This window comes from Microbacterium enclense, from assembly GCF_001456955.1.
Classification (GTDB): domain Bacteria; phylum Actinomycetota; class Actinomycetes; order Actinomycetales; family Microbacteriaceae; genus Microbacterium; species Microbacterium enclense.
The window spans coordinates 237,648-295,318 of record NZ_KQ758469.1 but is presented as its reverse complement, the minus strand read 5'-3'; the positions used below and the strand labels follow the sequence as shown (position 1 = coordinate 295,318).

The window sequence follows — 57,671 nt, the reverse complement described above, 5'->3', positions numbered from 1 at the left end:
CTCGTGCAGTACCTCTCCTATCTCGCGGGTGTCGCCCGCGGCGACCTAGGCGTGAGCTACCAACGCGGCGTCCCGGTGACCGAGGCCCTGTGGGCGGAGCTCGGCGCGACCGCGGAACTGACGGCGTGGGCCATGGTCGTGGCCATCGTGGCATCCGTCGTCCTCGCGCTGGCCACCAGCGGGCGGCGGCCCGTCGCGCGGCTGCTCGCGCAGGGGTTCGAGCTCATCGCCGTGTCGACGCCGTCGTTCTGGCTGGGCATCGTCCTCATGACGGTGTTCTCGTTCGGTCTGCGGTGGGTGCCCGCCTTCGGCGGCGACGGCCCCGCCTCCCTCGTGCTGCCGGTGGTGACCCTCGCGGTCCCGCTCATCGGCGTGCTCACGCAGGTGCTCCGCGAGCGGATGGAGCACGCGTTGCACGAGCCCTTCGTGACGACGTTGCGCTCACGCGGCCTCGGTGAGAGTGCCGTGCGCTCGCGCCACGTGCTGCGTCACGCGAGCCTGCCCGCCCTCACCCTCAGCTCCGTCATCGTCGGGTCGCTCCTCAGCGGGACGGCCGTCATCGAGACGCTCTTCGCGCGCCCCGGAATCGGGCGGCTCGCCGTCGATGCCCTGCAGGACCGCGACATTCCGCTCGTGATGGGCGTCGTCATCTTCGCCGCCTTCGTCTTCATCGTGCTGAACACGCTGGTCGACCTGCTCTACCCCCTTCTCGACCCCCGGCTCCGGAGGAACCGATGACGCTCAGCCTCACCGCCCGAACGGCGCCCGCCCGCCGCGAGCGGGTCCCCGTCGGCGTCGTGGTCGCCCTCGCCGTCATCGGCGTGCTGGTGGTGGCGGCTGTCGCCCCCGGTCTGCTCGCGACGCAGGATCCGCTCGCCAGCGACCCGGCCGACGCCTTCGCTCCACCGAGCGCCGAGCATTGGCTCGGCACCGATCAACTCGGACGCGACCTCTACTCCCGGCTCGTCCACGGCGCGTGGTACTCGCTCTCGCTCGGCGTCGGTGCCACCGTGATCGCCGTCGCCGGTGGCATCCTGCTCGGGGTGATCGCGGGCTACGCGCGCGGCATCACCGACCGCGTGGTCTCGCGGGGGCTGGACGTGCTGCTGGCCTTCCCCGAGGTGCTCGTCGCCCTCGTCGCGATCGCCGTCCTCGGACCCGGCCAGGCCAGCGTCATCTGGGCGGTCGGACTCGGGCGCATCCCGGGCTCCGCGCGTCTCGTGCGCTCGCAGGTCTTGCAGGTGCGCCAGTCGGACTACGTGGGCAGCGCCGTGACGCTCGGGCTGTCGCCGCTGCGCCTGATCGCCCGCCACGTGGTGCCCAACAGCCTGGGGCCCGTTCTCGTGAACGCGGTGCTCGGGGTCGGTGTGTCGATCATCTTCGGTGCCGCCCTCAGCTTCCTGGGGCTGGGTGCCGTTCCTCCCACCCCGGAGTGGGGCCTCGTGCTGGCCGAGTCACGGCAGTACCTCTCGATCGCGCCCGCGCTGTCGATCTGGCCCGGACTCTGCATCACGGTGACGGTCGTGGCGATCACCGTGGCGGGTCGCTGGGCGCAGCAGCGCTACGTCTCCCGACGGAGCTCGCTGTGAGCCGCCCGCTGGTGCGTGTCCGCGATCTGAGCGTGCGCTTCGGCGACGCCCCGGCGGTCGAGGGCGTGAGTTTCGACCTCGAGCCGGGACGATGCGTCGCGCTCGTGGGCGAGTCGGGGTCGGGCAAGTCGGTTACCGGGCGCAGCCTGCTCGGCCTGGTCGGGCCCGGATCGCTCGTGGAGGCCGACGAACTCAGCCTCGACGGTGCCGACCTGCGTTCCTTCTCCGAGCGCGAGTGGCGGCGCGTCCGCGGGGGAGACGTGGCTCTCGTGCTCCAGGACGCCCTGGTCTCGCTCGACCCGCTGGTGCGGATCGGCTCGCAGGTGACCGACGCGGTCCGGGTCCATTCGGATGCCACGGGCCGCGCCCGCCGCGCACGGGCCCTGAGTCTGCTCGCCGACGTCGGCGTGCCCGAACCGGAACTGCGGGCGGCGCAGTACCCGCACGAGCTGTCGGGGGGACTCCGCCAGCGTGCATTGATCGCGAGCGCCCTGGCCGCCTCTCCGCGCGTGCTCATCGCGGACGAGCCGACGACCGCCCTGGACGTCACCGTGCAGCGGCAGGTGCTGCAGCTGCTCGGTCGCGTTCGCCAGGCCGGCACCGCGCTGCTGCTGATCAGCCACGACCTCGCGGTCGTGGCGCAACTGGCCGACGAGATCCTCGTGCTCAAGGATGGCCGCGTCGTCGAGCGCGGTGCCCCGCGCGAGGTGCTCACCGCTCCCACCGATTCGTACACGCGGCGTCTCATCGCCGCCATCCCCTCGGGGCGCACGCGCGGCGAGCGCCTCTCGGGTGCGGCATCCGTCTCCCTCGCGCCCGCCCCGCGTGCCCGCCCGGCTGGGCGGACGGCCCTGCGCGCCGAGGCCCCCGCCGTTGCGGCCCCCGGCGCCGATACCACCGCCGCAGCGGGTGCCCGCCCGCCCGCTCCTGTGCTGACGGCGCACGGGCTCACCAAGACCTACCGCCGTCCCGACGGGGGCCGCCTGCGCGCCGTCGACGACGTGTCGTTCGCCCTCGCCCGGGGCTCCGCACTGGGTGTGGTGGGCGAGTCGGGTTCGGGCAAGTCGACCGTCGCGGGGATCGTGCTCGGTCTCACGACCCCCGACGCCGGCTCGGTCGACCTCGACGGCACCCCCTGGGTTCCGGCCCCCGAGCGCCTCCGCCGCCCCCGCCGCCATGGCATCCAGGTGATCTCCCAAGACCCGCTCGGTTCGTTCGATCCTCGTCACACCGTCGAGGCGATCGTCTCCGAGGCGCTCGCACAGGCCGGGGTGGCTCGTCGCGACCGCCGGGAACGAGCGGCGAGCCTGCTGGAGCAGGTCGGGCTCGATGCGAGCCTGCTGTCGCGGCATCCGCTCACCCTCTCCGGCGGACAACGCCAACGCGTCGCGATCGTGCGGGCGCTCGCCGTGGAGCCCGAGGTTCTGGTGTGCGACGAGCCCGTCTCGGCGCTCGACGTCTCCGTGCAGGCGCAGGTGCTCGACCTGCTTGCCGACCTGCGCGCGCAGCTCGGCATCAGCCTGCTGTTCATCTCGCACGACCTGGGGGTGGTGCGCCACGTCGCCGACGACGTGGTGGTCATGCGCAGCGGCCGGATCGTCGAATCCGGTCCTGTCGACACGGTCTTCGACGACCCCCGGCATCCGTACACCCGGGAACTCATCCGAGCGATCCCCACTCTCCTCACCCGACCCTGACACAGCCCGAGAAAGAACCTCATGTCCCGTAGAACTCGCCTCATCGCCCCGGCGCTCGCCGTGGCCGCAGCGTTGCTGCTCTCTTCCTGCGCCGGCGGCGGCGCCTCCGCGCCGAGCGCAGACGTCCCCGCCGATCCGGTGTCGGGAGGCACGCTCACCTACCTCGCCAACACCGAACCGCCCGTGTGGGACGGCCAGCGCATCCCGAGCCTGAACGTCAACTCGATCAACAGCTCGATCTTCGACACGCTCGTCGCCCAGGATGCCGACGGCACCTACAAGCCGGGCCTGGCGACGTCGTGGGAGATCAGCGACGACGGCCTGACCTACACCTTCGACCTGCGCGAGGGCGTCACCTTCCACGACGGCAGTCCCTTCGACGCGGCGGTGCTGAAGCAGAACATCGACCGCCCGCTCAACGAGCCCGACCTCGCCACCGTGTCCACCGGCATCGCCGCGACCGAGGTGGTCGACGAGAACACCCTGAAGGTCACGCTGTCGCGTCCGAACGCGGCACTCATCCACGCGTTCTCCACCCCGCACTGGCCGATCTACTCCGGCGTGGTGCTCACGGAGCACACGCCCGCTGAACTCAGCAGCAATCCGTTGCTGTCGATCGGCACCGGCCCCTTCAAGGTCGCCGAGTACACCAAGGGCAGCAAGCTCGTGCTCGAGCGCAACGACGCCTACGACTGGGCGCCCGAGACCTGGGGCCACACCGGCGCCGCCTACCTCGACGAAGTCGTCGTCCAGTTCGTGCCCGAGCCGCAGGCGCGCATCGGAGCCCTCACCTCCGACCAGGCCGACGCGGTCGATCAGGTACCGCCGTTGAACATCGCCGAGGTCGAAGCCGCGGGAGACACCGTGCTGCAGCAGGACAACACCGGCACGCCCTACTACCTCGCGCTCAACCCGAACATCGCCCCGTTCGACGACCGCGACGTGCGTCTGGCCTTCCGCTCCGCGATCGACGTGGACGGACTCCTCCAGGGCGTGTACGGCGGCGTGTACCAGAAGGCGTGGTCGACCACGCTCCCGGGCACCCCTCCCGAGGGAGCGTTCGACGAGTCGCTCGTCGGCTCGTGGGGATACGACCTCGACCAAGCCGAGTCGCTGCTCAAGAAGGCGGGGTACACCGCGGTGGATGCTGAGGGCTATCGCGTCAAGGACGGCGAGCGCCTCACCGTGCAGTGGGCCGTCGACAGCCTGTACGTGCAGACCGACCAGCGTCAGCAGCTCGGTGAGGCCATCGCGTCGTCGCTGAAGAAAGCCGGCTTCGACGTTGTGCGCAAGCCGTACGACACCGCATCGTTCACGACCGAGCTGACCAAGGGCGAGCACAACCTCGCCGACGCCTCGCGCGGCTTCGCCGACGTAGGGACGAGTGTCGTGCCGTTCACCACCCGGGCCATCCCGTCGTCCGGCGGCGGGTCGGGCATCAACTACGGCCTCGTGAGCGACCCGGCCATCGACGCGGCGTACGGGGTGATCTCGTCGAGTCTCGACCCGCAGGAGCGCATCGATGCCGCGCACGAGGTGCAGCATCGCATCCTCGACGAGGGCTACGCCGTGCCGCTCTACATCCCCCAGAAGATCGTCGGCACGACCTCCGCCGTGCAGGGCTGGAAGTTCGACAAGGTCGGCTACACCGACTCGTTCTACGACGTCTGGCTCGCGCCCTAATCCCTCTTTGCCGGGGCGGCGTCTCGACGTCGCCCCGGCTCCTCTCGATCCCTTCACGGAAAACGAACCATGCCTCGTATCGATCTCTTCTCCTACGGCGACGTCTCGCCGGGACAGTCGCCCGCCGCTTTCTACCGTGAGCTCGAAGAACAGGTCGTGCTGGGCGACCAGCTCGGCTACCACGGTGTCTGGGTCACCGAGCATCACTTCCGCATGCGCGGCGAAGTGCCCGATCCCCTCACCCTGTTCGCGCGGTTGAGCGGCGTCACCTCCCGCATCCGGCTCGGTACCTCGATCGTGTGCGCGCCGTTCTACCACCCCATTCGACTCGCCGAGCAGGCGCTGCTCGTCGACACGCTCTCGGGCGGACGTCTCGACCTGGGCGTGGGCACCGGCATCGCGAACGAGGAATTCGCGGCCGTCTGGGGCTTCGAGAGAGCCGACGCCCCCGAACGTGCGCGCGAGGTCGTCGAGATCCTGCGTCAGGCGATCGATGACGGCGTCGTCGACTTCGAGGGACAGTTCTACTCCTTCCGCGACGTCGAGATCTCCCCGCCCGCGGGGCGACCGGCGCGCGATCTGCTGTGGACGGCGGCCGGGCGCAATGCCGTGTCGCTGGCCCGCCAGCACGGCCTGCGCCTGATGATCCCGCGGCCGCTACCCCTGGCCGAACGCCTGCGGATCAACGCCGAGTACCGCGACGCGGTGCCGGATGGGGAGGTCATCCACCTTCGGTCCGGGCTCGTCGCCCCCACCCGACAGCAGGCTCGCGAGCGGGCGGTGGAGTTCCTCCGCGAATACGCCGCGATCTACCTCCGCACGCACTGGCGTGGAGGTCCCGACAGCGCCAGCTTCGACGACATCGCCGAAAAGCTCAGCTTCGCGGTGGGCACGGCCTCCGAGGTCGCCGACCGCATCTGGGAGTGGACCGAGCAGTTCGGGGGCACCGAGGAGACGGCGATCCAGTTCCAGGGTCCGCACGTCGCGCACGCCCACGTGCTCGAGTCCATCGAGCTCTTCGCCGAACAGCTTCCGCAGCTGCAGGCCGACGCCGCGCGCACCTCCGTGCCGTGGGTCGACCGCGGCATCCCCGCCCGTGCCCTCCCCTCCGAGCTCGCACCGTACACCGACCGTCTCGCCGAGCCCGACGTGAGTGTCGAGCGGGTCGGCATCCGTTCCGAAACCGCAGGAGTCCTTTCATGACCGCTCGTCCGCTTCCCAGCACCCTCGATGCGCGCGCCGACAGCCCGCTCGGCGAGCGCCTCCGGGTCGGATTCATCACGCACCTCGACCAGCACGACGACCTCTCGCGCATCTACCGCGACAACATCCGCCTCGTGCAGGGGCTCGAGGCACTCGGTTACGACAGCGCCTGGATCGCCACCCGGCACTTCTTCTCGGGCTGGGCCGCGCTGCCCTCGCCCTACGCGTTCCTGGGGGCCGCGGCGGTGAGCACCTCGCACATCGCGCTGGGCACGGCTGTGCTGCCGGTGGTCCTGGATGACGCGGTGCGGGTCGCCGAGGACCTCGCCGTCATCGACCACCTCTCGCAGGGGCGTCTGCTCGCGGGGCTCGGCAAGGGCGTGCCGAGCGACTCGTTCCACGTGTTCGAGGCCTACAGCCCCGACCGCGACGGAACCTTCGAGGCCAAGCTCGACACCCTCAGCTGGGGCCTGCACGGCAATGCCGTCGAGGGGGGCTCGGCATCGATCTGGCCGCCGGCGCCCGCACTCGAGGGGCGGCAGTTCGCGGGGAGCTCCAACATCGAGAGCATCCGCGCCGCCGCCCGCCGCGGTATCGGACTGATCCTCGAGCGCTTCGGCAACGGGCCCGAGCGCACGCCCGAAGCCCGCGCGGGCTTCCAGAAGCGCCAGGCCGATTCGGTCGCCGAGTACCGCCGTGTGTTCGCCGAGACCTGGGGCGACAGCCGAACCCCTTACGTCATCACCTCGCGGTCCGCGTTCCCCGGCCCCACGACCGACGCCGCGCTCGCCGAAGCCGCTGAGACCGCCTCCCGCTGGAACAGCTTCGCCGCGCAGATCGGGCGGGTGGACGCCTCCCGCTCGGTGGCCGAGCAGTTCCTCTCGGACAACTTCGCCTGGGGCGACCCGCGGGCCCTCGCCGACGACCTGCTGGCCGATCCCACCGTGGCGCTGACCGACGAGCTGGTGCTCGGCATCCATCCCGTCACCGCGTCGATCGACGACACCCTCGAGAAGGCCCGCATCCTCCTCGAAGACGTGGTGCCGCTGGTCGAGGAGGGGTGGCGGGAGGCTCGTTCGGATGTGCGCGCGCCCGCGCAGGCGGTCAGCTCGTGAGCACGGACTTCGCCGAGCGGTGGGAGCGTTGGCACACGGCGCGCGAGCGGTCGGTGCTCGCGCCGCACGGCGTGGCGTCGCTCGCGATCACGGCGTGGCTCACGCCCGACGCCCGGGTCGTCGACGGGGCCGAGGGGCGGTGGCGGGGCGACGGTGACCGCGCCGTCGGATCGGGTCTCTCGACGGCGGGGTACCGCGACGCCGACGGCACCCCGATCGGCGACGAGGTCACATTGCGCGCGGGCGAGATCCTCACCGACGGTGAGCGGGAGCTGCGCGCCTATGCCCGTGACGGCGCCCCGGCGCTCCGGGTGTTCGACCCGCAGACCGCGAGCCGCCTCCGCGTCGCCGGCATCGACGCGTGGGAACCGCGCGAGGAGTGGTCGGTGACCGCGCGCTTCGAGCCCGTCGACACCCCGCGCGAGGTCGAGTCGGTCGACGGACATCGATCGTTCGCCGCGACGACGGGCCTTCTGCACCTCGTGACGCCCGACGGTCGGGAGCGGACGCTGGATGCCACGGTGGGTGCGGATGCGCTCTCGGTCGTGTTCGCCGACGCCACCAGCGGGCGGGAGTCGTATCGCTTCCGCTTCCTGCGCGTCGACCTGCCGGATGCCGAGGGCCGGACGCGCGTCGACTTCACGCGCGCGTTCCTGCCGCCGTGCGCCTTCAGCGACCACTACGTGTGCCCGTTGCCCTCCGCCCGCAATCGACTGGATCTCGCGGTCGAGGCGGGAGAGAGGGTGCCGCGCCTTCGCGAGGCCGCGGACGCGCTCTGACGCGCCGAGCCGGTCAGGACCGGTTCGTCCCGGCTGCTCTCAGGGCTGCCAGAACCCCAGGGTGCAGAGCAGCCGCGTCTCGTCGTCGGCATCCGCCGGGGGTTCGATGGCTGGGGGGAACACTCCCCACTGCCGCCATTCGTCGGCGTGCGGCACGACGTGCTCGGTGAACCCGGCGATCAGCTCGGGGGAGAGGTGGAACGGGATGCCGAAGTGCTTCGCGATCGAGTACGCCTGGAACGCCCGGTAGGTCGCCATGTGCGTGAGTCCTTCGGCGGCGGGGTAGTCGCCGTAGGTGAATCGGAAGGTGTCGGCCATGTCGCCCGCGCGGACAGCCGCCGTCGCCTCGTCGTTCAGGGCGTCGTACGCGGCGATGGGGTCGTCGCCGAGCAGGTCGACGTCGGCGAACGGATCGCCGTCGGCGGCCGCGCGACCGGCGATCACGTCGGGGATCCACGCCTCGTCGTAGGCGTGGCGCCCGAGGATGCCGAGCAGCGTGGGCGATTCGAGCTGGCTCCACTCCTTCGGCACGGCGGCCGAGAAGTCTGCGGGGTCGAGCTGGTCGACGACCTCGCGCAGCGCGGCGTCGGACTGGAGGAAGAGGTCGGCGGGGCTCATGGCGATGAGGGTACTCCGGGCCTCCGACACCGACCAGAGGGGGCCGTCCGCCCACCATCGTCCGCCATCCCCGGCCATCCGCCATGGCCCGGCCGTACGATGGGCCTCCCGCCACCCACGCCGGAGGATCGCGATGACCGAGAACCCCCTCGCCCACCGCCTCGATTACACGCTCGACGAGCTCGACGACACCGCTCTCGCGGCATCCCCCACCGCACTTCTTCAGCGGTGGCTGCAGGATGCCGCCGATCTCCCCGAGCCGAATGCAATGGTGGTCTCGACGGTGGATGCCACCGGGGCACCGACCTCGCGCACGGTGCTGCTGCGCGGGATCGACGACGACGGCGCGCTGTGGTTCTTCACCAACCGCGAATCGCGGAAGGGCCGGGCACTCGCCGCGAACCCGGCTGTGTCGATCCTGTTCCCCTGGTACGCGCTGCAACGCCAGGTCATCGTGCTGGGCACGGCGACGCCGCTCCCGCCCGAGCGGGATGACGCCTACTTCGCATCGCGCCCGCGCGGTTCGCAGCTGTCGGCGTGGGCGAGCCATCAGTCGGAGCCGGTGGCATCCCGTGCTCTTCTCGAGGAGCAGATGGCCGAGGTGTCGCGGCGGTTCGGCGACGACGAGCCCGTGCCGCGCCCGTCGTACTGGGGTGGGTATCGCGTGGAGCCGCGCGAGATCGAGTTCTGGCAGGGGCGACCGTCGCGGCTGCACGACCGTATCGTGTTCACACGCGACGGGGAGGGATGGGCGGGGATGCGGCGGCAGCCGTGACACGTTGCTTCGCGCGGAGCGGCGAGTTGCCGGGGCGCGGCCCGCTCGACGCGGAGGGGAATCGCGGAGCGGAGGAGAATCGCGCAGCGGAGGACGCGCGCCGCGAAGAACGTCCTCCCCTCGCCGAATCACCTCCGGTCGCGATGGCCCGCGCGCAAGGGGAACCTGCGCCGAGCATGCTGCGCCGTAGATTCGTGGCATCCGCAGTCCAGCGCGAATCGCGCGTGATCCGAGTTGTGAGGCGACACCATGGCGAAGAAGAACGCGGACGGACCCGACCTCGACGACAAGGCGTTCGTCCAGGCGACGTCCGAGGCGCGTTCGCGTTACGGACGATTCAATCTCGCCATCGTCGGCAGTTCGGGTGTGGGAAAGTCGTCGCTCGTGAACGCCGTCTTCGGCCGCGACTGGGCGAAGGTCGGCCGCGGTCTGCCGGTCACGCGGGGCGTGCAGTTCTACAGCGACGATTCGCTCGGCATCTGGGACGTCGAGGGCTTCGAGATTGGGTCTCCCATCCCTCCCGACCAGCAGTTGCGCAATCATCTGGACGCCATCGCGGCGCATTCCGGTGAGCATCAGATATCCGTCGTCTGGTATTGCGTGAAGGCGAACGACGACCGACTCACCCCCGCCGACATCGCGATGATCCGCGAGCTCGATGCGCGGGGACTGCCCGTCATCCTCGTGCTGACGAAGGTCGACTGGATCAAGAATCCGATCACCGGACAGCGCGGTGTCGCGAAAGACGTCGAGGCGTTCGTCGACTGGCTGAACGATCCCGTCGACGAGGCGGGCGCGCGGCTGCACATCCCGTATCGGCGGGTCATCCTCACGTCGACGCGCGACCGGCACGGGAAGGGCAAGGGGCACGGCCTCGGTGACCTTGTCACGGAGACGCTCGCCCTCGCGCCCGAACGCGACAAGGATGCCTTTCGCATCGCACAGCGCCTCAACCTCCCGTGGAAGCGCGAGATGGCTCGCCCGATCATCGCTGCCGCGGCCGCGGCAGCCGCGGGAGCGGCGACCGTTCCGCTTCCTGTCTCGGATGCTGTCACGCTGGCGCCGATCCAGCTGACGATGATGGGGCGCATCGCCGCCATCTACGACCTCGAGGTGAAGACGATGCTCTCGGCCGGGGCCCTCGCCCAGTTCGGCGTGCAGGTCGCGGGGCGCGCGTTGGCGACCAGCTTCCTCAAGCTCATTCCGGGCGCCGGCATCGTCGTCAACGCCGCCGTGGCGGGCGCGCTTACCGCGGCGACCGGCGAGAGCTGGATGAAGATCTGCGAACTGCTGCACACCGGCAAGATCGACCCGCGCAAGCTCGACCAGGAGTGGGCGAAGTACGCGCCGAGCTTCATGGACGTCGCGCGCAAGCTCGTCGAGCGGCGCGTCACGAAGCGCTGAGCCCGCCCCGCCGTGTCCCGCACCGTGGAACGCTAGAGGCACCATGACCGAGACCACCCCCGCCGACCGCCTGCGTGCGGCCCTCGGACACCCCGATGCGTCGGCCCGACTCCAGGCCGCGCTCGCCGCGGGCACCCGCCCCGACGACAGCTACATCGCCGAGCTCGTCGCCCGGTGCGCGGTCGAGGGCGACTTCTTCGTGCGCGACATGCTCACGTGGGCGCTCACGCGGCACGACCCCGCGCTGGCTGTCGCGGCGCTGCTGCCCGAGGTGAACTCTGAGGTGCCGCAGGCACGCAGCCAGGCGCTGCACACGCTGTCGAAGATCGGCGATCCCGCCGCGTTCGCGGTGATCACGCCGGCGGTGCTGCGAGACCGTCACCCCGAGGTGGCGCGGGCGGCGTGGCGCACGGCATCCGGACTCGTTCCCGACGACGCGCACGAGTCGCTCGCCGAGGAGCTCGCCACCCAGTTCGGCCGCGGCGACCACGACACCCAGCGCAGCCTCAGCCGGGCGTTCGCGGCGATCGGCTTCCGCGCCGAGCCCACCGTCGAACGGGCGGCGGCGTCGCCCTACGACGTGGTGAGTGCGCACGCGCGAGCGACGGCGATCGTCATGGACGACCCCGACACCGAGTTCGCCGAGGCCGTCGTCGAGGCGCGACGGGTCGTGGCGCAGCGGGCCCTGCCGGCGCAGGACTGAGGCGCGCAGGCGCGAGGGGCGGTGTTCTCAGCCGCGGACCGAGCGCCGCCGCACCGTTCTCGATGCGCGCGCCGGGGAGTCGATCTCGACCAGCAGCACGCCCTCGACACCGAGCAGGAGTGTTCGTCGGGCCATGCGTCCAGTGTGGCGTCCGCCCGGCCGTCAACCCCCACGGCTTTCAGGAACTTCCTGACCACGGGGGAGTATCTTCTGGCGAAGGTCTGCGCGACTCCACGTGCTCAGGTCGGCTCCAACGGTGTCGTCGACGGGTGCGCTGTCGCGCTCGCACGCGACACGGGAGGCGACCATCACCACCACGATGACCTCGCCTCCGATGGCGACGGCGCCCGGACCCCTCGACCGCGTGCGCACCCTCCCGTCGCTCACGGGTCTGCGCTGGGCGACGGCGATGCTGATCTTCGGCCACCACCTCATGGCCGTGAACTACTTCGGCGGCAACGCCGGCGTCGTGTGGGGCGTGCTGTTCGAGGCCGGCAAAACCGGAGTGACGCTGTTCTTCATCCTTTCGGGCTTCGTGCTGGCCTGGGGCTACAAGCCGCGCCAGACCGCCCGCTCGTTCTGGTGGCATCGCGTCGCGCGCATCTATCCACTGCACCTCGTGGGCGTCGGGCTCGCGCTGCTCGCCGCCGCGACCCTGGTGCCCGAGATCCGCACCGACGGCGCCGCGCCGCTGGTCGCCAACGTCTTCCTCGTCAACGGATGGGTGCCCGACTGGTGGCAGGCGGGCAACGCCGCCAGCTGGTCGCTGGTGTGCGAGGCGTTCTTCTATCTCAGCTTCCCGTTCCTCATCCGTCCGCTGGTGCGGGCGTCGAGCCGTGTGCTGACCGTCGTCGTCGTGGCATCCCTCGTGCTCGCCGCCCTGGCCCCGCAAATCGCCGCCTTCGCGCCGGGCGTGCTGTCGTCGGCATCCACTCCGCTCCTTCGTCTGCCCGAGTTCGTGCTCGGCATGACCCTCGCCCTGATGCTGAAGAGGGGCGAATGGATGCCGTTGCGCTTGAGCATCGCGCTGCCCCTGGCCGTCGCCGGGTACGCGCTGTCGGAGGCGCCGATGCTGCCGGGCACCGACATCCATCCCGGTCTCGCCGGCACGGTCGGGTTCTACGCCCTGCTGGTTGCGGCCCTCGCCAACGCCGATGCCCGCGGACGCTCGACCTTCCTCGCCCGGCCGCTCTGGCAGGAGCTCGGGCGCGTCTCGTTCGCGTTCTACCTCGTGCACCTGCTCGTCATCGCGTCGGTGTCGTCGGGCTGGCCCGACGGGCACCCCGAGCTGCCGTGGCGGCAGGCGGTGCCGCTCGCGCTCGCCGCGTTCGCGGTCGCGCTGGCCGTCGCGTGGGCCCTGCACAAGCTGGTCGAGATCCCCGCGCAGCGGTGGCTGCTGCGGTTCGACCGGTCGCGTGCGCGGGTGCAGCCCGCGGTGGCGCGCGAGCCGGCGGAGGCCGTCGCGGCGCGGTGAGTCCGGGCGGTCGCAACCCAGTGCCCGGTGTCCCGGGTAGGGGCGCCCGGGGCCGGTGCTGCGTCATGTCCTGGGGGCGGACCTTGAGGGTGCCCGGCGCGCGTGGCTAAGCTCGGCGGATGTTCACGGGACTCGCCGGACCGCACCTGCTCATCCTGATCCTCACGTGGGGGCTCACCCTCGCGGTGGTCGGCGGCGTTCTGTACGTCGTCGTACGCCTGGCCGTGCTGCACGCGCTCAAGGCGCACACGCGCTGGGTCGACGGCGGCAAGGGCTGACGCCGCCCCGGGTGACGGGATCGTCGTCCGCCTCGACTGCCGGCTGGCGTCGCCGCCCCGACCCGCTTCACGCTCACGTGCCCGCCCGCCCTCCCCTTCCCCGGTGACTTGCGCCGTGTGTGCGCGGCGAGGGGTATTTCGCGTGCACAGGGCGCGAGTCATCGAGTTTGCCGGGCGGCCCTCGGTTCCCCGGTGACGTGAGCGTCCCCGCGGCCCTTCCTCCCGCGGTGACTTGCGCCGTGTGTACGCGGCGAGGGGCGTTTCGCGAGCACAGGGCGCAAGTCATCGAGTTTCCCGGGCGACCCTCCGTTCCCCGGTGACTTGAGGCCCTCCCTCCCCCGGTGACTTGCGCCGTGTGTACGCGGCGAGGGGTATTTCGCGTGCACGGGGCGCGAGTCATCGTGTTTCCCCGGCGACCCTCGGTTCCCCGGTGACTTGACCGTCCCCGCGGCCCTCGGTTCCCCGGTGACTTGCGCCGTGTGTACGCGGCGAGGGACGTTTTGCGTGTACAGAGCGCAAGTCATCAAGTTTCCCCGGCGACGCTCGGTTCCCCGGTGACTTGCGCCGTGTGCGCGCGGCGAGGGCGGCTCGGCGAGCACAGGGCGCACGTCACCGTTCGGGACAGGCCGGCGCCAGAGCGCGACACGCCCGGCCCACTCGTCACTCAGCAAGCCCCCGGTACACTGCCCCGTGCCCGAAACACTGCTGAGCCCCGACCGCGATGCCGCGCGGTCGACCACGATCGATCCGTACGAGCTCGAAATCGCCCTGCGCGTCATCGACGCCGCCTCCTCGCTCGATCACGACGACCCCGCCTACATCGCGCTGCGCCGCCAGACCGGCAAGCTCTACAAAGACGTCAAGCGGCAGTCGCGCAAAGAGAAGCGCCAGCGGATCGCCGAGGCCGATCGCGCCGTCGTCGCCGCCACCGCCACCGGCGCCCCCGACCGCATCGACGACGAGACCCGTGGCATCCCGCTCGCCGCCCGCACGTCGATGCCGTTCGCGGGCGAGCTGATCAAGGCGCGCGCCTGCTACATCTGCAAGGAGGACTACACCCTCGTCGACGCGTTCTATCACCAGCTCTGCCCTGACTGCGCGTCGATGAGCCACGAGAAGCGCGATGCGCGCACCGACCTCACCGGACGCCGGGCGCTGCTGACCGGCGGCCGCGCCAAGATCGGCATGTACATCGCACTGCGGCTGCTGCGCGACGGCGCGCACACCACCATCACCACCCGCTTCCCGCGCGACGCGGTGCGCCGCTTCTCGTCGCTGCCCGACAGCGCCGACTGGATCCACCGCCTCAAGGTCGTCGGCATCGACCTGCGCGACCCCGCCCAGGTGATCGGACTCGCCGAGTCGGTGGCATCCGAGGGTCCTCTCGACATCCTCATCAACAACGCCGCGCAGACCGTGCGGCGCTCGCCGGGGGCGTACAAACCCCTGGTGGATGCCGAACTGGCACCGCTTCCGGACGGCCCGCTGCCCGAGCTGCTCACCTTCGGACACACCAACGACGCGCACCCGCTCGCGCTCGCGCAGTCGGTGTCGGCGCACCCGATCCTCGCCTCGGCGGCGCGCACGGCCGAGGAGCTCACCGCCGAGGCCATGGCCGCGGGCTCGTCGTCGCTGGAGCGCCTCATGACCGGCACCGCCATTGACGCGGGCGGACTCATCCCCGACGAGGACCGCATCAACAGCTGGACGCAGCACGTCGACCAGGTCGAGCCCCTCGAGATGCTCGAGGTGCAGCTGGCCAACATGACCGCGCCGTTCCTGCTCGTCAGCCGTCTGCGGCCCGCGATGGCGGCATCCACCTTCGACCGCAAATACATCGTCAACGTCTCGGCCATGGAGGGCGTGTTCGGCCGCGGCTACAAGGGCCCCGGTCACCCGCACACCAACATGGCGAAGGCGGCGCTCAACATGCTCACGCGCACCAGCGCGCGCGAGATGTTCGAGTCGGACCGCATTCTCATGACCGCCGTCGACACCGGCTGGATCACCGACGAGCGCCCGCACTTCACCAAGGTGCGCCTGGCCGAGGAGGGCTTCCACGCCCCGCTCGACCTCGTCGACGGCGCCGCCCGTGTGTACGACCCGATCGTGCGCGGCGAGGCGGGCGAAGACTTGTTCGGCATCTTCCTGAAGGATTACCGCAAGAGCTCGTGGTGAGTCGCCGCGCGGCCCCTGCGACGTGGGGTTCTCGGGCCTCGACGTGGGGTCCCTGAGCCTGTCGAAGGGACCGGAGGCTTCGACGGGCTCAGCCTCCTCGGTGTCGTGCGTCCGGAGGCTTCGACGGGCTCAGCCTCCTCGGCGTCGTGCGTCTGGGGCTTCGACGTGGGGTCCCTGAGCCTGTCGAAGGGACCGGAGGCTTCGACGGGCTCAGCCTCCTCGGCGTCGTGCGTGGGGCTTCGGGCTCAGCCCCACTGCGGCCCCGCGCGGCGACGCGTCAGGCGGGCAGGAAGTACTGCCGCGCGAGCGGGGCGATCTCGATTGCGGATGCCGTCGCGGCGGTGACCCAGCGGAGCTCGGCGATCTCGGCATCCGGGATCGGCTGCTGGTCGCCGATGTCGACGCGGAACACGTCGGCGACCACTTCGAATCCGGGTTCGTTCGCGGCGCTCGCGGTGAAGCGGCCGAGCGGCTCGAGGCCCGCGGCGTCGACGATCAAGCCGACCTCCTCGGCGAGCTCGCGCGCGAGCGTCTCGGCGGGCGTCTCGTCGGGTTCGGGCTTGCCGCCGGGCTGCATGAACGCGGTCGTGCCGGCCTTGCGCACGACCAGCAGGCGGCCGTCGGCGTCGGTGATGACCGCGGCCGAGACGTGGATGCGGCGCGGGGGAGTGGCATCCGGGATCACCTGGGCACGGTAGCACCCGCGCCGGGTGCGCCATCGGCAGGCGACGCGCGCGATCGGCTCCAATCCGCATCAACGACCGAGGAATGTCGCGCAAATGAATTGAACAGATGAATATCGGTACATTCCTCGCCCTTCCGGGGGCATTTACGGCATACTCGCCGAGGAGGTAATTCGCGTGATGCTCAAGACGACGGCAGCAGTGTTGCTGGCCCTCGCCGTATCGACGCCCGTGGCCGCGCAGGGCGCGACGGGCGAATCTTCGGACGGTTCGCTGACGATTTCGGTCGAGATCCCCGCCCGCACCGCGGCTCCGACGCCCTTGCCCACGGCGACGCCCGCCCCGTCGGCCACCGTGGCGCCGACCGCCGCACCGTCATCGACCGCGACGCCCACGAGCCCCGCTCCGGCCGGATCGGATCCGGATGCCGACGCCTCCCGCCCCGGGGCCCTCCCGGCCACGGGCGGAGAGATCGCGCTGTGGGCCGGTGCTCTGGGCGCGGTGGCGCTGGTCGCCGGGCTGGCGATCCGGGCCGCACGGCGCCGCCGCGCCTGAACGGGGCGCGCCGCGCGCTCACTGATTCGCCGTCGAGCTTCCGCAGGGGCCGCACGGGTACCGAGGAATAGACTGGATACCATCCACTCCGCCTTTTCGGGACACTCCGTGACCACTTCCCCCTCCGCGCGCGCCTTCGACGTCCGCCACCTGCAGCTCGCCCGCGCCGCTTTCGCGGCCCTCGCGGCCGTCATGGTCACGTTCTCGTCCGACCACTCCGCGGTCCTCGGGCTCGCCGTGTTCAGCGGCTTCGCGCTCGCCACGGGGCTCGTGTTCGCGCTCTCCGCGTGGCTGGTCTTCCCGCGCGACGAGCGCATGGTGCCGGTGCTGCTGGCATCCGTCTCGATCATCGCGGGGCTGGTCGCGAGCGTCGGCGCCTGGCGCACGACCGGCGTCTTGTTCGCCGTGGTGATCGGCTGGGCGTTCGTGTCGGGACTCATCGAGCTGCTCGGCGCACTGCGCGACCGCAAGGCCGGCCGCACCGCGGGCGCGCGCGACGGTGTGCTCATCGGCATCCTGGGTCTCGTGCTGGCGGTCGTGCTGCTGCTGACCCCCATGCAGTACGCGCTCGACTACGACATCACCGGCGCGGGCTCGTTCACGCTGACCGGCATCACCATCGCCGTGGGACTCTTCGGCGGATACGCGGCGGTCGTCGCCGTGTTCCTCGCGATCGCGGGCTTCTCTCCGCGTCGCCCCGAGGCCGTTCCGGCCGTATCCCCCGAGGAGGCCGCGTCATGACCGACAAGCCCACTACGCGCAAAGACCTGATGAAGCCCGTTCAGCTGCTCGGCCTGGCCTTCGTCGCCGCCCTGTTCGCCGGCTTCGTCACCCTCATGTCGATGGGGTTCTTCCAGACGCGTCCCGCCGACCAGATCCAGAACGCCCTCGTCGTCGCGCTCGTCGCCGCCGGCGCGACCTTCATCATCGTGCTCGTCAGCGTCGCCCTCATGCTGCTCGCCGTCGACCCGTCGAAGGTCACGCAGACGGTCGATCGTCCGCTGCTCCTGCCGAAGGACGCTCCGGATGCCACGGCCTCCGGCTCCGCGGCCACGCCGACGGAGCGGGCGGCCGACGAGACCGACGAGGACGGCGCCGCCCCGAAGGGCTGACGTACCGCGGCGTGCGGTGAGGCGCTTCCGTCGCGTCGGCGACGGGAGGAGATCTGCCGTGCGGAGGGTCTCCGCGGGGGTTTCGGTCCTCCGGTTGCCGTATCTCCTCCGTTCCTCGCCGCGGGGCTCCACACAGCGGCGGCTCAGCTTCTCGATGGTCGCGGCGGGTTTTCGCGGTGGCGACGGGAGGAGAAGGGGCGAGCGGAGGACGCGTCGCGGGCTTTCGGTCCTCCCGTCGCTGGATCTCCTCCCTTCGTCACGCGCCGCCCACACGCGCCGCCAACCGCGCCGGCCACCGCGCCGGTCGTCGCGCCGGCCACCGCGCAGCCCACCGCGCATCCCACCGCGCCCGCCACTGTCCCGGCAGCGGGGTCGCCCGCAGCGGCGGCAGTCAGGCGCGCCGAGGGTCGATCATCGTCATCCCGGCTGGCGACGCGGTGTCCATGGTCGGCAGCAGGTGCGCGGCCTCGCCGAGGCCGACGACCCGCTCGATGAGCTCCTGCGGGCGCAGGGCACCGCTCTCGATGAGCGACAGCATCTCGGGGTAGTCCGCCGCGGCCATGCCGTGACTGCCGAGCAGGTCGAGCTCCCACGCGATCACCCGGGCCATCGGCATGGCGCTCATGCCGTCGGCGGTGGGGAGCAGGCCGATCTGCACGTGCCGCCCCCGGCGCCGCAGGCTCAGTACGGCGTCGCGCGCGGTCTGCGCGCTTCCCACCGCGTCGACCGACACGTGGCTGCCGCCGCCGGTGATCTCGTGCACCGCGGCCGGGATGTCGGCGCCGTCGGCGATCAGCGTGTGCTCCGCACCCAACCGGCGTGCGGCCTCGAGCGCGGCGGGCGTGCGGTCGACCGCGATCACGCGGGCGCCGAGGGCGGCCCCGATCATGACGGCGCTCAAGCCCACGCCCCCGGCGCCCGCGACCGTGATCCACTCGCCCGCCTGCACGTGCGCGCGGCCGGTGAGGGCGCGGTAGGCGGTGGCGAAGCGGCATCCGAGAGCCGCCGCCGCCTCGAACGAGACGCCGTCGGGGATACGCACGACGTTGGTGTCGGCGGCGCGCAGCACGACGCGTTCGGCGAACGAGCCCCACTGCGTGAAGCCGGGCTGCTGCTGATCGGGGCACACCTGCGCATCACCGCTCAGGCACCACTCGCACGCACCGCACCCCATGACGAAGGGCACGGTGACGCGGTCGCCGACCTGCCAGCGCCGCACGCCGGCGCCGACCTCGACGATCACGCCGGCCAGCTCGTGGCCCGGGACGTGCGGCAGGGCGACGTCGTCGTGCCCGACCCAGGCGTGCCAGTCGCTCTTGCACAGGCCCGTCGCGAACACCTCGACCACCACGCCGCCGGCCGGTGCGCTCGGCGCCGCGACATCGCGCACCTCGAGGGGCTCGGCCAGGGCGTCCATGATCATCGCGCGCATGGCATCCATTCTCCCGCGCGCGCCGCAGCGCCCCGGGCGCTCACGGCGGGGATGGATGCCGGGGTCGTGCGCGCCGCGGAGGGATGCCGGCTCCGCACGTGCCGTAAATGGATGCCGGGCCTGTGCCGCTGCGGAGAGATGCCGGGATCGCGCGCGCCGCGGATGGATGGTGGACCCCGCACGCGCCAGCGCCCCGCCGCACGCGCCGGCGCTGCCGCACGCGTAACCCCGCTACCGCACGCGCCGGCAATGCCCCGCACGCACAACACCGCCCCGCACGGACGACGCCCGCCCCGGCGCGCGTGCGGGCGCGAGCCGGGCCGGGCGTCGGATGGGTCAGCCGCAGCTGCGCGCGGTGAAGGCCACCTCCTGCGATCCGCGGACGTCGCCGGCCGACGTCGACGCCGTGACGGTGCCCGCGTTGATCGACGCCGCGCGCGTGGACTGCGCGATCGAGGCGGTCTGTCCGGGCTGCATCGCCGTCAGCGTGCGACGACCCCACGGCGATGAGACCTCGACGTCGACCGGCATCGACTCGGCGTTGCGCACCGTGGTGACGAGGGTGACGCGCCCGCCGATGCAGCGCGAGGCGACCGTGACGGCGGCCTTCGGCGGCACGACGACCTCGGGCACCACGATCTCGGGGATCTTTAGGTACGAGCCGGGGGTCGCGAAGGTCAGCCGCAGTCCGGTGGCGCGCACGGGCTCGAAGCGCAGGGTCGTCTTGGCGTTGTTGACGACGGCGGGGGCGCCGCCGATCAGGGCCACCGGGGTCCACGTGCCGTCGGCGGTGCGGTACTCGGCGCTCACACCGGTGACCTTGCCCTCGATGTTCGTGAACTCGACGCCGCCGATCCCGTGCGCGCTGCCGGTCGTGAGGGTGAACGTCGCGCTGTCCTTGAGGGCGGTGTCGCTCCAGGTCGACCACGAGGTGCCGCGGCGGCCGTCGCAGGCGAGGTTGGGCGTCATGACCTCGTACCGGGTCTGCCAGAACGACGCCGCCACCGTGGCGTCGCTCGCGCGGCACACGTTGGGCACTCCGGGCTGGCCCCAGATCGAGACCTCGGCGATCGACTGCCACGTGTTCGTCTGCGTGGTCATGCGCAGGCGCAGGGCGCTCATCGGCGCGAGCGCACGGGTGTCGAGGGTGACGACGGGCGCGGGCTGCGTGGCATCCTGTGCGACGGTGGCGGCCACCTGCGAGCTCGCCCAGGCGCCGTTCGCGTCGCGGTACTGCACCTCGATGCGCGAGGGCCAGGTGGCGGTGGCCCCGTCCTTATAGGTGTCGACGACGACCGAGTCGATCGCGCGGGCGGTGTCCCACTCGAAGGCGAGCCAGCTGTCGCGCGGGTAGCCGCTGCTGGACCAGTCGTCCCAGCCCTTCGACGTGCGCCCGTCGATGACCGTGCGGGCGAGGTCGTTGCGGTGGGATGCCGAGACGGCGGCCTCGGGTGCGATCTGGGCGATGCCGGGCTCGACGACGTCGACGGTGCGGGTGAAGGTGCGGCCGACGGTGAAGTCGGCGTCGGCGGCGAGGGTGCCCGTGAGCGTGCGGGTGCCCAGGCGGCCGGTGTCGAGCGAGGTCCAGGTCACGCCGACGTCGGCGCGCCGCCCGTCGACCTCGACCGCGACCGTGGTGGGCAGCGTCGTCGATGTGCCGCGGCGCACCGTGTCGGGCAGGCGGTCGTCGACGACCTTCCACGTGCCGTGACCGAAGCCCTTGTCGTCCCAGTACGAGGCGTCCCAGCCGTTGCCGTAGCGCGCGGGGTCTTCGGCGGCGGGGTTGTGCATCTCGAGGCGGCCGTTCTCACCGATCGTCAGCGGCAGCCAGACGTAGGTGGAATCGGACTTGCCCTCGTTCCAGCGGTCGCCCATGTAGACGAACTTGCCGGGCTCGAGCTCGAAAACGTTCGTGGTCTGCGACCCGAAGGTGGTGCGGCGCGCATCGCCGACCGACAGCAGCCCGTCGCCGTCATCGGGGATGGAGTTGTAGAGCACCGTCTCGTTGGCGTCATCCGCCTCGATGCCGCGGATCCACGTGCCCATCAGGTTCTTCGTCGTGTAGTACGTCTGCGGGTTGGGTGCCCACCCGGTCGCTCCCGAGGTCACGACGCTGTACGTGCCGTCGCGCTCGAAGATGGCGGGTGCCTCGAGGTGACCGCATTCCTTGACGATCTGGAAGTCCTCGCCGCGCACCGGCGCCTCGGGCGTGCCGTCGGCGAAGACGTAGGGGTAGCGGCCGTCCTCGGAGTACTGGTTCACGTCGAGCGTGTCCGAGTCGGTGGTGTGGGTGACGTTCGTGTACGAGTCGTCGAGCTCGGCGACGTACAGGGTGTAGTTCTCCTCCGACGAGTACGAGATGTAGGCCTTGCCGTCGTCGTCTTGGAACACCGTCATGTCGCGCGCCTGGCCCGGCACGGCGTACTGCGTGCAGGCCTGGTAGTTCTGGCGGTTGGGCATGCGGAAAGCGCCCGTCATGCGGAAGGGACCCGCGGGGGAGTCCGACACGGCGACCGCCGCCATCGACCGGGCGTACGTGCTGCCGCCGGGGGCGATGCGGCCGTCGGCGTGCCACCACATCACCCACTGGCCGGTCTTGTCGTTGTGCAGCACCTTGGGGCGCTCGAAGATCGCGGTGTAGTCGGAGTTCTGCGTCGAGTTCAGGTGGTAGGCCAGCGCGTCGATCTTCTCGGTGCGGGGCTGGCCGTTCTCGTCGACGGTGTCGTAGAGCTCCTCGAAGTAGGGCGTGAGCAGGTCGTCGCGCGTCGAGATGCTGCGCAGCGCGTCGCCCAGATTCGTCCAGTTCTTGGCATCCGTCGAGCGGTAGACGGCGACGCCGGGGCTGTTCCAGTAGCCCTTCGTGCGGTCTTCGCCGTACCAGTAGTAGACGGTCTGGCCGTTCTCCTCGGTGGTGACGACCTGTCCACCGTGCGCCTGGATGTGCCGGCCGTCGGTGTCGTGCCACTTCGGCTGGAAGTAGGTCGCCGCGCTCGCCCCGGGGTCGGCCAGGGGCTGGAAGTTCGTGTACGTCACGGGCGGGTCGATGCGCGGGACGCCGTCGTTCGGGTCGGTCGCGACCCCGTCCGCGGCGGCGGCGCTGAGGGGGGATGCCAGGGTCCCGGCGAGCACGGCGGCCGTGGCGGCCGCGAGGAGTCGGCGTGTGAAAGAGGGGCGTCGAGGCGTCATCGCGTCTGTTCCGATCTGCGCCGCGACGATGCGGCGCATGACGACCCGGGGGTCGTGGTGGGGGTGTGTTGACGTCAACATTATGAGCGGACGGGGCGCGGCGTCCAGTGCTTTCTCTGCGCAGACGCCTCGGTGGCGCGGTGCGGGGGCACCGCGGGCCGCCCTACCAGCGGGCGCCGCGGGGCGGCGAGCCCGCCACACCGGTCGGGGCCGTGCAGGCGTGCGCCGCCGCCGGGCGGTGAGTTCGCCACGCCGGGCGGCGCCGTGCAGGCGTGCGGCCGCCCGGCGGCGTTACGCACGCCGGCGACCGACCCGTCGACTTCGACGGCCGCTCGCCGGGTGCGTTGCGGCCGCGCGGCGCCTTACAGCGCGTCGACCACCCGCGACGCCAGCCCCGCGTACGCGGCGGGCGTGAGCGCGAGGAGTCGCTGTTTCGCGGCATCCCCGATGTCGAGGCCGCGCACGAATTCGGCCAGCTCGGGGGCGCCGACGCGGCGACCGCGCGTGAGGTCTTTCAGCAGCGCGTAGGGGTCGGTGATCTGCGAGCGACCCGCGGCGATCTCGGCGCGCACCACGGTCTGGATGGCCTCGGCGAGCACCTCCCAGTTCACGTCGAGGTCGGCCAGCAGCACGTTCTCGGCGAGCGAGATCTCGGTGAGCCCGCGCTGCAGGTTGTCGAGTGCGAGCAGCGAGTGCCCGAACGCGACGCCGATGTTGCGCTGCGTCGTGGAGTCGGTCAGGTCGCGCTGCAGGCGGCTCGTCACCAGGGTGGATGCCAGCGTGGTGAACAACCCGCCGGCGATCTCGAGGTTGGCCTCGGCGTTCTCGAACCGGATCGGGTTGATCTTGTGCGGCATCGTCGACGAGCCGGTGGCGCCGGCGACGGGGATCTGCGTGAAGTACCCGAGCGAGATGTAGGTCCAGATGTCGGTGGCGAGGTTGTGCAGGATGCCACCCGCGTGCCGCGCGCGGTCGTACAGCTCGACCTGCCAGTCGTGCGACTCGATTTGGGTGGTGACCGGGTTGAAGCCGAGGCCGAGCGACTCGATGAACTCGCGCGTCAGCGACGGCCAGTCGACGTCGGGCTCGGCGGCGACGTGCGCCGACCAGGTGCCGGTGGCGCCGGAGAACTTCGCGAGGTACTCCCCGGCATCCAGCTGACGGATGACGCGCTCGAGGCGCCACGCGAACACGCCGATCTCCTTGCCCATCGTGGTGGGCGTGGCGGGCTGGCCGTGGGTGCGCGAGAGCATCGCGGCGTCGCGGTGCGCGACGGCGAGCTCGGCGAGGGCGGCGGCCACCGCGCGGAGCTTGGGCAGCCACACGCGCTCGACCGCACGCTGCACCGTGAGGGCGTAGGCGGTGGAGTTGATGTCTTCGCTGGTGCACGCGAAGTGCGTCAGCTCGGCGAGGGCGGTGAGGCCCAGGGTGTCGAGGCGGTCGCGCACGAGGTACTCGACGGCCTTGACGTCGTGGCGCGTGACGGCCTCTTTCTCGCGCAGCCACGCGATCTCGTCGGCGCCGAAGTCCTCGTACAGCGCGCGGAGGCGTGCCCGGTCGGCATCCGACACCGGCGACGTGCCGAACAGCGAGCGGTCGGTGAGGGCGAGCAGCCACTCGACCTCGACCTCGACGCGGGCGCGATTCAGGCCCGCCTCCGACAGGTAGTCGCCGATCTCCTGCACGGTGGCGAAGTACCGGCCGTCGAGCGGGCTGAGGGGCTGCGGAGGCAGAGAGGACACGGGTCTCCCGGGGGTCGCGCGAACGGGTCAGCCCGCGGAACGGATGGCGGGCTCGAGCTGCCGGAACAGGGCGCGGCTGGCTCGCTCGATCATACCGAGCACCTCGTCGAACATCGGGGCCCCGGCGTAGTACGGATCGGGGACGTCGAGGGTCTCGGCATCCGCGAGGAACGACTGCAGCAGCGCGATCTTGTCGGTGTCGTCGTCGTCACGCGCCCACCCGCGCAGGACGCGCTCGTGACTGCGGTCGAGGGCGACGACGAGGTCGTTGCGGGTGAAGTCGGCGTACTGGAACTGCCGCGCGCGATGCGCCGCGCCGTCGTAGCCGAGGCGGTCGAGGGCGGCGAGGGTGCGGTGGTCGGCGCGCTCGCCGACGTGCCAGTCGCCCGTGCCGGCAGAGCTCGACGCGATGCGGGCGCCGAGGCCCGAGGCTTCCGCGAGATGACGGAACACCACATCGGCCATCGGCGACCGGCAGATGTTGCCGCTGCAGACGAACACGACGCGGAAGGGCGCGTCGGCACTCGCGGTCATCCCTCCATCATGGCGGGGACGGGCCGCGACCGCACCCGTCGATTGCGGGCGTCGCGTCCGGGCGCACGAGGGTTGCGGTCCCTTCGACGGGCTCAGGGGCCTCGGATCGCGTGGGGATGCGCGAGGCAATGCCATCCGGTTTCTGGGGGCGGCTGCGGGTCGCGGTCCCTTCGACGGGCTCGAGACCTCGCCGCAGACGCGCGGGCGTCGTCAGCGGCGCTCGCGCTCCTCGCGCCGCGGACGCAGGATGCCGCCGAGCACGGCGTTGATGATGCCGATGACGAGGGCGGCGATCACCGTGAGCCAGAACTCGCCGGTGCGCAGCCCCCAGTCCCAGTTCTCGGTGATGACCGCGGTCAGCCAGAGCAGGAATCCGTTGATGATCAGCGAGATCAACCCGAGCGTGAGGATGTAGAGCGGGATGGCGACGATCTTCACCACCGTGCCCACGATGGTGTTCACGAGCGCGAAGATCAGCCCCACGAGCAGCAGCGTGAGCAGCACCTGCGCCCACTCGCCGGGGGCGAAGGGGATGAGCCGCACCTGCAGGGCGGGCAGCAGGGTGACGATCCAGATGGCGAAGGCGTTGACGGCGACGCGGACGACGAAGCGCATGCCCCCACCCTGGCACGCGCGGGCGGTCGCCGTCAGGGCGTTGCACCTGTGGAGGAGGGGCTGACGAAACCAGCGGCCCCGCGGTTAGGCTCGCGGGGTGAGTGACGAGAAGGTGCTGCCCCGGATCCGCCCCGAGATCGCCGCGCTGCCCGCGTACCGCCAGGGACGACAGGCCAGCCCCGACGCCTTCAAGCTCTCGAGCAACGAGAACCCCTTCGAGCCGCTCCCCGGGGTGCTCGAGGCGGTCCACGCGGCGGGTGCCTTCAACAGGTACCCGGATGCCACGGCCGCACGCCTGCGCGAGCGTCTGGCCGCGCGGTACGGCGTCTCGCCCGACGAGGTGCACGTCGGAGCCGGCAGCGTCTCGCTGCTCGCGCAGCTGCTTCTGGCGACCTCGGGCCCGGGCGACGAGGTCGTCTACGCGTGGCGCTCGTTCGAGGCCTATCCCTCGCTCGTCGCGGTGACGGGTGCGACGAGCGTGCAGGTGCCGCTGACGACCGAGGCCCGCCACGACCTCCCGGCCATGGCCGCCGCCGTCACCGAGCGCACGCGCCTGGTGATCGTCTGCAGTCCCAACAACCCCACCGGTCCCACCGTCGGCTACGACGAGTTCGCCGCCTTCGTCGACGAGGTTCCGCGCGACGTGCTCATCGTGCTCGACGAGGCCTACGCCGAGTTCGTCACCGACCGCAGCTCGGTCGAGGGCGGCCGCGTGCGCGCCGTGCTCGACCGCCCCAACATCGTGGTGCTCCGCACCTTCTCCAAGGCGTACGGCCTGGCCGGCCTGCGCGTCGGTTACGCCATCGGCAACCAGGCGGTGCTGGACGCCGCCCGCAGCACGGCGATCCCGCTGTCGGTCACGGCCGCGGGCGAGGCCGCGGCGCTGGCGAGCCTGGATGCCGAGAGCGAGCTGCTGCACCGCGTCTCGGTGATCGCCGAGCGGCGCGACCGGCTGGTCGACCGCCTGCGCGAGACCGGGTGGGACGTGCCCGACGCGCAGGGCAACTTCGTCTGGCTCGCCGCGGGCGAGCGCACGCTCGAGGTGGCCGCCGCGTTCGATGCGGCCGGGCTCATCGTGCGCCCGTTCGCCGGCGACGGCATCCGCATCTCCATCGGGGAAGAGGAGTCGCTCGACCGCATCGTCGAGGTCGCCGCCGCCACCGCCGCGCGCTGACCGAGGCGGCGGTGCGGCCCCCGGTGGCTTCGACGGGCTCAGCCACCTCGCGCCCGCCCCGGTGACGGGGCGGAGGTCCCGGAGCCCGTCGAAGGGACCGGGAGTCGACGCAGCGCCGCCGCTTGGCATCCGTTTGTCTGACGTCAACGGCGAATTCCGGCATCCGTTGTGCACCTCATGCGGTCGCGCGCATGGGCCGGGGGTTAGCGTGGGGGGATGACCCCGCTCGACGACCCCGCTCTCGTGCGCGTTCTGGCAGCCGACGGCACGCTGGCGCCCACGCCCGCCGCCGAGCGCTACCTGCCGCTCATCGACGCCCTGACCGACGCCGAACTCGAGACGTTCTATCGCGACATGGTCTCGATCCGCGCGTTCGACGTGCAGGCGACCAATCTGCAGCGCCAGGGCCAGTTGGCCCTGTGGCCGCCGTCGTTCGGGCAGGAGGCGGCGCAGGTCGGCTCCGCCCGCGCCGCGCGCGCGCAGGACCACATCTTCCCCTCGTACCGCGAGCACGTGGTCACCCGCATCCGCGGCGTCGATCCGCTCGACATCATCCGGCTCATGCGCGGCCTCACCCACGGCGGGTGGGATCCGACCGATCCGAAGAACGGCAACACCCACATCTACACGCTCGTGCTCGGCGCGCAGACCCTGCACGCCGCGGGCTTCGGCATGGGGCTGGTGTTCGACGGCAAGTGCGGCACCGGCGACCCCGAGCGCGACGAGGCCGTCATCGTCTACTACGGCGACGGCGCCTCCAGCCAGGGCGACGTGCACGAGGCGATGGTGTTCGCGGCGAGCTTCCAGACGCCGCAGGTGTTCTTCCTGCAGAACAACCAGTGGGCCATCTCGGTCCCCGTGGCCACGCAGTCGCGCTCGCCGCTGTACAAGCGCGGCGAGGGCTACGGCATCCCGAGCCTGCAGGTCGACGGCAACGACGTGCTCGCCAGCTACGCCGTGTCGAAGGTCGCCCTCGACGAAGCCCGCGCCGGCGGCGGCCCGCGCGCGATCGAGGCGATGACCTACCGCATGGGCGCGCACACGACCAGCGACGACCCGACGAAGTACCGCACCTCCGACGAAGAGAAGGCGTGGGCCCGGCGCGATCCGATCGCCCGCATGCGCACCTACCTCGAGGGGCGCGGCGCGTCGCAGCAGTTCTTCGACGACGCGGATGCCGAGGGTGCCGCGCTCGCCCACGACGTGCGCGTGCGCACCAACGAGCTCGGCGCGATCCCGCGCTCGCACATGTTCGACAGCGTCTACTCCGAGGCGCACGCGCTGATCCAGGAGGAGCAGCGCTGGCTCGACGACTACGAGGCCTCGATGGAAGGAGGCGCCCAGTGAGCGAGAACCTTCCGATCAGCCGGGCGCTGAACGCGGGCCTGCGCCGCGCGCTCGAGACGAACGACCGCGTGCTGCTCATGGGCGAGGACATCGGTCCGCTCGGCGGCGTCTTCCGCGTGACCGAGGGACTGCAGAGAGACTTCGGTCCGCGCCGCGTGATCGACTCGCCGCTGGCGGAATCGGGCATCGTCGGCACCGCGATCGGCCTCGCGATGGGCGGATTCCGGCCCGTGCTCGAGATCCAGTTCGACGGCTTCGTCTTTCCCGCGTTCGACCAGATCACCTCGCAGCTGGCGAAGCTCACGAACCGCCACGAGGGCGCGCTGCAGATGCCCGTCGTCATCCGCATCCCCTACGGCGGGCACATCGGCGCGGTCGAGCACCACCAGGAGAGCCCCGAGGCGTACTTCACGCACACCCCGGGTCTGCGCGTGGTGAGCCCGTCGAACGCGAACGACGCGTACTGGATGATCCAGCAGGCGATCGACTCGCCCGACCCGGTGATCTTCCTCGAGCCCAAGGCGAAGTACTGGCAGAAGGGCGAGGTCGACACCTCCGCCCCCGCCCTGCCGCTGCACGCCAGCCGCGTCATCCGTCGCGGCACCGACGTGACGCTCGTCGGTCACGGCGCGATGGTCACGACGCTGCTGCAGGCGGCCGCGCTGGCCGAGAGCGAGGGGACGAGCTGCGAGGTCATCGACCTGCGCTCGCTGTCGCCCGTCGACTTCGGCCCGCTGCTGGACTCGGTGCGCCGCACCGGTCGCATGGTCTACGCGCAGGAGGCCCCGGGCTTCACCTCGCTCGGCTCCGAGATCGCCGCGACCGTCATGGAGAAGGCGTTCTTCGCGCTCGAGGCGCCCGTGCTGCGCGTCTCGGGCTTCGACGTGCCCTTCCCGCCGGCGAAGCTCGAGGGCACGTACCTGCCCGACGCCGACCGCATCCTCGAGGCCGTCGACCGGTCTCTGGCCTACTGACCCATCCACCCCTCGACGCCGAGGCCCGTCTCCCGCCGGAGCATTCCGTTGCGGCGACGCCGGTGCCAAGCTGGCTCCCGAGCAAAGGACACCCCGTGACCGATCAGACCTTCGTTCTCCCCGATGTCGGAGAAGGCCTTACCGAGGCCGAGATCGTGCAGTGGCGCGTCGCGCCCGGTGACACCGTCGCCGTCAACGACGTGATCGTCGAGATCGAGACGGCCAAGTCGCTCGTCGAGCTGCCCTCGCCGTACTCGGGCACGGTCGGCGAGCTGCTGGCATCCGAGGGGTCCACCGTCGAGGTCGGCGCCCCCATCATCACGATCGGGTCGTCGGATGCCACGCCCCCGGCGCCGTCGGCCCCGACCACCGTTCCCGAGCCCAGCGACCCCGGCGGGGCGGTGCTCGTCGGCTACGGCACGGGCGGCGCGGTGTCGTCGCGGCGCCGCAAGCCTGCCGAGCGCCCGGTGAAGGCGTCGGTCGGGGTGGTCGCCAAGCCCCCGATCCGCAAGCTCGCGCGCGACCTCGGCGTCGACCTCTCGGCCGTGACGCCCAGCGGGCCGGCCGGCGAGGTGACCCGCGACGACGTGGTCAAGCACGCCGAGCAGGCCAGTGTCTTCCGCAACATCGAGACGCCCGCGTGGGGCGAGGTGCGCGAGGAGACGATCCCCGTCGCCGCCCCGGCCGCGCCCGCGCCGGTCGCCGATGCGCGCGAGGAGTCGATCCCCGTGCGCGGCGTCCGCAAGGCCACAGCCTCGGCGATGACCTCGAGCGCGTACTCCGCGCCGCACGTGTCGGTGTGGGTCGACGTCGACGCCTCGCGCACGATGGAGCTGGTCAAGCGCCTGAAGGCCTCGCCCGACTTCGCCGACGTGAAGATCTCGCCGCTGCTGATCATGGCGCGCGCCGTGATCTGGGCCCTGCGCCGCACGCCCATGATCAATGCCGCCTGGGTCGACACCGACGCCGGCGCCCAGATCAGCGTGCGTCACTACGTCAACCTCGGCATCGCCGCGGCGACCCCCCGCGGCCTGCTCGTGCCCAACATCAAGGACGCGCAGGCGATGAACACGCGCGAACTCGCCAAGGCGCTCGAGCACCTCACCCTCACCGCGCGCGAGGGCAAGACGAGCCCGGCCGACCAGACCGGCGGCACGTTCACGATCACCAACATCGGCGTCTTCGGCGTGGATGCCGGAACCCCGATCATCAACCCCGGCGAGGCCGGTATCATCGCCCTCGGCGCGATCCGCCAGAAGCCGTGGGTGGTCGACGGCGAGGTGCGCCCGCGCTGGGTGACCACGGTGTCGGGCTCGTTCGATCACCGCGTGGTCGACGGCGACGGCATCTCGCGCTTCATCGCCGACGTGGCATCCGTTCTCGAGGAGCCCGCGCTGCTGCTCGACTGAGGCGAGCCGCGAATGCCTCGGCGCCGCCGCACGACGCGCCCCGCGTCGGCCGCCGGCTCGACGGCGTGCGGTGAGTCACGCCGCCGCGCCGCCGCCCGACTCGACCCGCGCCGTCAGCGCTTCGCCGGCGCGCGGCCGATCACGCCGCTCGCTCGGCGTGCGGCGCGGCCCGGCGCATCGTCTTGCGGAACCGGAACATGAGGTCGGGCTCGCCACCGCCCGGGCCGGATCGCTCGTCGTCGCGGTGCGGGCTGTGCGGGTCGGGGTGGCCGGGGTGGAAGAACTCCACGATCTGGAAGCCGCAGCGGTTCACGTAGAAGTGGATGTTCCGCTGCTCGAAGTACGGCGTCATCGTCTCCCAGACCTCGACCGACGGGAAGCGCCGCTCCAGGGCGCGCCAGGCCGCCAGACCCACTCCCCGCCCCTGGACGGACTCGTCGACGAAGAAGAAGTCGAGGTGACCGACGCCGAAGCTCGCGTCGACGTGAACGATGGCGCCTCCGCGGCTCCGCCCGTCGACCCGCACGTGCAGGGTCTCGGCCCCGGGGGCGTCGGCCGCGTCGGCGATCTCGGTCTCGGAGGGCCCGGGTTCGTCGTCGGCGGGAAGCCCTGCGGCGATGATGCCGGCCGCGAAGGCGGCTTGCAGCCGTCGCGCGAAGTCGGGCCGTTCCGCGCCGGTGACGGCGTCGAGGGTCACGGCGGGGGAGGAAGCGGTCACGGAGCGTCTCCTGATCGTCGGTGGCATGCCGGGTGCGCGCGGCACGCGGGGGAGGGTCACGATCCATGCTCGCGGGAGCGCGGGCGCGGGTCATCGTCCATCCAGGTGGCGATGTCGTCCGACCGGATGCGCACGCGGGGCTGCCCTGCACGCAGCTGCGACCCGCCGGAGCGAGCGTCAGGAGCGGTCCGACGCCTCGCCGGTGCGCACCGAGGCCCTCAGGGCCGCCATCGCCGGTACGAGCTGGCGGGCGGCCGACCGGCGGTGCTCGAGATGCCACTGGTAGGCCCACACCGGCAGCTCGCGGTGGCGCACGGCCTCGACGGTGCCGTCGGCGGCGCGAGCCGTGGCATCCAATCCCTCCCCGAGGCGGTCGACCGATTGGTGGTGGCTGCACAGGTGGTCGCCGGCGGTGGAGATCGGATCGGGGCGATCGAAGCGGACCTCGGTGGCGACGAAGGGGGCGCTCCGCGAGCCGCGGTGGCCGTCGATGTGCTGGTGCAGGGTGCCGCCGAAGGCGACGTTGACGAGCTGCATGCCGCGGCAGATGCCCAGGAGCGGGCGCCCGGCGGCCGCGGTGTCGCGGATGATCGCGAGCTGCGCCTCGTCGGCCGCGGTGTCGTACGGGGTCCAGTCGGGTCGTGAATCGGTCGTCCCGTAGGTGCGCGGGTCGACGTCTTCGCCGCCGAGGATGACGACGACATCGGCTGACCGGGCCGCCCCCAGGAGGTCGTCGAGGGGGTGCTCGGTCGCGGCATGCAGCTGCGCGTGCCATCCGGCGTCGCGCAGCGCGGTCATCGCGCCGGCATTCAGCTCGTCGAGCAGGTCTTGATAGTGCGGGGCGTCCGGGCGCGTGTCGCGGATGTGGAAGAGAGCGGCGGTCGGCATCGGGTCCTCGAGGCGGTCGGGCGGAATCTCAGGATGCCAGCAGCCGGGGCCGGACACGGAAACGTCTCCGAAAATGCGAACGCGAATGGACGTATCGGTCCATTGATGCGGTTGCGTTGCGCATTCCTTGCGCGAACATCCGCGCGAACGGTGCGTTGAGAGAAACCTGTGGAGGAGCTCGGGATTCGCTGGTGCCCCCCTCACCCGGCCCGGCGGTGCGCTCCCTACCGTCCTGAGTGCGGCGAAAACGCCGGCCCCACCTCATCAAGGAGAAGAACTCGTGACCAAGCCCACGGCCGCCCGTCGCCGCCGCCTCGTCCTGCCCGTCGTCCTCGCCGGAAGCGTCGCCTCGCTCATCCTCGCCCTCGGCCTCTCGCCGACGGTGGCCGCCTTCACGGCATCCATTCAGAACACGGTCAACTCGGCCGCGACCGGCGTCCTGAGCATGCAGGAGTCGAACGCCGACGGCACCGTGCGCTGCAACAGCACCGACGGCGGCTCGATCTCGACCAACTCGGCCACCTGTTCCACGATCAACAAGTACGGCGGCAGCACCACGATGGTCCCCGGCCAGACCGTCACCACGAACATCTCGATCACCAACACCGGCACGGTCGCCGCCAAGACCTTCAGCCTCACCCCGGGCGCGTGCTCGCAGGCCGCCAACGGCACCGTCAACGGCTCGGCCACCGACCTGTGCACGAAGATGACCCTCGTCATCACCTCCGGCTCGTCGACGATCTACTCCGGCCCGCTGTCCGGTTTCACCGCTCCCGTCGACGTCCTCGCGAAGACGACCACCACCTCGCTCGCCGCCGGCTCGACCCTGCCGTTCAGCTTCGCCGTGACCCTGCCCGCGGGCGCGGACAACACCTACCAGGGACTCAAGGCGTCGCAGGTGCTCACCTGGACCTTCAACTCCTGAGTCGGGGGATCCGAACCTCATGACCGACAGCACCGTGGCGATCACGCCCGGAGGACATCGCAGAGCAACACTTGCGGTCGCGATCACCATCGCCGTCCTCGCGGCCCTGATCGCCACGGTGTTGTCGGTGACCGGAGCCCGCCTGTTCGTCATCGAGACGGCGAGCATGGCCGAGACCGCGCCGGTCGGAACACTGGTCGTCGCACACCCGAAGCCCGCCTACGCGATCGGCGACGTCATCACCTTCGTGGTCGACGGGCGCACGGTCACCCACCGCATCGTGGGCGTGCAGGACGGGCGCTTCATCACCCAGGGCGACCTGAACGGCTCGCCCGACGCCTGGCAGCTCACCCCCGACCAGATCGTCGGCACGGTCGTCGCCATCGTCCCGGGCCTCGGCTTCCTGCTCAAGGCCGCCCCGCTGCTGTTCCTCGCCGGGATCATCGTCGAGGTCGTCGCCCGCCTGCTCGGCGGGCGGCGTCGCGGATGGCGCGTCGGTCTGCGCCTGACCGGGATGTCGCTCGCCGTCTCCGCGCTGTCGCTGTGGCTGCGGCCCTGGTTCAACGTGCAGATGATGGACTTCCGCGCCGCCGACGACGGCAGCGGGGCGCTCATGCACATCGTCAACACCGGTCTGTTCCCCGTGGTGGCCGGGGCCACCCGGCTGGTGAGCGGCGAGGACGGCGTCATCCTCTCCACCGACAAGCTCGCGTCGGGTGCCTACGCCCTCTCGCCCACCCCCGACCCCGACTGGCCGGTGCGGGTGCTGCTCATCGCGTTCTGCCTCGTGCCGTTCTTCGCGTCGCTTCTGCTGCGGGCCGACCACCCGGTCGCCGTCGCCGGCGGCCTGCGCGCACGGCCCGACCGGCGCGCCCGCGGTTCGATCCTGGCGCCCATCGCCATCGTCACGGTGCTGCTGGTCGTCATCCTGACCTCGGTGTCGACCTCGCACGCGGCCTTCGCCGCCTCGATCAGGAACGACAAGAGCGCGGCGGGCACCAACACGTACTTCACCTGCAAAGGCGCGGTTCAGAGTGTGGGTCGCAACGACTCGGTCGCCGCCTACGCGGTCGAAGGCACGGGGCTGCTGGGGCTGAACCTACTGACCACCGAGACCGACGTCTCGGGCAACAACCGCACCGGCACCTACCGCAAGTGGATGACGACGACGACGAGCAACGCCTGCACGCGCGATCAATCGCGCAAGGCGGTCGTGTTCGACGGCTCCCAGTGCCTGTACGTTCCCACGCGTCAGAACAACCCGAACGTGTTCACGATCGAGGCGTGGTTCTCGACGACGTCGAAGACCTCGGGCAAGATCATCGGCTTCGGCGACTCCGCCATGACCGACAACGACAAGTGGGACCGCCACATCTACATCGACACGGCGGGCCGACTGAACTTCGGACTGTTCCCGGATGCCACGGTGATCATGTCGACGCCCGACGGGCGGTCGTACGCGGACGGGGCCTGGCATCACGTCGCCGCCACCCTCTCGAGCGCGGGCGCCGCGTTCTACGTCGACGGCGCCCTCGTCGGCACCGCCGGCACCACCACCGGCCAGAACTACACCGGCTACTGGCGCATCGGGTGCGGCAACCTCACCAACTGGACCTCGAACCCGTCGAGCTTCTTCACCGGGGCCATCCAGTGGGCCGCCGTGTACGGTCGCGCCCTCAGCGCGAGCGAGATCGCGACGCACGCCGCCGCCGGGCGGTGACCGCGGGCTGAGGCGCGTGTGGGGTGTGGCCGCGGGGTGAGTCGCGGGGTGGACGGTGACCGCGGGCTGAGCCACGGGCGGGCGTGACCTTGGGGTGAGCCGCGGGGTTGGACGGTGACCGCGGGCTGAGTCGCGAGGTGGGTGCCCGCCGGTCACTGCAGGAGCGTTCGGATCGCGGAGGTTCTGCGGCGCATCGTGCGAGGTCGGGGCGCGTCTGCGAGACACGAGTCCGCGCAATCGGGCGCGCGACCCGTCCGGCTCTTGCCCTCGATCAATGTGAGCGATAACATTCAGTCGAGCCGCGCGGGTGACCACCGCGCGCCGGCGGAAGCCCCACCGCCCCTCATGTCTCGAGGAGGAGACCATGACGAAGTCCTCATCAGCGCGGGTCGCGCGACCTCGGCGGGCACGAGCGACGCTCGCCCTCGCCCTGACCGCGGCATCCCTCGCGTCGATGGTCGCAGCGAGCGCGCCCGCCGCGAGCGCCGCCGAAACAGCGCCCGCCCCGGCGCTCGAGTACACCTTCGACCAGATCGACGCCCGACCGGCAGGCGGCGCGATCATCGCCGATTCCGCCCCCGGCGCCCACCCGGGCACGGTCGTCAACAGCGGCGCCATGAGCGTCGCCGGACCGACCGGTGCGGCGGGCGACCTGGCGCTGTCGCTGCCCGGCGGCTCGAACACCTCGGCGGCCCCGCACGTGCGCATCGCCCCCGGCCTCATCCCGGCGGGCACCGCCGACGTCACGATGTCGGCGTGGATCAAGTGGAGCGGCGCGCCGCAGTGCACCTGGCCGTTCACCCTCGGTTCCAGCGTCGACGCCCACGTCCTCGCGACCACGCAGTGCGGCAACTCCGGCTACGGCGCGATCAAGAGCGGCTACGAGGTGCGCGCTTCGGGGACCGCGCCCGTCGCGGCATCGCGCTGGGTGCACATGGCCGTCGTCGTCGCGGGCGGCAAGACGGTGTCGACCTACCTCGACGGCGCACTCGTCGGCCAGGCCGCCACCACGCACACCGCGGCGGCCGCCATGGGGACCTCGGCCTTCTCGGGCTACCTCGGCAAGTCGTTCTACGGACCGGATGCCTATTGGGCCGGCGCCATCGACGACGTGAAGGTGTGGACCTCGGCGTTGACCGCGGGGCAGCTGCAGCAGTCCGAGAGCGACGTGCACACCGCGATCGCCCGCGGTGACGCGACGGTCTCGCTCGGCGACACCTCGAACGTCACCGCTGATCTCGCGCTGCCGACCACCGGCGCGGGCGGGTCGGCCATCAGCTGGACCTCGAGCGCGCCCGGCGTCGTGAGCACGAGCGGCGCCGTCGTGCGCCCCGCCGCGGGCTCCCCCGACGCCAGCGTCGTGCTGACCCCCACCGCGACCCACGGTGGAGTCGACGTCGTCGGCGCCGCGATCACCGTGAAGGTGCCGGCGTACGCCCAGGGCGACAGCGCTCAGGCCGAGCTCGCCCGCGCGGTCGCCGACGCCGTCGCCGCCGACCCGGCGCTGGCCGGTCCCCTGCGCGGCAACGTCACGCTCCCCTCGACCGGCGCCGATCTCGACGCGACGAAGGGCCGGGCGGGTGCGTCGGGCGCGGTCATCACCTGGGCGTCGTCGAACGAGGCGGTCGTCTCGAGCGTCGACAAGGGCACCGCCCCGAACGTCGTCGCCAAGGGCGCCGTCACGCGTCCGACGGCCGACACCGAGGTCACGCTGACCGCGACGGTCACCGTCGCGGGAGCCACCCCGGTCACGCGGGCGCTCACCCGCACCGTGCCGGCCGCGGCGCCGGTCGCCGCGGGCGACCTCGACGCGTATCTGTTCGCCTACTTCACCGGCGACAACGTCGAGGGCGAGAAGATCCGCTTCGCCACCTCCGACGGCAACGACTCGCTGCGCTGGAAGACGCTGAACGACGCGCAGCCCGTGCTCACCTCGACGAAGGGCACCAAGGGGCTCCGCGACCCGTTCATCCTCCGCTCGAAGGAGGGCGACCGCTTCTTCCTGCTGGCCACCGACCTCTCGGTCGGCACCTCCGGCTGGGGCGGCGCCACGAACCGGGGAAGCCACTTCCTCGAGATCTGGGAGTCCACCGACCTGGTCAACTGGGGCGAGCAGCGTCACATCGAGGTCAACCTGCCCAACGCGGGCATGACCTGGGCGCCCGAGGCGATCTACGACGACAGCATCGGGGCGTACACCGTGTACTGGACCTCGACGCTGTTCACCGACGGTGCCGACCGCAACGTCGCCGACGGCAACGGGCCGCAGATCCTCATCTCCACCACCCGTGACTTCCGCGACTTCACGACCCCCCAGCCGTGGTTCAAGGCGAAGGACGTGGCGGGACTCAACCAGGGCGCCGGTCTCATCGACTCGACGGTGCTGAAGGAGGGCGACACCTACTACCGCTTCACGAAGGCGACGCAGACCAGCGGCTGCGCGTCGCCCGACATCATCGGACAGAAGTCGACGAACCTGCGGGCGACCACCGAGTCGGGCGCCTGGTCGCTCATCGACACCTGCATCGGCCGGACCGCCGGGACCCCCGAGGTCGAGGGTCCCGAGATCTTCAAGGCGAACGAGGGGGACCGCGCCGGATACAAGTACTTCCTCTGGGTCGACAACTACGGCGGACGCGGCTACATCCCGCTCGGCACGAACTCGCTCGAGGGCGACATCCAGTGGACGATCCCGAGCAGCTTCTCGCTCCCGGCCTCGCCGCGCCACGGCTCGATCCTCGCCATCACGGCGAAGGAGCGCGACGCCCTCGCGGCGAAGTGGAACCCGTCGCTGCTCGTGACCTCGGTCGACCCGGTCGCCGCCACCGTTCCGGCCGGCTCCACCGAGGTGTCGCTCCCCGGCACGGTGCAGGCGAGCTTCAAGGACGGACACCGCGAGACGGTGGCCGTCACCTGGGAGAAGGCCGACCTGTCGTCGCTGAAGAAGGCCGGCGACACCGTGCAGGTGCGCGGGCAGCTGGCCAACTCGGCGGCGACGCCCGCCGTGGCGACCGTGACCGCGACGGCTCCCCCCGGACCCGCGGTGACCGCCGTCGCCTCGGCGCGCTGCATGGCGGGCAAGGTGCTGCTGACCACACGGGCGACCAACGACAGCGACGCCGCGGCCACGATCACCGTCACCTCGGCCTGGGGATCGAAGACCCACACCGCGGTCGCCCCCGGTGCCACGGTGTCGACGACGACCACGGTCCGCGCCTCGTCGATCGAGGGCGGAACGGTCACGGTCGCCGCGTCGGGGCCGTCCGGTTCGCGCACGGTCGAGGCGCCGTACGCCGCGGTCAGCTGCCGCTGAGCGGTCCCGGGTGAGACCGGGTGGGGAGGGATGCGTCCCTCCCCACCCGGGCCACCGGGTCTGCGGCATCCACCCCTCTTTCGCCACAGACCGCCGGGGGACTCGGTCCGCGGCGTCGTCATCCACGGCGTCACGCCAGACGGGACAGAAAAGCAATGCCGGAGTCTTCCGACCGCGGGCGCTCGAAACGCCGATGGCGCAGGCCGAGCGTCTACGACGTCGCCCGCCAGGCCGGGGTCTCGCACATGACGGTCTCGCGGGTGCTGAACGATCAGCCGAACATCCGCGACGCCACGCGGGACCGGGTGCTGAACGCCATCGAGGAGCTCAACTACACGCGCAACAACATCGCCCACGCACTGGCCACCCGCACGGGTCGACGCATCGGCGTGCTCGTCGACGCGCCCATCGAGAACGGGCCCAACAACACCCTCCGCGCACTGGAGCAGGCCGCCCGGACGGCGGGATACGCGGTGAGCGCCTTCGGCATCGACGACGGTGACGCGCAGATCCGCTCGGGGGTGATGGAGCTGGCGACGCAGGGCATCGACGCCCTCTGCGTCATCGCCCCGCGCGCGTCGTCGCTCGACGCCCTGCGCGAGCAGCCGACCGGGCTGCCCGTCGTCGTCATCAAGTCGGAAGCGGATGCCATGTGGCACACGGTCGGCGTCGACCAGCGCGAAGGAGCCCGCCTCGCGGTGGAGCACCTGCTCGGCCTCGGTCACGTCTCGCTCGTGCACCTCGCCGGACCCCAGGACTGGCTCGACGCCCGCGAACGCCAGCAGGCGTGGCAGGACACCCTGCGCGACGCGTCCGGCGTGCGGGGGACGGCGGTGGTGGGCGAGTGGACCTCGGATTCCGGCTACCAGTACGCCTCCACCGCCGAGTGGGGCGACGTCACCGCGGTGTTCGCCGCCAACGATCAGATCGCGCTCGGCGTCATCCACGGTCTGGCCGAACGCGGCATCCGGGTGCCCGAGGACATCAGCGTCGTCGGATTCGACGACCTCTCGGAGGCGAAGCACTTCTCGCCGCCGCTGACCACCGTGCGGCAGGACTTCGATGCCCTCGGGGAACGCGCGCTGGAATGCATCGTGGCGGCGATCAACGGCAGCGACGACCTCAGTCACTCGCTCGTGCGACCCTCGCTCATCGTGCGGGAGTCGACCGCGGCGGTGCCGTCCTGAGGCGTCGCCGATCGCGAGACATCGGTGCCGCGGCGTCCGGCCGGGGGACGCCTTGCGGGCGGCGGAAACGGTCCCTGGCGAGACGACGTTGTCTACGTCAACAGTTACCGCTAACGTTCATCTGGACATCGGTGTCCGTCCCTGGGGTGGCGCCGTTGCCAACCGCCCTCGGACCCGACCTGAGTGGAGACCCCCTCTCTTCGCCGAGGCGGCGCTGTGCCGTCCCACCCGCCCTCGACAACTCGCCTCTCCTTTGCGTTCTGCCCCCAACCCAGAGAAAGGTCTCGATGATGAGATCATCGGCCACCCGTCCACCCGGAACCGCGCGACCGCGTCGCGCGGCGAAGGCCCTCACCGCATCGCTGACCGGCGTGCTCGTCGCCTCGACGCTGAGCCTCGTCGCCCCGGCCGCGTACGCCGCCGATGTGCCGGCCCCCACCGCGCACTACGACATGTCGCACTCCGGCACCTCGCTCCTCGACGTCTCCGGCAACGGTCGTAACGCGTCGCTGACCGGCTTCACCGACGCCTCGTTCGCCGACGCCGCGGGCGACGCCGTGCTGCGCTTCAAGGCGGACGGGTACGCCGCCCTCCCCAAGGGACTCATCACCGGCACCGACAACGACTTCACGGTCGAGTACACCGTCGCGGCCTCCGCCGCGGCCAACAGCTTCGGATGGGTGATCGGCGACGGCGTCGGCCCGTGGAACACCACGCAGCTCGGCAACCACATCTTCCTCAGCCCCCGTTCGGCGCAGGGCGGCTACACCGACCAGGTGCTCGCGGCCATCCGCGTCAAGAGCGGCAGCAGCAACGGCGAGAGCCGCATGCCGGCCGGCGGCGGGCTCAACCCCGGCTTCACGACGCTGACCATGGTCGGCTCGGGCAACACGCTCACGCTGTACCGCGACGGCAGCGTCATCTCGACCCTGACGCACGCCAACTCGCTCAGCTCGATCATCCCCTCGGGCAACGTCCTCGGCTACCTCGGCCGTTCGCTCTACCAGGGCGACACGCTGCTGCGGGCCGACGTCAGCGACGTCAAGGTCTGGGATGCCGCGCTCACCGCCGACCAGGTCGGGGCGAGCATGCCCACGTCGTCGCAGAAGTCGTCGACGACCGCCGCGCTGCTGCGCGGCGACGTGGCGGCGACCATGCTGCGCGCGAACACGTCGCTCGACAACGTCTCGAGCAACCTCAACCTCGCCGCGTCGGTGAACGGCGTCGCCCTGTCGTGGGCCTCGTCCGACCCGGCCGTGGTGTCGACCACCGGCGTCGTCTCGCGCTCCATCACGTCGAACACGCCGGTCACCCTCACGGCGACGAGCTCGCTCGGCGTGCTGACCTTCGACGTCACCGTCATCGCCCCGAACGTCTCCACCGACCTGGATGCCATCTCGCTGGCATCCCGCACGACCGAGAACCTGCCGCTGGCGACCAAGGGTGCCGTCAACGGCGCCGCCATCACCTGGACCTCGTCGAACCCGGCGCTGGTCACCTCGACCGATGCCGGTTACACGGCACCGGCGGTCGGCGCCGCCGACCCGTTCCGCGGCGGCGGCCTGGTCGCACGCCCGGCGTACGGTGCCGGTGACGCGAAGGTCACCCTGACCGCGACGGCCACCCTGAACGGGCAGTCCGCCCAGAAGACGTTCGACGTCACCGTCGCCGAGAAGGGCCGCTGGGCTCCGGATGCCGGCTACGCGGCGGCGTACTTCAAGTCCGACAGCGACGAGAAGATCTACCAGGCCGCGACGAACGGCAACGACTTCTTCTCGTTCTCGCCCGTGAACGGCGGCGCGCCCGTCATCACCTCGACGACCGACACCAAGGGTCTGCGCGACCCCTACATCCTGCGGTCGAAGGACGGCGACAAGTACTACATGGTCGCCACCGACCTCTGCATCAGCTGCGGCACGGGCTGGGGCCCGGCGCAGTCGAACGGCTCGCTCAAGATCGAGGTCTGGGAATCCACCGACCTCGTGAAGTGGAGCCGCACGAATGGCGCGAACGAGGGCATCACGATCAACCAGCCCGAGGCCGGTATGACGTGGGCGCCCGAGGCGTACTGGGATGACGCGCTGCAGTCGTACGTGGTGCACTTCTCGTCGCGTCTGTACGCCGACGCGTCGCACACCAACAGCAACAACCTCCACGCCCGCGTCTTCTACGTGCTCACGCGCGACTTCAAGACGTTCACCTACCCGCCCACCGAGTGGCAGAACACCGGCTACGCGCGCATCGACTCGACCGTGCAGAAGATCGGCGACTACTACTACCGCTTCACCAAGAACGAAGAGGGTGGCGCGGCCGACGGTCTCGAGGCGGGCAAGGACATCTTCCTCGAGCGCTCGAAGGTGCTGACCGCTCCGACGACGCGTTCGAACTGGAACGCCGACCCCGAGAAGACCTGGCAGCTGACCGACACCAACATGACGGCGCTCGAGACGGGCCAGCAGGGCGAGGGGCCGCAGATCGTCAAGCTCAACGAGGGCGACCCGAACAACACCGGCGGAGACGGCTACGCCTTCCTCGTCGACAACTTCGGAGCCGGCGGATACCGCGCCTTCGTCACCACCGGCGGTCAGATCGCCAGCAGCACGCAGAGCGACCGCCTCTCGCGCCGCGCGGACTGGAACGTGCGCCCGGTCGGCGGCCTGCCCGCGAGCCCGCGCCACGGGTCGTTCGTGAGCGTCAGCCAGTCGGTGCTCACCGCCATGCGCGAGTGGAGCTCGGTAAAGGCGGTCTCGTCGACCACGACGCTCACCAACCAGGGCCGCACGGCCACGGCCACCGTGGAGGCCGCCGACCGCGGCGACGTCGCGGGCACCGTGACCTTCACGGGCGAGGGCTGGACGCAGACGGTGAAGCTCGACAAGCGCATCGCGTCGGTCGAGGTCCCCGCCACGGTCCGTTCGGTGACGGCTCGCTACGACGGCTACGCCGACAATCGCGTGACCGCGTCGACGTCGCAGGCGGTGACCCTCGGTCTCGACCTCTCCGCGACCGTCGCGAACCGCTGCGTGGCCGGCAAGGTGGTGCAGTTCGTCACCCTGACCAACGCGGACACCGTGTCGGCCGACGTCACGGTCGCCGGTGCCTACGGCAGCAAGAAGATGACCGTCGCCGCGGGCAAGACCATGTCGACGACCTTCTCGACGCGCGCGCAGACGGTCGAGGCCGGCTCGCTGTCGGTCGACGCCGTCGTCAGCGGCACGAAGGACGGCGCCACGTCGTTCACCGTGGCGACTCCGCAGGGCCGCTGCGGCTGACGCTGCGAGGTCGGCGCGGGATCCGGATGCCTCCGGGTCTCGTGCCGGCCCGCGGCGGCGCGGCGCGCCGCGGGCGCCGGTCGCCCGTCAGCGTGTCCCGGAGTCGTCGATCGGCCGCGTTCCGGCGCGATCGGGCCAGTCGAGGACGCCGCTCGACAATCCACGACCCAAACTCTTGTTATCGGAAACTGTTCCCGCTAACATCTTCAATGCACGGCGGGGAGAACCCGGCTCCCCGCCTCCCCCCATCTACCGGAGCGTCCGGTGATCTCGCTACTCGTACGACGTCGGTGTCATACGAAGAAACGGAGTACACAATGAAGTTCTCTCACGGCGCAGCTGCTCGTATCGCGGCTGCCACCCTCGGTGGTCTGGTGCTCGTCGGCACGGCCGGCGCGGCCGTCGCCGCCGAGGTCGGCGACGACCAGAACGTCGACGTCAACGTCCAGATCGCACCGGTCGATGGCCCCGGCAGCCTGAGCCTCACGGTGGCGGGCACGTCGTCGACCCTGACCGAGAGCGCCTCGGGCAACCCCGAGGTCCGCCAGTTCGACGGCACTCTCCCCACCGTGACCGTCACCGACACCCGTGACCTCGAAGACATCCCGGCGGACCACTTCTGGTACGTCGTCGGCCAGGCCTCGGCCTTCTCGGGCCCCAACGGTGCGAGCATCCCCGCCGCCAACCTCGGCTGGACCCCGAACCTCGTCGACGAGGGCGAGACCGGTCTCGTTCTCGAGGGTGACAAGGTCGACACCGCAGAGGACACCGGCGCCAACGCGGTCGGCCTGGTCGACAAGGAGCTGCTGTACGCGGCATTCGAGTCGGCGGCCGTGAAGGCCGAGGGCGAGACGTCGTGGACCGCCAACGCCGCCCTCGTGCTCAAGACCGGTGCCGATGTCACCCCGGGCGCCTACAGCTCGAAGCTGACCCTGTCGCTCTTCGAAGACGCGATCGACGCCGGCCAGCCGTAAGCTCGGAGTACCGCGAGGGCCGGGTCCTGAAGAGGGACCCGGCCCTCGCCTTCGTCCGAAAGCCCCCCGTCGACGCGATCGACGAAGATCCGGGATGGTGATGCACCGTCATGTCCACGACACGCTCCCTCGTGACGAGGGTGGTGACCGCGCTCGCGGTCCTGTTCGCCTCCGTGCTGCTCGGCGTCCCCGCGGCGCATGCCGCGTCCGACGCGGACATCACCTGGTCGGTGACACCCGCTGACGAGTCCGGGCCGGACAAGCGCGGCGTCATCCAGCAGGAGCTGGATCCCGGGACCTCGCGCTCCGACTTCTTCGCCGTGCGCAACCTCAGCCGCACCGAGGTGACCTTCGCCCTCTCGGCGGCCGACGGCTACTACACCGACACCGGTCGCTTCAACATGCTGCCGTCCGATCAGGAATCGGTCGACGCGGGTCTGTGGATCGACCTGCCCGACACGGTCACGGTCGGCCCCAACGGAACGGTCGTGGTTCCCTTCACGACCACCGTGCCCGAGGACGCGATCCCCGGCGATCACGCGGCGGGCATCGCGGCATCCGTCACCTCGGCGGGAACCGACGCCGACGGCTCGCAGGTGGGGGTCGAGAGCCGCGTGGGCTTCCGGATCATGACGCGCGTGACGGGCGACATCGTGCCGTCGTACGTCATCTCGGGCGTCGGCACGGCGTACGACATGTCGTGGAACCCGTTCCGTCCCGGATCCGTGCAGAGCACCTTCACGGTCGAGAACACCGGCAACGCCAGCCTCGTCGTCACCGGCACGGCGGCGATCGGCACCGGGTCGGCGGCGTTCCCCGCGGAGGGCGCCCCGCGTCAAGAACTCCTCCCCGGCGAATCACGCGCGTTCACGGTCGCGGTCGCCGACGTGTGGCCCACGGTCTTCGTGCCGGGCTCCATCGATGTCGCCCCCACGGCGGTCGATCTCGGCGGCGACCCCGTCGAGGTCGCGGCGCAGTCCGCGCCGGCGTCGTCGTGGGCGTTCCCCGTGCCCCAGGCGCTCGTGCTGCTCGGGGTCGTGCTGATCATCGCCGCCCTCTTCTGGCGACGCCGTCGCTTCGCCGCCGCTCTCGACCGTGCGCGCGAGGAGGGGCGCGTCTCCGCGGGCGCCGCGGGCCCGGCCGAGCGTTCCGACGCCTCGTCGGCGAGTCCGCGGGCGCAGCATGACGCCGGCGGTCTCCGCGCGGGCGACCGTCCGTGACCCTCATCGCGATGACCGACGACGCCGTCGTCATCGACGTCGACATCACCCCGCTCCCGACACCCGCGGCGACGGTGCTCCCGCCGGTCTCGGGCGGTTCGGCGCCGATTCCGGGCGGCTGGGGGCAGGGGTGGCTCGCCGCCACCGGCCTCGAGCCGTCGTGGTTCGTCGTGGCCGGCGCGGTGGCGGCCGTGACCGTGGGTGTGGTCTTGTTGCGGGCGCGCAGCCGACGACGACCGTGAGCGCACCCCTCGGGGTGATTCGGCGCCGCAAGCGAAAAATGTGAGCGGATAGACTCGGAGGTCGGATACGTTCATCGATGCGGGGGCCGTGCATACCATCGACGTGGAGACATCGTACCTTTCCATGGGGTTCGAGGCCTATCGCGCTGTTCCGGAACGTCCGGCACGCACCTTGATCGACGGCGGGATCGCATGAGCACACAGCCACAGTCCTCGAAGAGCGGATGGCAACGGCCCAGCATCTACGACGTCGCGCGTCGCGCGGGTGTCTCGCACATGACGGTGTCGCGGGTGCTGAACGACCACCCCAACATCCGGGAGTCCACCCGCTCCCGCGTGCTGCAGGCCATCGAGGAGATGAACTACACGCCGAGCTCGATCGCCCGTGCTCTGGCTACGCGGCGGGCTCGCCGGATCGGCGTGCTCATCGACGGCCCCGTGCAGAACGGCCCGAACAGCACCCTGCGCGCCCTCGAGAAGGCCGCCCGCGAGGTCGGCTACGCCGTCAGCGCGTTCTCGATCAGCGACGACGACTCCTCGAAGATGGATTCGGGGGTGATGGAGCTGGTGACCCAGGGAGTCGATGCGCTCTGCGTGATCGCTCCGCGCGAGTCCTCGCTCGATCTGCTGCGCCAGCAGACGACCGGTCTGCCCACCATCGTCATCAAGGCCGAGGCCGACACCGCCTGGCACACGGTCGGTGTCGACCAGCGCAAGGGCGCCCGCCTCGCCGTCGAGCACCTCATCGGCCTCGGTCATCAGACGATCGCGCATCTGGCGGGTCCGATGGACTGGTTCGACGCGCGCGAACGCGCGCAGGGCTGGCGCGAGAGCCTGGCCGAGGCCGGGCTCGCCGAGGGGCCGTTCGTCATCGGCGATTGGACGTCGGATTTCGGTTTCGAGTTCGGCCGGTCCTTCGACCTGGGAGAGACGACCGCCGTCTTCGCCTCGAACGACCAGATCGCCCTCGGCGTCATCCACGGGCTGCACGGCCGCGGCATCCGCGTTCCCGACGACGTGAACGTGGTCGGCTTCGACGACCTGTCGGACGCGCGGCACTTCCTGCCGCCGCTGACGACGGTGCGACAGGACTTCGCCGCGCTCGGGGAGCTGGCGCTTCAGCAGATCATCGCCGCCATCGGCGGTGAGACCGATCCCACGCACGACATGATCCAGCCGAGGCTCATCGTGCGCGGGTCGACGAACGCGCGCCCGACCGACGACTCGTCAGATGACTCGGGCGGCGTCTTCGTGAGTCAGCCGTGATCGAGTTGTGATCAGCTGAGGCCGCCGATCCACTAAGTTGGTACTTGCGCGCTTGATTGTTAGCGCGCACACTAGGTCTACCAGGAGTGCTGCCCCCAAAGCTGCACAGCATCCCTCTCCAACCCGAACGCTGGAGAGATCTCAAGGAGGAGAACAAATGACCATTTCGAAGCGCATGCGCGGCGTCGTCGGACTGATCGGTGCGGGCGCTGTCGCCCTCAGCCTCGCCGGCTGCGCCGGTGGCTCCGGTTCGGGCGACGAGAACGCCGACGCGGGCGGCTCCGGCGACGGCCTCACCACCGTCGGCTTCGTCGCCGTCGGCCCCGAGGGCGGATGGCGTAACGCCAACGAGCAGGCCGTGAAGGACGCCTTCACGACCGAGGCCGGCTTCGACCTCAAGTACGCTCCGGCGGCCAGCCCGAGCGACCAGAAGTCGCAGCTCGACGCCTTCACCACCTTCGTCAACGACGAGGTCGACGTCATCCTGCTGACGGCCACCGAGGCCTCGGGTTGGGACTCCGCGCTCGAGCTCGCCAAGGAGGCCGAGATCCCCGTCGTGCTCCTCGACCGCGGCGTCGACGCGTCCGACGACCTGTACGTCACGCGCATCGCCCCCGACAACAAGCAGGTCGCGGCATCCGTCGGCTCGTGGGCCGTCACCGCCTTCCCCCAGGGCGCGAAGTACTTCGTGCTCGAGGGTGTCCCCGGCCTGTCGGTCGTGAACGAGCGCAACGAGGGCTTCGACGCCGAGGTCGGCTCCGCCAGCGGCTTCACCAAGGTCGGCGCTCAGACCGCCAACTGGAAGACCGACGAGGGCAAGTCCGTCATCGAGACCGTCCTGAAGGCGAACAACAACGACATCCAGTTCATCTTCGCTCAGAACGACGAGATGGGCATCGGCGCCGCTCAGGCCGTCTCCGCTGCCGGTCTGACCCCCGGCACCGACGTCAAGATCGCCACCATCGACGGCACCAAGGGTGCTCTCGAGGCCCTCGCCGCCGGTCAGCTGAGCTTCGTCGCCCAGTACAACCCCTTCTTCGGTGACACCGCCGTCGACGCCGTGCAGAAGGCCCTCGCCGGCGACACCGTCGAGAAGGAGATCATCGTCAAGAGCGCCACGTTCGACTCGCCCGAGGCGGCCGACAAGGCTCTCGCGGACGGCCTGGGCTTCTAAGTCCGGTCCTACCGCTCGACGCACCAATAAAGGAGCGGGGGTCGCCCGCCTGGGCCGGCCCCCGCTCCGCATTCCCCACCCGCTCCGTACAGCGAGGAAGTTCGTCAGCGATGACAGAATCCCTACCGATCGTCGAAGTCCGCGGCGCATCGATCACGTTCCCCGGCGTCAAAGCCCTCGACGAAGTCAACTTCCGACTCCTGCCGGGAGAAGTCCACACCCTCATGGGTGAGAACGGCGCGGGAAAGTCCACGCTCATCAAGGCGCTGACCGGCGTCTACCAGATCGACTCCGGCTCGATCCTCATCTTCGGTGAGGAGCGCCGGCTGACCGGCACGGCCTCGGCGCAGGCCGCCGGCATCTCGACCGTGTACCAAGAGGTCAACCTCTGCACCAACCTCACCATCGGCGAGAACGTCATGCTGGGCCACGAGGTGCGCGGCCCGTTCGGCATCAACTGGCGCGCCACCCACGCCCGCGCCAAGGAGGGCCTGACCCGCATGGGTCTCGGCCACCTCGACACGCGCGCCCCGCTGTCGTCGATCTCGATCGCCCTCCAGCAGCTCGTGGCCATCAGCCGCGCGATGGTCACCGACTCGAAGGTGCTCATCCTCGACGAGCCCACCTCGAGCCTGGATGCCGCCGAGGTCGAGGTGCTGTTCACGGTCATGCGTCGCCTCCGCGACCAGGGCGTCGCCATTCTCTTCGTCTCGCACTTCCTCGACCAGGTCTACGCCATCAGCGACCGCATCACGGTGCTGCGCAACGGCGGTTTCGTCGGCGAGTACCTGACCCGCGACCTCGACCGCACGCAGCTCATCTCGAAGATGATCGGCAAGGACATCGAGGCCCTTCGCGCCCTCGGCTCCAACCGTCAGGTCGACGCCCGCGACCGCAGCGAGACCCCCGTCTACGCCGCCGAGGGCCTCGGGCGCGCCGGAGCCCTCGCTCCCACCGACATCGAGATCCACAAGGGAGAGGTCGTCGGCTTCGCGGGCCTGCTCGGTTCGGGCCGCACCGAACTCGCCCGCCTCATCGCCGGTGCCGACCGCGCCGACTCGGGCACCGTGCGCCTCAAGGGCAAGAAGGTCAACGTCAACTCGCCCGTGACGGGCCTGAGCAACCACATCGCCTACTCGACCGAGAGCCGTCGTGACGACGGCATCATCGGCGACCTGAGCATCCGCGAGAACATCATGCTCGCTCTGCAGGCCAAGCGCGGATGGCTCCGTCGCATCCCCGCCAAGGAGGTCGACCAGCTGGTCGCCACCTACATGGAGCGCTTCAGCGTGCGGCCCAACGACCCCAACCGTCCCATCCGTCTGCTCTCGGGCGGCAACCAGCAGAAGGTGCTCCTCGGCCGCTGGCTGGCGACCGACCCCGAACTCCTGCTGCTCGACGAGCCCACGCGCGGCATCGACGTCGGCGCCAAGGCCGACATCCAGGAGACCGTCGCCGAGCTGGCCGAGGCCGGCATGAGCGTCGTCTTCATCTCGTCCGAGCTCGAAGAGGTCGTGCGCCTGTCCGAGCGCATCGTGATCATGAAGGACCACGAGAAGGTCGGCGAGATCGTCAACGGCCCCGACGTCACGGCGGAGCGCGTCGTGTCGATCATCGCGGCGGAGTCCGAAGAAGAGGCGGAGGCCCAGACCGCGGCCCTCGCCGAAGGAGAAACCCACTGATGTCCGCTTTCAAGTCGCTGCTGCGCACTCCGTGGTTCTGGGGCGTCATCGGCATCGTGCTGCTGCTGTCGCTCAACGTCATCAAAGACCCGACCTACCTGGCCATCGGCATCAACCCGACGACCGGTCTGCTCGCGGGCAACCTGCTCGACATCCTGCGCGTCTCGGCGCCGATCATCATGATCGCCCTCGGTATGACCTTCGTCATCGCCACCAAGGGCATCGACCTCTCGGTCGGCTCGATCATGGCGGTCGGCGGCGCCGCGGCCATGGAGCTGCTGCGCTCGCTCAACGCCTCGACCTCGTTCGGCGCCATGTTCATGGCCATCGCCCTCGCGCTGCTGCTGGGTGCGGTGCTCGGTCTCGTGAACGGCCTGCTGGTGTCGATCGTGGGTCTGCAGCCCTTCATCAGCACCCTCGTGATGATGCTGGCCGCCCGCGGTATCGCCCGCGTGATCACGGGTGGTCAGAACACCAACTCGCAGAACCAGCCGTTCCAGCAGATCGCCAACGGCCAGGTGCTCGGCCTGCCGATCAGCTTCGTCGCCGCCATCGTCATCGTCATCGTCGTGACCGTGATCATGCGCCGGACCGCCCTCGGTCTCATGATCGAGTCGATCGGTGTGAACCCCGACGCGAGCCGCCTCGCCGGCATCCGTCCTCGCCCCATCCTCATCACGGTGTACGTGCTCTCGGGCATCCTCGCCGCCGGCGGTGGCCTGTTCACGGTGTCGGAGGTCATGACCGTCGACGTCTCGGGCACCGGTTACCAGATGGAGCTCGACGCGATCCTCGCCGTCGTCATCGGCGGCACCTCCCTCGCCGGAGGCAAGTTCTCCATCCTCGGGTCGACCGTCGGGGCGTTGCTCATCGCGACCCTCAACAAGACCGTGCTCTTCCTCGGCGTCTCCGCCGCGGCGACCCCGGCCTTCAAGGCCATCGTCATCGTGCTGCTCGTCCTGCTGCAGTCCGAGCGGGTGAGGACCTTCGTCCTCCAGGCCGGACGCCGCCGTACCCGTAAGGAGGTCGTCGCATGAGCGCGACCGTCTCACCCCCGTCGCCCTCGCACGGCACCGAAGTCCCGGTGCGGGGCCTGGCGATCTCCCGCATGTGGGGTCGCAGTCAGTCCGCCATCCCGACGCTGGCCGCCGTCATCCTCCTCGTCGCGATGCTCGTGTACGCCGAGCTCGCCTACGGTCGCGTGTTCCACGCCGGCACGATGTCGAGCCTGCTCGTCAGCTTCGCGCCGACGATCATCCTGGCCGTCGGCATGACGATCGTCATCCTCTCGGGCGGCATCGACCTGTCGGTCGGCGCGGTCGTCGCCTTCACCTCGGTGTCGGGCGTCATGCTGATGAACATCGGCGTGAACGGCTGGCTCGCCGTGGTGCTGATGATCGTTTTCGGTGCCCTGTTCGGACTCGTCTCGGGCGTGCTGATCCAGTACTTCAACGTGCAGCCGTTCATCGCGACCCTGGCCATGATGTTCCTCGCGCGTGGTCTGGCATCCATCCTGTCGACCGTTCCCGTGCAGGCGCCCGAGGATGCCCCGATCCTGGCGCTCGCGACCGACTGGAAGCTCTACGACGGCCCCAAGACGAACGACCTGGTGCTCACGCCCGGCTTCTTCGTCGCCGTGCTCGTCGTCGTCGGCGCCTTCGTGCTGCTGCACCGCACCCGCACCGGCCGCACGGTCTACGGCATCGGCGGCGCCGAGAACTCGGCGCAGCTGATGGGTCTGCCCGTCGCCCGCACCCGCGTGTTCATCTACGTGCTCAGCGGCGCCCTCGCCGGTCTCGCGGCCGTCGTCTACACCGCCGAGGTGGGCGGCAAGGCCCAGAACGTCACCGGAATCGGGTGGGAACTGGATGCCATCGCCGCCGTCGTCATCGGCGGAACGCTCCTGACCGGCGGTGCCGGCTACGTGCTCGGCTCGGTCGTCGGTTCGCTCGTGCTCGCCGCGCTCGCCATGATCATCACGAAGGACGGCGGCATCCGCCCCGAGTACCTCACGATCATCACCGGTGGCATCCTGCTCGCCTTCGTGCTGCTGCAGCGCGTGCTGACCGCGCGTCGGCGAAAATGAGCACCGTCGTCGACCCGCACCCCCGCAAGGAGAACACCGTGGCAGCGTCTTCTGCTGACATCACCCCCGACGTCCAGGCATCCATCGATCGCGTCCGCGAAGACGTCGCCCGGCTGCACGCCGAGCTCGTGCGGTACAACCTGATCGTGTGGACCGGCGGGAACGTCTCGGGCCGCGTGCCCGGCGCCGACCTGTTCGTGATCAAGCCCTCGGGCGTGTCGTACGACGACCTGGCGCCCGAGAACATGATCCTGTGCGACCTGAACGGCGACGCGATCCCCGGTACCCCCGGGAGCGAGCGCAGCCCGTCGAGCGACACCGCGGCGCACGCCTACGTGTACCGCAACATGCCCGAGGTCGGCGGTGTGGTGCACACGCACTCCACCTACGGCGTCGCGTGGGCGGCGCGGGGTGAGGAGATCCCCTGCGTCATCACCGCGATGGCGGATGAGTTCGGCGGGCCCATCCCGGTCGGTCCGTTCGCCATCATCGGCGACGACTCGATCGGTCGCGGCATCGTCGAGACCCTGCGGGGCCACCGTTCTCGCGGCGTGATCATGCAGAACCACGGTCCGTTCACGATCGGCACGAACGCGAAGGATGCCGTGAAGGCGGCCGTCATGCTCGAAGACGTCGCCCGCACGGTGCACATCGCGCGCGAGGCGGGGCCGCTGATCCCGATCCCGCAGGACAAGATCGACGCCCTCTACAACCGCTACCAGAACGTCTACGGCCAGAACACGGACGCCCGCCGGTGAGCGCCGCGACCACCTCGGCCGCCGAGGTCATCTCGTCGGGGCGCGCAGCACTCGGCATCGAGCTCGGCTCGACGCGCATCAAGGCCTGCCTCGTCGACGCCGACGACCCCACCCGCGTGCTCGCGACCGGTTCGCACGCGTGGGAGAACCGGTACCGCGACGGCAACTGGACCTACGCCCTCGACGACGTCTGGACGGGGCTCCAGGCCGCCTACGCGGCGCTGGCCGCCGACGTGCAGCGCGAGCACGGCGTCGCGATCGAGACGCTCGCCGCGGCCGGCGTCTCGGCGATGATGCACGGCTACCTCGCCTTCGACGCCGACGACGAGCTGCTCGTGCCCTTCCGTACGTGGCGGAACACCTCCACCGAGCGCGCCGCCGGCGTGCTCTCGGAGCTGCTGGGCACGAACATCCCGCTGCGCTGGTCGATCGCGCACCTCTATCAGGCGGTGCTCGACGAGGAGGACCACATCCCCGACGTGGTGTCGTTCACCACCCTCGCGGGCTACGTCCACGAGAAGCTCACGGGGCGCCGCGTGCTCGGTATCGGCGACGCCTCCGGGATGTTCCCCATCGACGTCGCGACCAACGACTACGACGCCGAGATGATGGCGAAGTTCGACCGTCTCGTCGCCGAGCGCGCGCCGGGCCTGGAACTGCGGTCGCTGCTGCCCGACGTGCTGGTCGCCGGCGAGTCCGCCGGAGAGCTGACCGCCGAGGGCGCGGCCCTGCTCGACCCGTCGGGAGCCCTGCGCCCCGGCGTGCTGTTCTGCCCGCCCGAGGGCGACGCCGGCACCGGCATGGTCGCGACCAACTCGGTCGCGCCCCGCACCGGCAACGTCAGCGCCGGTACGAGCATCTTCGCGATGGTCGTGCTCGAGCACCCGCTCGACAGCGCGCACGACGAGCTCGACCTCGTCACCACCCCGGCCGGCGACCTCGTCGCGATGGTGCACTGCAACAACGGCGCCAGCGAGCTCGCGGCATGGGTGGGTCTGTTCGAGCGGTTCGCCGCGATAGCCGGCGGCACCCTCGACCCCGACGAGGTGTTCGAGGCGCTCTTCGTCGAGTCGCTCGACGGCGCACCCGACGCGGGCGGCCTGCTGGCCTACAACCACCTGGCCGGCGAGCCCATCGCGGGTCTGCCGGAGGGGCGGCCGCTGTTCGTCCGCACGCCCGACAGCCGTCTGACGCTGGCGAACTTCATGCGCGCGCAGCTGTACGGCGTGTTCGGCACGCTGGCTCTCGGCATGCGCGTGCTCGCCGACGAGGGCGTGCAGCTCGACCGCATGTACGCTCACGGCGGCGTGTTCCGCACCGCCGGAGTCGCTCAGCGCTTCCTCGCCGGCGCGCTGGACGCGCCCGTCGCGGTCGCCGCGACCGCCTCCGAGGGTGGCGCGTGGGGAATCGCGGTGCTCGCGGCCTTCGCCGCCGACACCGCCGGCGACCCGCTCGACGCCTACCTGACCGACCGCGTCTTCGCCCAGACGAGCTTCGACTCCATCGATCCCGACCCCGAAGACGTCCCCGGATTCGCCGCGTATCTCACCCGATACCGCGCGGGGCTCGCCATCGAGCACGCCGCGATCGCGGCGACGCACTGACCGAGGCTCCCGCCTCTTCCACCACCCAAAAGGAATACCCGCATGACCCGCACCCCGCTCAAGAACGACCTCGATGGCTACGAGGTCTGGTTCGTCACCGGCAGCCAGAACCTCTACGGCGAAGAGACGCTGAAGCAGGTGGCCGAGCAGTCGCAGGCGGTCGTCGAGGGGCTTTCCGGACTGCCCGTGAAGGTCGTCTGGAAGCCCGTGCTGAAGGACTCCGACAGCATCCGACGGATGGCGCTGGAGATCAACGGCCGCGACGACGTCATCGGCGTGATCGCGTGGATGCACACGTTCAGCCCGGCGAAGATGTGGATCTCGGGCCTGGACGCCCTGCAGAAGCCGCTGCTGCACCTGCACACGCAGGCCAACGTCGAGCTGCCGTGGAACGACATCGACTTCGACTTCATGAACCTCAACCAGGCCGCCCACGGCGACCGCGAGTTCGGGTACATCCAGACTCGCCTCGGCGTTTCGCGCAAGACCGTCGTCGGGCACGTGTCGAACCCGGCCGTGCGTCAGCAGATCGAGGACTGGGAGCGCGCCGCCGCCGGCTGGACCGCCGCCCGCACCCTCAAGCTCGCCCGCTTCGGCGACAACATGCGCTTCGTCGCGGTCACCGAGGGCGACAAGACCGAGGCCGAGCTGCGTTTCGGCGTGCAGGTCAACACGTGGGGCGTGAACGAGCTGGTCGAGGCCGTCGAGGCGGCATCGGATGCCGACATCGACGCGCTCGTGCAGGAGTACGTCGACAGCTACGACGTCGTCGACGAGCTGCTCCCCGGCGGTGCGCGCCACCAGTCGCTGCGCGACGGCGCGGCGATCGAACTGGGCCTGCGCTCGTTCCTCGAGGAGGGCGGCTTCGGCGCCTTCACCACGTCGTTCGAAGACCTCGGCGCGCTCAAGCAGCTGCCCGGTCTCGCGGTGCAGCGCCTGATGGCCGAGGGCTACGGCTTCGGCGCCGAGGGCGACTGGAAGACGGCGATCCTCGTGCGCGTCGCGAACGTCATGGGCGCGGGCCTGCCCGGTGGCGCTTCTCTCATGGAGGACTACACCTACGACCTCGTTCCGGGCTCGGAGCGCATCCTCGGCGCCCACATGCTCGAGGTCTCGCCGTCGCTGACCACGAAGAAGCCGCGCCTGGAGATCCACGAACTCGGCATCGGCGGCAAGGACGACCCGGTGCGCCTGGTCTTCACCGCCGACCCCGGTCCCGCCCTGGTCGTCGCGATGAGCGACATGCGCGACCGTTTCCGCCTGACCGCGAACGTCGTCGAGAACGTCGGGGCGCCCGACCTGCCGAAGCTGCCCGTGGGCCGCGCGGTGTGGAAGCCCGCCCCCGACTTCGCCACCTCGGCCGCGTGCTGGCTCGCCGCGGGAGCCGCCCACCACACCGTCATGACGACGGCCGTGGGCATCGAGGTGTTCCGCGACTTCGCCGAGATCGCCAAGACCGAGCTCGTCGTCATCGACGACGACACCACGGTCCGCGGCTTCCAGAGCGAGCTGCGCTGGAACCAGGCCTACTACCGCCTGGCCCAGGGCCTGTAAGAACCCATCGTCCCGGGCGCCGCACTGCCCCGGGGCGATGCGGCACTCGCGCGTTCCGTTCGCTCGGAGCGCGTGCCGCGCGCCGGCTCCCCCCGGCGCACGGATCGTGCCCCGGACTCGTGGTGGCGGTGGGCCGCCGCAGAGTCCGGGGCACATCTGCGTTCAGGGGCGGGATTCGCGCTCGGTTGGCGGGTTTTGGGCGGGCTTCGGGCTCGGCCAGTGGTTTCGGGGCGGGATTCGCGCTCGGTTTGGGCGGGGTTCGCCGCGCGGTCAGTGGTTTTGGGGCGGGATTCGCCGTTCGGGGCGGATTTTTCTCGCCCCGAACGGCGGAACTCGCCCCGAACGCCGGGAAAGTCCCGGGCGGAGCGGTGGGGGCCGCGGCGCAGCGCACGACGCCGAGTCACGGCAACGGCACACGGCACACGCACGGCAGCGGCACACGCGCGCCGACGCACGACGCCGACGGCACGCGCGCCGGCACGCGCGCCGGCACACGCGCGACGGCACACGACGCGCGCCCGGGAACGACACAGGCCCCGGTGGAGGGGGATTCCACCGGGGCCTGGACCGTCACGTGGGGGTGACGGTGCGGGGGGTCAGCTGCAGGACTTCGCGGCGTAGGCGGCGGTGACCGTCCCCGTCGCCGAGCCCTGGGTCACGGCCACCTTCGCCTCGCCGGCCGGAACCGACGCGGAGCGGGTGGCGAAGACCGCGGAGGTGGTGGCACCCGCGGCCAGGGTCGTGTTCTTCGACCCGTAGGCCGACGTCATCGCGAGCGAGGCCGAGGCGTCACCCGTGTTGGTCGCCTTGACCGCCAGCTGCACCTTGCCCGCGATGCAGCGGGCCTCGGCCGTGAAGGTGACCTTCACGAGCGAGCGGACGGTGACGGTGGCCTCGACCGGCATGCGCGAGTCGTCCTGCGCGATGCCCGACACCGTGAAGGTGCCCGGGGTGCTGTACTTCGCGGCATCCACGGCATCCCACTTCACGTCGGCCGTCTGCACCGAACCGTCGACCTTGGTCAGACGGGCCTGAGCGGGCAGCACGGGCGCGGTGCCGGCGTCGGTGGCGACGTCGATGGCATCCACGGTCTTCACCGCGATGTTCGGGGCGTACGCCTCGAGCACCTTCTGGTACTCGGCGCGGGTGACGGGGATGACGGTGCCGTGACGCGGCTTGCCGCCGTCGGCGTTCTGCGGCAGGCCCTGACGGAGCTTGCTGCCGAGCGCCTGCCAGCTGCCGGCCTTGTCGAGGTCGTTCGTGCCGAACGGCACGTAGTGGTTGGGGCCGCCGTGGTAGTTCGGCTGGTCGATGAAGAGGAACCAGTCGAGGTTGTTCACGTCGCCCTCGTTGGCCGCGAAGATGTTCGCGCCCTCACCGCTGGAGTAGGTGCCACCCGGCTCGCCGTTGGGCAGGCCGCTGGCGACGCGCTCCTCGACGAGGGTCCACTGGTTCGCCGGTCCCGAGGTGCCGGGCAGGGTGCCCGAGATCGTGGCCAGCAGGTCGGTGGACTTCTCGTGGCGGATGGTCATGCTCGCCTCGTCCTTGGTGAAGCGGTGGTAGACGCCGTCCTTCTTCGCCACGGTCGAGTCGATGAGGCCCAGGCCGTTGCCGCGACGCACGTCGCTCCACACCTTCGCGTCCGAGAAGGTGACGAAGTCGTCGGTGGTGGCGTACATCATGCGGTTGTAGGTCACGCCCGTGCGGTCGGCCACGTTGGTGGTCGGGTAGAGGTTCGAGGCCCAGAACACCACGAAGGTGTCGAGCTCCTCGTCCCAGTAGGCCTCGGGTGCCCAGGTGTTGCCGGCGAAGTCGCTCGACACCTTCACGTGGCGCTGCTCCGACCAGTTCACGAGATCGTCGGACTCCCAGACCTCGATGTACTTCGAGCCCGAGATCTGCGCGGTCGTGAAGCCGCCGGCGAGGCCCGCGACCTTGAGGTCGGTGGCGATCATGTAGAACTTGTCGCCGTGCGGGGCGCGGATGATGAACGGGTCGCGCAGACCCTCGGTGCCGACGGTGGAGCTGAAGATCGGCTTGCCCTGGTTGAGGGTGTTCCAGGTCAGCGCGTCGTTGCCCTTCGAGGCCGCGATGCTGACGCGCTCGGCGCCGTCGCCCTCACCCGTGAAGAACGTCCAGAAGTACGCCTCGGTCTTCTGCGACCCGCCCGGCATGGGCTGGATGCGAGCGGTGAAGCTGCGGCTCGAGGTCGCCGAGCCGTTGGTGGCGGTGGCGGTGAGCTGCACGTCGACGGCGGCGGAGCCCGCGGCCGGACGCTTGACCTCGACGGTGCGCGCGTTGTCGCGGACGCCCGCGCGCAGCTCGGCGTTGGCCGCGCCCTCGGGAGCGATCGACCAGGCGATGCTCGAGCCCTCGGCGCCGGTGGTGGGCACCGAGAAGTTGCCGCGGATGTTGTCGAGGTTGCGGATCGACACCGCGGCGAGGTCGCGCGAGACCTTCTCGGTGTCGGAGAGCTGCTGCGTGACGAGCACGGGGTAGGTCTGCGTGCGCGTCTCGGAGCCGACCGTGAAGGTCGCCGTGAGGGTCACCGCGGCGTCGCCCGCACCGGCGGCCGGACGCGTCACCTTGGCGGCGCCACCCGTGATGGCGATGGCAGGGTTGTTCGAGGTCCAGCTGACGGTCGCGCCGGCGCTGGTGGTGGGGACGGTGAAGTCGGTGAGGGCCGAGGTCGGCACGCTGACGCCGGCGACGGCGCGGTCGAGCGCCTGCGCGTTGTAGAGCGCCTTGACGTCGGTCTCGCTGAGGGCCGAGGAGTACACGGCGTAGTCGTCGACGAGGCCGCTCCAGCCCGCGTCGGGGTAGGTCGAG

The 57,671-nt window shown here is 70.8% G+C and carries 46 protein-coding genes (2 of these 46 cut by a window edge); 36 read left to right on the top strand and 10 right to left on the bottom strand.

What is annotated here, in order from left to right; genetic code table 11:
* The 7 genes from AS029_RS07140 to AS029_RS07110 form a co-directional block, all read left to right on the top strand.
* Window positions 1–738 carry the 3' portion of an ABC transporter permease gene (locus AS029_RS07140; protein WP_228375899.1) on the top strand. 276 nt of this gene lie to the left of the window's left edge, so the window shows 738 of its 1,014 coding nt (coding positions 277–1,014); its start codon lies off the left edge, out of view; its stop codon occupies window positions 736–738.
* On the top strand, window positions 735–1,589 hold the full coding sequence (locus AS029_RS07135; protein WP_058231891.1) for an ABC transporter permease: 855 nt from the start codon (window positions 735–737) through the stop codon (window positions 1,587–1,589). Before AS029_RS07140 ends, AS029_RS07135 begins: the two co-directional genes overlap by 4 nt.
* Window positions 1,586–3,286, top strand: a complete 1,701-nt coding sequence (locus tag AS029_RS07130) for a dipeptide ABC transporter ATP-binding protein (RefSeq protein ID WP_058231890.1) — start codon at window positions 1,586–1,588, stop codon at window positions 3,284–3,286. The genes AS029_RS07135 and AS029_RS07130 overlap by 4 nt, the downstream gene beginning before the upstream one ends.
* A gap of 21 nt (window positions 3,287–3,307) precedes the next feature.
* Window positions 3,308–4,969 (top strand): ABC transporter substrate-binding protein, encoded by a 1,662-nt coding sequence (locus AS029_RS07125; RefSeq protein ID WP_058231889.1) that lies wholly within the window; start codon window positions 3,308–3,310, stop codon window positions 4,967–4,969.
* Window positions 4,970–5,038: 69 nt separating this feature from the next.
* Entirely contained in the window at window positions 5,039–6,172 is a 1,134-nt protein-coding gene (locus tag AS029_RS07120; protein WP_058231888.1) for an LLM class flavin-dependent oxidoreductase, read from the top strand.
* Complete coding sequence (locus AS029_RS07115; protein ID WP_058231887.1) at window positions 6,169–7,287, top strand: LLM class flavin-dependent oxidoreductase; 1,119 nt, start codon at window positions 6,169–6,171, stop codon at window positions 7,285–7,287. The genes AS029_RS07120 and AS029_RS07115 overlap by 4 nt, the downstream gene beginning before the upstream one ends.
* Entirely contained in the window at window positions 7,284–8,066 is a 783-nt protein-coding gene (locus AS029_RS07110) for a DUF1684 domain-containing protein (RefSeq protein ID WP_074615890.1), read from the top strand. The genes AS029_RS07115 and AS029_RS07110 overlap by 4 nt, the downstream gene beginning before the upstream one ends.
* A 39-nt stretch (window positions 8,067–8,105) precedes the next feature.
* Here AS029_RS07110 and AS029_RS07105 read toward each other — a convergent pair whose 3' ends face one another.
* Window positions 8,106–8,684 (bottom strand): DinB family protein, encoded by a 579-nt coding sequence (locus tag AS029_RS07105; protein WP_058231885.1) that lies wholly within the window; start codon window positions 8,682–8,684, stop codon window positions 8,106–8,108.
* 133 nt (window positions 8,685–8,817) lie between these two features.
* On the opposite strand from AS029_RS07105, the gene pdxH reads away from it, so the two are divergent.
* The 6 genes from pdxH (at window position 8,818) to AS029_RS07080 (ending at window position 15,496) form a co-directional block, all read left to right on the top strand.
* Window positions 8,818–9,459, top strand: coding sequence for a pyridoxamine 5'-phosphate oxidase (pdxH, locus tag AS029_RS07100; RefSeq protein WP_058231884.1), 642 nt, complete (start codon window positions 8,818–8,820; stop codon window positions 9,457–9,459).
* Between the two features lie 249 nt (window positions 9,460–9,708).
* Window positions 9,709–10,863, top strand: a complete 1,155-nt coding sequence (locus AS029_RS07095; RefSeq protein WP_058231883.1) for a GTPase family protein — start codon at window positions 9,709–9,711, stop codon at window positions 10,861–10,863.
* Between the two features lie 43 nt (window positions 10,864–10,906).
* A complete protein-coding gene (locus AS029_RS07090; protein WP_058231882.1) occupies window positions 10,907–11,566 on the top strand; it encodes a HEAT repeat domain-containing protein in 660 nt (219 codons plus the stop codon).
* 256 nt (window positions 11,567–11,822) lie between these two features.
* Window positions 11,823–13,040, top strand: coding sequence for an acyltransferase family protein (locus AS029_RS07085; RefSeq protein WP_058231881.1), 1,218 nt, complete (start codon window positions 11,823–11,825; stop codon window positions 13,038–13,040).
* Window positions 13,041–13,159: 119 nt separating this feature from the next.
* On the top strand, window positions 13,160–13,318 hold the full coding sequence (locus tag AS029_RS17535) for a hypothetical protein (protein ID WP_167345235.1): 159 nt from the start codon (window positions 13,160–13,162) through the stop codon (window positions 13,316–13,318).
* 690 nt (window positions 13,319–14,008) lie between these two features.
* A complete protein-coding gene (locus AS029_RS07080; protein WP_058231880.1) occupies window positions 14,009–15,496 on the top strand; it encodes an SDR family oxidoreductase in 1,488 nt (495 codons plus the stop codon).
* A gap of 277 nt (window positions 15,497–15,773) precedes the next feature.
* Here the strand turns inward: AS029_RS07080 and AS029_RS07075 are convergent, their stop codons facing one another.
* A complete protein-coding gene (locus tag AS029_RS07075; RefSeq protein WP_058232056.1) occupies window positions 15,774–16,181 on the bottom strand; it encodes an NUDIX hydrolase in 408 nt (135 codons plus the stop codon).
* 178 nt (window positions 16,182–16,359) lie between these two features.
* On the opposite strand from AS029_RS07075, the gene AS029_RS07070 reads away from it, so the two are divergent.
* From AS029_RS07070 to AS029_RS07060, 3 genes are all read left to right on the top strand, one after another.
* Window positions 16,360–16,734 (top strand): LPXTG cell wall anchor domain-containing protein, encoded by a 375-nt coding sequence (locus AS029_RS07070; RefSeq protein WP_228375908.1) that lies wholly within the window; start codon window positions 16,360–16,362, stop codon window positions 16,732–16,734.
* A 108-nt stretch (window positions 16,735–16,842) separates the two neighbouring features.
* The gene (locus AS029_RS07065) at window positions 16,843–17,475 is read left to right on the top strand and encodes a hypothetical protein (protein ID WP_058231878.1); all 633 of its coding nucleotides are present in this window, start codon (window positions 16,843–16,845) and stop codon (window positions 17,473–17,475) included.
* Complete coding sequence (locus AS029_RS07060; RefSeq protein ID WP_058231877.1) at window positions 17,472–17,846, top strand: hypothetical protein; 375 nt, start codon at window positions 17,472–17,474, stop codon at window positions 17,844–17,846. The genes AS029_RS07065 and AS029_RS07060 overlap by 4 nt, the downstream gene beginning before the upstream one ends.
* Before the next feature lie 391 nt (window positions 17,847–18,237).
* Here AS029_RS07060 and AS029_RS07055 read toward each other — a convergent pair whose 3' ends face one another.
* From AS029_RS07055 to AS029_RS07035, 5 genes are all read right to left on the bottom strand, one after another.
* Complete coding sequence (locus AS029_RS07055; RefSeq protein WP_058231876.1) at window positions 18,238–19,278, bottom strand: zinc-dependent alcohol dehydrogenase family protein; 1,041 nt, start codon at window positions 19,276–19,278, stop codon at window positions 18,238–18,240.
* Between the two features lie 336 nt (window positions 19,279–19,614).
* Complete coding sequence (locus AS029_RS07050) at window positions 19,615–22,503, bottom strand: discoidin domain-containing protein (protein ID WP_228375898.1); 2,889 nt, start codon at window positions 22,501–22,503, stop codon at window positions 19,615–19,617.
* Between the two features lie 323 nt (window positions 22,504–22,826).
* Window positions 22,827–24,206: an adenylosuccinate lyase gene (gene purB / locus AS029_RS07045; RefSeq protein WP_058231875.1), complete on the bottom strand. Its 1,380-nt coding sequence runs from the start codon at window positions 24,204–24,206 to the stop codon at window positions 22,827–22,829.
* Between the two features lie 27 nt (window positions 24,207–24,233).
* The gene (locus AS029_RS07040; protein WP_058231874.1) at window positions 24,234–24,740 is read right to left on the bottom strand and encodes a low molecular weight protein-tyrosine-phosphatase; all 507 of its coding nucleotides are present in this window, start codon (window positions 24,738–24,740) and stop codon (window positions 24,234–24,236) included.
* Between the two features lie 210 nt (window positions 24,741–24,950).
* On the bottom strand, window positions 24,951–25,355 hold the full coding sequence (locus AS029_RS07035) for a phage holin family protein (protein WP_058231873.1): 405 nt from the start codon (window positions 25,353–25,355) through the stop codon (window positions 24,951–24,953).
* Window positions 25,356–25,452: 97 nt separating this feature from the next.
* Between AS029_RS07035 and AS029_RS07030 the strand changes: the two genes are divergently transcribed.
* The 4 genes from AS029_RS07030 (at window position 25,453) to AS029_RS07015 (ending at window position 30,259) form a co-directional block, all read left to right on the top strand.
* Window positions 25,453–26,529, top strand: a complete 1,077-nt coding sequence (locus tag AS029_RS07030) for a histidinol-phosphate transaminase (RefSeq protein WP_058231872.1) — start codon at window positions 25,453–25,455, stop codon at window positions 26,527–26,529.
* A 216-nt stretch (window positions 26,530–26,745) separates the two neighbouring features.
* A complete protein-coding gene (locus AS029_RS07025; RefSeq protein WP_058231871.1) occupies window positions 26,746–27,876 on the top strand; it encodes a thiamine pyrophosphate-dependent dehydrogenase E1 component subunit alpha in 1,131 nt (376 codons plus the stop codon).
* Window positions 27,873–28,850 (top strand): alpha-ketoacid dehydrogenase subunit beta, encoded by a 978-nt coding sequence (locus AS029_RS07020; RefSeq protein ID WP_058231870.1) that lies wholly within the window; start codon window positions 27,873–27,875, stop codon window positions 28,848–28,850. The genes AS029_RS07025 and AS029_RS07020 overlap by 4 nt, the downstream gene beginning before the upstream one ends.
* Window positions 28,851–28,945: 95 nt before the next feature.
* Window positions 28,946–30,259, top strand: a complete 1,314-nt coding sequence (locus tag AS029_RS07015; RefSeq protein WP_058231869.1) for a dihydrolipoamide acetyltransferase family protein — start codon at window positions 28,946–28,948, stop codon at window positions 30,257–30,259.
* A 139-nt stretch (window positions 30,260–30,398) separates the two neighbouring features.
* On the opposite strand, the gene AS029_RS07010 is transcribed toward AS029_RS07015, so the two are convergent.
* The gene (locus tag AS029_RS07010; protein WP_217630063.1) at window positions 30,399–30,977 is read right to left on the bottom strand and encodes a GNAT family N-acetyltransferase; all 579 of its coding nucleotides are present in this window, start codon (window positions 30,975–30,977) and stop codon (window positions 30,399–30,401) included.
* A 177-nt stretch (window positions 30,978–31,154) separates the two neighbouring features.
* Window positions 31,155–31,865, bottom strand: coding sequence for a gamma-glutamyl-gamma-aminobutyrate hydrolase family protein (locus tag AS029_RS07005; protein WP_058231868.1), 711 nt, complete (start codon window positions 31,863–31,865; stop codon window positions 31,155–31,157).
* Between the two features lie 280 nt (window positions 31,866–32,145).
* Between AS029_RS07005 and AS029_RS07000 the strand changes: the two genes are divergently transcribed.
* From AS029_RS07000 to araA, 16 genes are all read left to right on the top strand, one after another.
* On the top strand, window positions 32,146–32,790 hold the full coding sequence (locus AS029_RS07000) for a hypothetical protein (protein WP_058231867.1): 645 nt from the start codon (window positions 32,146–32,148) through the stop codon (window positions 32,788–32,790).
* A 19-nt stretch (window positions 32,791–32,809) separates the two neighbouring features.
* On the top strand, window positions 32,810–34,510 hold the full coding sequence (locus AS029_RS06995; protein WP_058231866.1) for a signal peptidase I: 1,701 nt from the start codon (window positions 32,810–32,812) through the stop codon (window positions 34,508–34,510).
* A gap of 364 nt (window positions 34,511–34,874) precedes the next feature.
* The gene (locus AS029_RS06990; RefSeq protein WP_058231865.1) at window positions 34,875–37,823 is read left to right on the top strand and encodes an immunoglobulin-like domain-containing protein; all 2,949 of its coding nucleotides are present in this window, start codon (window positions 34,875–34,877) and stop codon (window positions 37,821–37,823) included.
* Window positions 37,824–37,978: 155 nt separating this feature from the next.
* The gene (locus AS029_RS06985) at window positions 37,979–39,010 is read left to right on the top strand and encodes a LacI family DNA-binding transcriptional regulator (RefSeq protein ID WP_058231864.1); all 1,032 of its coding nucleotides are present in this window, start codon (window positions 37,979–37,981) and stop codon (window positions 39,008–39,010) included.
* Window positions 39,011–39,297: 287 nt separating this feature from the next.
* The gene (locus AS029_RS06980) at window positions 39,298–42,282 is read left to right on the top strand and encodes an immunoglobulin-like domain-containing protein (protein WP_074615878.1); all 2,985 of its coding nucleotides are present in this window, start codon (window positions 39,298–39,300) and stop codon (window positions 42,280–42,282) included.
* Between the two features lie 317 nt (window positions 42,283–42,599).
* Window positions 42,600–43,256 (top strand): hypothetical protein, encoded by a 657-nt coding sequence (locus AS029_RS06975; protein WP_058231863.1) that lies wholly within the window; start codon window positions 42,600–42,602, stop codon window positions 43,254–43,256.
* A gap of 110 nt (window positions 43,257–43,366) precedes the next feature.
* Window positions 43,367–44,476 (top strand): hypothetical protein, encoded by a 1,110-nt coding sequence (locus AS029_RS06970; RefSeq protein ID WP_058231862.1) that lies wholly within the window; start codon window positions 43,367–43,369, stop codon window positions 44,474–44,476.
* Between the two features lie 11 nt (window positions 44,477–44,487).
* Complete coding sequence (locus AS029_RS06965; protein WP_139168045.1) at window positions 44,488–44,718, top strand: hypothetical protein; 231 nt, start codon at window positions 44,488–44,490, stop codon at window positions 44,716–44,718.
* Between the two features lie 192 nt (window positions 44,719–44,910).
* Entirely contained in the window at window positions 44,911–45,984 is a 1,074-nt protein-coding gene (locus tag AS029_RS06960; protein ID WP_058231860.1) for a LacI family DNA-binding transcriptional regulator, read from the top strand.
* Window positions 45,985–46,141: 157 nt separating this feature from the next.
* On the top strand, window positions 46,142–47,158 hold the full coding sequence (locus AS029_RS06955) for a substrate-binding domain-containing protein (RefSeq protein ID WP_058231859.1): 1,017 nt from the start codon (window positions 46,142–46,144) through the stop codon (window positions 47,156–47,158).
* Window positions 47,159–47,268: 110 nt separating this feature from the next.
* Window positions 47,269–48,840, top strand: a complete 1,572-nt coding sequence (locus AS029_RS06950) for a sugar ABC transporter ATP-binding protein (RefSeq protein WP_058231858.1) — start codon at window positions 47,269–47,271, stop codon at window positions 48,838–48,840.
* Entirely contained in the window at window positions 48,840–49,877 is a 1,038-nt protein-coding gene (locus tag AS029_RS06945) for an ABC transporter permease (protein WP_058231857.1), read from the top strand. Before AS029_RS06950 ends, AS029_RS06945 begins: the two co-directional genes overlap by 1 nt.
* A complete protein-coding gene (locus AS029_RS06940; RefSeq protein ID WP_058231856.1) occupies window positions 49,874–50,926 on the top strand; it encodes an ABC transporter permease in 1,053 nt (350 codons plus the stop codon). The genes AS029_RS06945 and AS029_RS06940 overlap by 4 nt, the downstream gene beginning before the upstream one ends.
* Window positions 50,927–50,964: 38 nt before the next feature.
* On the top strand, window positions 50,965–51,684 hold the full coding sequence (locus tag AS029_RS06935) for an L-ribulose-5-phosphate 4-epimerase (RefSeq protein WP_228375897.1): 720 nt from the start codon (window positions 50,965–50,967) through the stop codon (window positions 51,682–51,684).
* On the top strand, window positions 51,681–53,288 hold the full coding sequence (locus AS029_RS06930; protein ID WP_058231855.1) for a xylulokinase: 1,608 nt from the start codon (window positions 51,681–51,683) through the stop codon (window positions 53,286–53,288). The genes AS029_RS06935 and AS029_RS06930 overlap by 4 nt, the downstream gene beginning before the upstream one ends.
* A 42-nt stretch (window positions 53,289–53,330) precedes the next feature.
* Window positions 53,331–54,842: an L-arabinose isomerase gene (araA, locus tag AS029_RS06925; RefSeq protein WP_058231854.1), complete on the top strand. Its 1,512-nt coding sequence runs from the start codon at window positions 53,331–53,333 to the stop codon at window positions 54,840–54,842.
* 596 nt (window positions 54,843–55,438) lie between these two features.
* Here the strand turns inward: araA and AS029_RS06915 are convergent.
* Window positions 55,439–57,671, bottom strand: partial view of an immunoglobulin-like domain-containing protein gene (locus AS029_RS06915; RefSeq protein WP_082642201.1) — the 3' portion only. The gene runs 698 nt beyond the window's last position; the window shows 2,233 of its 2,931 coding nt (coding positions 699–2,931); its start codon lies beyond the right edge, outside the window — the gene reads right to left on this strand; the stop codon is at window positions 55,439–55,441.

What these genes read in the sequence shown, in the direction of transcription:
- pdxH (WP_058231884.1), top strand. Translation starts at nt 8,818, where the DNA reads ATGACCGAGAACCCCCTCGCCCACCGCCTCGATTACACGCTCGACGAG.
- AS029_RS07025 (WP_058231871.1), top strand. Translation starts at nt 26,746, where the DNA reads ATGACCCCGCTCGACGACCCCGCTCTCGTGCGCGTTCTGGCAGCCGAC.
- AS029_RS07035 (WP_058231873.1), bottom strand. Translation starts at nt 25,355, where the DNA reads ATGCGCTTCGTCGTCCGCGTCGCCGTCAACGCCTTCGCCATCTGGATC.
- AS029_RS06975 (WP_058231863.1), top strand. Translation starts at nt 42,600, where the DNA reads ATGAAGTTCTCTCACGGCGCAGCTGCTCGTATCGCGGCTGCCACCCTC.
- AS029_RS07115 (WP_058231887.1), top strand. Translation starts at nt 6,169, where the DNA reads ATGACCGCTCGTCCGCTTCCCAGCACCCTCGATGCGCGCGCCGACAGC.
- AS029_RS17535 (WP_167345235.1), top strand. Translation starts at nt 13,160, where the DNA reads ATGTTCACGGGACTCGCCGGACCGCACCTGCTCATCCTGATCCTCACG.
- AS029_RS06985 (WP_058231864.1), top strand. Translation starts at nt 37,979, where the DNA reads ATGCCGGAGTCTTCCGACCGCGGGCGCTCGAAACGCCGATGGCGCAGG.
- AS029_RS06965 (WP_139168045.1), top strand. Translation starts at nt 44,488, where the DNA reads ATGACCGACGACGCCGTCGTCATCGACGTCGACATCACCCCGCTCCCG.
- AS029_RS07120 (WP_058231888.1), top strand. Translation starts at nt 5,039, where the DNA reads ATGCCTCGTATCGATCTCTTCTCCTACGGCGACGTCTCGCCGGGACAG.
- AS029_RS07135 (WP_058231891.1), top strand. Translation starts at nt 735, where the DNA reads ATGACGCTCAGCCTCACCGCCCGAACGGCGCCCGCCCGCCGCGAGCGG.
- AS029_RS07125 (WP_058231889.1), top strand. Translation starts at nt 3,308, where the DNA reads ATGTCCCGTAGAACTCGCCTCATCGCCCCGGCGCTCGCCGTGGCCGCA.
- AS029_RS07060 (WP_058231877.1), top strand. Translation starts at nt 17,472, where the DNA reads ATGACCGACAAGCCCACTACGCGCAAAGACCTGATGAAGCCCGTTCAG.
- AS029_RS06955 (WP_058231859.1), top strand. Translation starts at nt 46,142, where the DNA reads ATGACCATTTCGAAGCGCATGCGCGGCGTCGTCGGACTGATCGGTGCG.
- AS029_RS06960 (WP_058231860.1), top strand. Translation starts at nt 44,911, where the DNA reads ATGAGCACACAGCCACAGTCCTCGAAGAGCGGATGGCAACGGCCCAGC.
- AS029_RS07005 (WP_058231868.1), bottom strand. Translation starts at nt 31,865, where the DNA reads ATGCCGACCGCCGCTCTCTTCCACATCCGCGACACGCGCCCGGACGCC.
- AS029_RS07070 (WP_228375908.1), top strand. Translation starts at nt 16,360, where the DNA reads ATGCTCAAGACGACGGCAGCAGTGTTGCTGGCCCTCGCCGTATCGACG.
- AS029_RS06980 (WP_074615878.1), top strand. Translation starts at nt 39,298, where the DNA reads ATGATGAGATCATCGGCCACCCGTCCACCCGGAACCGCGCGACCGCGT.
- AS029_RS06940 (WP_058231856.1), top strand. Translation starts at nt 49,874, where the DNA reads ATGAGCGCGACCGTCTCACCCCCGTCGCCCTCGCACGGCACCGAAGTC.
- AS029_RS06950 (WP_058231858.1), top strand. Translation starts at nt 47,269, where the DNA reads ATGACAGAATCCCTACCGATCGTCGAAGTCCGCGGCGCATCGATCACG.
- AS029_RS07055 (WP_058231876.1), bottom strand. Translation starts at nt 19,278, where the DNA reads ATGCGCGCGATGATCATGGACGCCCTGGCCGAGCCCCTCGAGGTGCGC.
- AS029_RS07105 (WP_058231885.1), bottom strand. Translation starts at nt 8,684, where the DNA reads ATGAGCCCCGCCGACCTCTTCCTCCAGTCCGACGCCGCGCTGCGCGAG.
- AS029_RS07095 (WP_058231883.1), top strand. Translation starts at nt 9,709, where the DNA reads ATGGCGAAGAAGAACGCGGACGGACCCGACCTCGACGACAAGGCGTTC.
- AS029_RS06990 (WP_058231865.1), top strand. Translation starts at nt 34,875, where the DNA reads ATGACGAAGTCCTCATCAGCGCGGGTCGCGCGACCTCGGCGGGCACGA.
- araA (WP_058231854.1), top strand. Translation starts at nt 53,331, where the DNA reads ATGACCCGCACCCCGCTCAAGAACGACCTCGATGGCTACGAGGTCTGG.
- AS029_RS06995 (WP_058231866.1), top strand. Translation starts at nt 32,810, where the DNA reads ATGACCGACAGCACCGTGGCGATCACGCCCGGAGGACATCGCAGAGCA.
- AS029_RS06970 (WP_058231862.1), top strand. Translation starts at nt 43,367, where the DNA reads ATGTCCACGACACGCTCCCTCGTGACGAGGGTGGTGACCGCGCTCGCG.
- AS029_RS07090 (WP_058231882.1), top strand. Translation starts at nt 10,907, where the DNA reads ATGACCGAGACCACCCCCGCCGACCGCCTGCGTGCGGCCCTCGGACAC.
- AS029_RS06945 (WP_058231857.1), top strand. Translation starts at nt 48,840, where the DNA reads ATGTCCGCTTTCAAGTCGCTGCTGCGCACTCCGTGGTTCTGGGGCGTC.
- AS029_RS07050 (WP_228375898.1), bottom strand. Translation starts at nt 22,503, where the DNA reads ATGCGCCGCATCGTCGCGGCGCAGATCGGAACAGACGCGATGACGCCT.
- AS029_RS07040 (WP_058231874.1), bottom strand. Translation starts at nt 24,740, where the DNA reads ATGACCGCGAGTGCCGACGCGCCCTTCCGCGTCGTGTTCGTCTGCAGC.